Here is a 57,671-nt window from a genome sequence, read left to right as displayed (position 1 = left end):
CGCCTGTACGACGGCTTGTTCAAGCGACCGGCCTGGCTCCTCGTCGCCATCGTGCCGCTGCTGGTGTTGGGCGGCGTGGCCTACACGCACGTGTCTACCGGCTTTATGCCGTCGGCCGATGAAAGCGGCTTCGTGATGGATTACTACACCAGACCGGGCACGTCGTTGCCCGAGACGGCACGGCAAGTGGCGCAGGTCGAAGCCATCCTGCGCGAGATGCCCGAGGTCGACACCTTCTCGCGCCGGTTGGGCACGGGCCTCGGCGGTGACCTGGGGCAGTCGTATCACGGTGATTTCTTCGTGCGCCTGAAGCCGGACCACGCGCGTCCCACCGAGGACGTCATGAACGCCGTGCGCGAACGCGTCGAGCACGAGATTCCCGGCGTGGAGGTGGAGCTGGCCCAGCTGATGGAGGACTTGATCGGCGACCTTACCGCGGTGCCCCAGCCCATCGAGATCAAGCTCTACGCGGCCGATCCCAGCCGGCTGGTGCCGCAGGCGCAGAAGGTGGCCAAGGCCATCGCCGATATTCCCGGCGTGGTGGAGATCAAGGACGGCGTGCAACTGGCCGGCGATGCGCTCAACGTGAAGGTCGATGCCGACAAGGCCACCTTCGAAGGCATGACGGTGGAAGCGGTCACCCAGGCGGTGAACAACGCGCTTACCGGTGTCGTGGCCACGCAGCTGCCGCAGGCCACCAAGAGCGTGGGTGTGCGCGTGCGCATGCCCCATGCCGGTGAATGGCGGCTCCCGCAGTTGCTGGCATTGCCGATCCGCGCGCCGGATGGACACGTGTTTCCGCTCAGTCGAGTGGCCACCATCGCCACGGAAAACGGCCAGCCGCAGATCTCGCGCGAGAACCTGCAGCAGATGGTGGCGGTGACCGCGCGTATCGAGGGGCGCGGCATGGGCGCGGCCGTCAGCGACGTCAAGAAACGGCTGGCCGAGCCGGGCATGCTCGACGCCGGCATGCGTTATGAGCTCGGCGGTCTGTACCAGCAACAGCAGATCGCCTTTATCGGCCTGGGCAAGGTCTTCCTGCTGGCGCTGGTCGCCGAACTCGTGCTGCTGCTGTTCCTGTATGGACGCCCGGGGCTGGCGCTGATCGTCATGGGCTGCTCGCTCTTTTCGGCCACTGCCGTTTTCATCGCGCTATGGCTATGCGGGGTGGACCTCAACATCACGGCGATGATGGGCATGACCATGATCATCGGCATGGGCACCGAGATGGCGATTTTCTATGTGTCCGAATACGTCGCGCTGGCGCGCGTGATGGCGCCGGACGAGGCATTGCGCGCGGCCAGCCGCGACCGCCTGCGCCCGATCAGCATGACCACGCTGGCCGCGATTCTTACCCTGCTGCCGCTCGCCCTGGCGCTGGGGCAGGGCGCGGGTATCCAGCAACCGCTGGCCATCGCCATCATCGCCGGCCTTGCGCTGCAGTATCCGCTGGTGCTGCTGGTGATGCCGAGCTTGATCGGGCTTGGGCTGCGCGGGCAGCCAGGCATCGCGCGCCGCTGAGCGGGCAAGGGCGTGCCGATGCGCGGTTCGGCCGGCGATCAGACCGCGGGCTGGTGCCGGCGCGGCAGGTCGGCCGGCTGCACGGCGACGGCCTGCTCTTGTACGTTGGTCGGCGTGGGCGCGACGGGATCGTTGCCGTCCTCGTAGACCACGCGATTGCGGCCCTCGCGCTTGGCCTGATACAGCGCGTTGTCGGCATCGATCATCAGCTGGCGCAGTTCGTAGCCGCTGCGATCGGTCGAGGCCACGCCGAAGCTGGCGGTAATCACCACGCTTCGCGTCTCGCCCCACAGTGGCGTGGCGGCAATGGCCTGGCGCAGGCGTTCGGCGCGCTCGCGTGCCTGCGTCGCACCGCAGTTGGGCATCAGGATGGCGAACTCTTCGCCGCCAAACCGGCCAAAAATGTCATGGCGGCCCAGGTGGTGCTGGCAGGCGGCGACCGCGCGCTTGAGCACAAGGTCGCCGATCACGTGACCATGCGTGTCGTTGACCTGCTTGAAATGATCCAGGTCCATCAGGATCAGGCACGCACTGCGCGTGGATTTCGCCGCCTGGCGCAGCGAGGACTCCGTCTCATCGACGAAATGCTGCCTGCTGGAAATATTGGTAAGGCTGTCACGCGTGGCCAGCCGCTTGAAACGCAGCTGCGAGCGCTTGGTGCGCAACAGCCAGAATGCGATGTAGGCCATCACGCTGAGCAGTAGGGCGATGTACAGCCTGCTGGTTTCCATGGCCTTGTGATCCAGTTTGCGCTGCAGCTGCAGGATCTGGTTCTGGCGGTTGAGTACGTCAACCTGGTTCTTCTGGCTTTGCACCTGCTGTTTGATGGTTTCATAGGCCAGCGCACCAGCGGTGACGTCGCTGAGGTAGCCCTTGTCCGCCTCCATGTACTTTTCATGGTAGGCAAGCGCTTCTCTGGTGTGACCGAGCCGGTTATCGATCTGATACAGCAGCTCATAGGCCTGGCTCAGCGCTTCGCTGTAAGCGTTCTCCACATTGCCATCGACTACGGCGAGCGCGTACTGGCGCGCCTTGGAAAGATCACCCAGGCTGAAATAGCCTTTTGCCAGCAGCATGTCGGAATACTGCATCTGGGCGGCGTACTTGTAAGCCGCCACTTCGGCATAATGCTCCTCCAACTCATGGATGGCCTCAGTGGCACGACCTTTCTGCAGGAGGAGCGCCGCCATGTCGGCACGAATGGCGTTCACGTAGACGGAATCGTTGTCTTTCGTGCACAGGTCGATGCCCTGCTGGAACTCGGCAGGCGTCAGCTGCGCGCTGCCGCCATGGAGGAGCGCCTGAAGCCTGTAGCGAACCGCGTGGCAAGCACTCTTGCCCGGCGGAATGTTTTGCAGCATCTGGTCGGCGTATTCGATGGCCTGCTTGAAATGGTGCGAGCCGATAAGGAATTGCGCGGCTTCACCCATAGCGGCATAGCGTGCCCCCTGGTCTGAAACCTGGGGTAGCAGTTCGGTCAGGCGATTGAGCTGGATGAATGCTTCTTCGTAGCGATGGGCAAAGCCGAAGATATTGACCATCGTGGCCATGGCACGCAGGCGCAGCGCAGGACTGGGGGCCTGCTCGGAAATCGCCCGCAATGAAGTGATGGCCCGGGATACGTTCCCTTCAAAAACCGCCTGCCAGGCTTCGAGATAGCGCAGTGACCACTGCTCGTCGAGTGGCAGGCTATCGGCTACCAGGCGGAGTTTCGCGAGTATCCGGAGAAATTCATCGTGATTCGACGTCTTGATGTTGAAGGCGCGCTGCAGAAGCTGCTCCGGTGGATCGGAAGCGGGCATGGCCTGTGCGGCCATGCCCACGCAGATGCCCGTGAGAGCGATGATGCCCCCTAGCAACCTCCGACCCGTTTTGCCAAGCCGGAGCATGAGCTAATCAAGCTAGTGCGTTAAGTGTGGAGCGGCCAACGACGGAAAAAGTAAGCGCGCTCTTTTTCTTGTCGCCTTTGTCCTTGCCACCGCCGTCCTCGCCCTCCTTCTCCTTTTCCTTTTCCTTCTCTTTCTCCTTATCGCGGCCCGGGTTCTCGAGGGTGCAGAACATGGGCTTCAGATCCAGCAAGGAGTAAAGATCGGTAGTGCTTCGGGCGATGATGGCAGCGCCCAGGGCGGAGTCGACCTGCGTCTCCTCCAGTGCCGCCGCAATCTCTTCCCGCGAGGCGTGACGCAATTGCGCGTCCGCGCCCATCCGCTCCAGAAACTCAATGATGCTCGACATGGCTTGTAATCCCCTGATGGTCTGAAAAAGACGACACCCCCCCGCCTTGCCTTTCCCCTCTCCCCAGGGGAGTACCGGGAGAAGGCGATCATAACCTTGAATGAAGCGAAGAATGTCTACGCCGGAATCGGCCCTGGCGCACCGCTGGCTACCCCTGTTGCGTCGTCCAGCGCCGCCAGCCGGGCCTGGATCTCGGGGTCGTCCTGCAGCGGGCGGGATGGGGGCACCGCCAGCGTATCGGCGCCGTCGAGATCGGCCCCGACCAGCCGCGCCAGCGGCATGTGCTCCATGCGTGGCGCCTGTGTGGGCAGCGTGGCCGCCCGGTAGACGATGACCTCATGGTCCCCTGGATAGTTGCGGGCCAGCACATCCACCAGTACCTGACGGTGGGCGGGGCCGGTGGCAAAGCGATGGCCAGTCTGTTCGCCGGCCAGGCCAACCTGCCACAGGATCAGCCACGCGCTGGGATCGACCTGCCGTCGGTAAAGCATGAACTGGGTAGTATCGAAATGCTGGCAGCCGATGCTGCCCGGGTCGATGCCAAGGTCGGCGTAGAGACAGTCCTCGGAGGAGATGCCGGGCTCCATATGCGCCTGGTAGCCCTCCGCGCGCGCCATCTTGATGGCCTGGTGCGGCGCCCAGGCGAATACGCCAGGATGGCCGTAGAACACCGCACACACCCGCTTGCCGGCACGCACTTCGGTCAGGATGGCGTCGACCATCTCGCGATAGGTCTGGGTGCGTCGCTTGCCCTCGGCATAGAACGGCTGGAGGCTGCGCACGTCCGCGTGCATCTCCTTGAGCCACAGCTCCACGATGCCATCGGAGACGGCAACGAACACCACGTCAGCGGTCTGGATATGGCTACGCGCCAGCGGCGTGATATGCGAACCCAGCATGATGCCAATACCGACGCAGGCAAGGCTGCCGGTCGAAGATGTTGCGCTCAATATCTTGCCCCCTGATCCCCGGAGCGGCCGCAGGATGCGTCCGCCCGCTGGCTGTTTCGAAGCCATTCTTCACGGGAGCATAAAGGGAGCGCGTTGGCGACCGCTAGCGCGATGCCAGCGGGCCAGGTGTCGCCGGGCCGGCGCCTGGCGACACCTGGTACGGCAATTACTGCGCCAGCACCCAGCCGTCGTCGGTCTTCACGAACCGCTGGCGCTGTACGCCGCCGCTGCCCTGCACGTCGCATTCGTAGCCATGGTCAGCCGACTTGCAGTCGAGCACCTTGATGGGATCAAGATCATTTCCGCCAGATTAGCGGGTGGCAGCGACCAGAGAGGCATAACGACCCCGGCCCCAGATCGGTAACGAGCGGACCACCGCGCATTGCGATCACGCAGGCTAAGCAACCACGCGCCGTGTCAGGGCCGGTCGCGACAGGAAAGGCACCACCGCCTCGACAAACGCCGTCGTGTGCTGCGTATGCAGATGATGACCGCTGCCGAGTCGGCCTGGGCTTGCGTGGCGGATATGCGTTGCAAGTAAGTCCAGCCGTTCACTGAAGGCGCCATCGTCGTGGCTGGCCAGCAGCAGGCATGGACAGGCGATCATGTCGAGGCGCTGCCACCAGTCCGGCATTGGCGCCTTCAACTCCCGCAATACGCTGCGCGATGCGCGCACGTCGAATTGTCTCAGCAGCATCAGCCGGAACAGTCGCCTGATGCCGAGCAGGCGCAGCGATCGTCGCCACGATGGCGTCGGCTGGCTGGCCGCGAGCGTCGCGGCTTCATCCTCGTCACGCGGTGGTACCGGCGCGGCCTCGATCACCAGGTGGCTGACCCGCTCGGGCATGCGCATGGCCAGGCGCAAGGCCAGATGCCCGCCCAGCGAATGGCCGACCAGTCGCACCCGGGCGAGTCCGAGCGCATCGAGCAAGGCGGTTAGGTCCCGCTCGAAATCGTCCAGCGCGTAGGTGGCTGTCCGCTGGCTGCGACCATGACCACGAAGATCGGGCGCCACTACCCGGTAGCCGTTGGCCACCAATGCCGCCGCGGTCGTTTCCCAGCTGCCGGACTGGCTGGCGAAGGCGTGAATCAGCAGCACGGGTTCACCGTCCGCGCGACCGGCGGTGCGGTAGGCGATGCGCACCCCGTCGAGGGTGATGAAGCGACAGGCAGACCATTCCGGGATTGGTGTAGCCATGGCGTCAGCAGGCCTCGTTGCGCAGGCAGGGCACCGGCGTGGCGCGCCTGCATGGATGAGACATCAAAACCGATCGGTGCTGGTCAGGTAACGCCACTGGCCTGGCGGCAGGCGTGACATGGGAATGCGGCCCAGGCGGATGCGCTTGATCGCCAGGACCTTCAGCCCCACCGCGTTGCACATGCTCTCGATCATGCTCGGTGCAATGCGCTTCAGGGCAAAGCGCAGATGGGTTTCGTTCTGCCAGCTCACCTTGATCGGCGGGAGCGCGTAGTGGTCGAACTTCAGCCCATGATTGAGCAACGCCAGTCCGTTGGGCGCCAGCTTGCCGGCCACCTCGACCACGATCTCCTGTTCGATGCGATCGAAGTCTTCTTCCAGCCGTCGCTTCACGCGCCAGTCCTGCGTGAATACCAGCAGGCCGCTGGCGCTGTCGGGCAAGGGCGCGGGTGATTCAAGCCGGGCGAAGTGACGCTTCAGCACGCGCACGCCGGACGCATCGTCGGCCACATGGCTCTCGACGGTGATGAGGGCGCGGGCCTGTTCGGCGGTGACGCCTGCGGGCTTGTGCAGCACCAGCGTGGCTGGCTCGGGCGGCTCGAGCTGCGCGTGAGGGTCGATCTCGATGTGCTGCTCGAGCACCTTGAATTGCGGCTCTTCCACCGTCTCGCCGTCGACGCGCACCCAGCCGCCTTCGATATACATCTCGGCCTCGCGCCGCGAGCACTGCGCCAGGGCGGCGATACGTTTGGCGAGGCGTACGGGTTCGGTCATCGGGGCGGCCAGGCAAGCAGGGTGGCCATTGTATGCGTTGCGCGGCGGCAAACCCGTTCTGGCCCGGCGCGTGGCGCCCGAAGGGATCCTCGGGCGTCAACGGCGCATCAATGGCTATCGGGCGTGGTCGATCCGTTGCCGTTGGCCGGCATGGCCGCCAGCGCGGTGAGCAACGCCTGGCCCTTCGGCGTACCCAGGCCGGTGCAGGCATCCCAGCCCTTGCCCGCCTTGTAGTAGCCGTTGTTGCCCTGGGTGATGTCGTGGAAGGCCGTCGTGCCGATGCCATACAGCGCGGCGTGCGGATCACCCAGGCTGTGACCGAGCTGCTGGTTGAAGCGCGCCACCAATGCGGCCCATAGCGGCGCCACCGCGCTGGTGCCGCCGATGATTTCATCCTGGCCGTCCACGCGCACCTGGTAGCCGGTGGTGGGGTCGGCATCGCCGGCCACGTCGGGGAGGCCGCGCCCCACGAAGCCACTGCTGCCTTGCGGCACGTTGGACGACTGTTGCCAGGTGGGCAGGGCAAAGCTGGCGCTGACGCCGCCGCCGGTGGCGCCCTCGTTGCTGGCCAGTTCGTTCCATACCGTTTCGCTCTTGATGGTGGTGCCGCTGGCGGTGAGCTTGGTGCCCCCGCAGGCAAGCGCATACGGGCTCGACGCGGGGAAATCCACATGCGGCTTGCCGTCGCTTTCGCCATCGGTGAAGCCGCTGTCGCCGCAGGCCACGGTGACGGTGATGCCCAGTGCCACGGCATCCTGCAAGGCGCTTTCCATCGCGGCGAGCGACGCTGCATCCCAGCTGTCTTCCGGGCCGCCCCAGCTGATCGAGATGACCGAGGGATGGTGGGTGGTGTCGTGGGCCGCCTGCGAGATCGCCTCGTAGAAGCCCTGGTTGGTATTGGGCGCGAAGTACACGGCGATCGCCGCGCCCGGCGCGAGCGCGCCGATCACTTCCACGTCCAGCATCACTTCACCGTCGGCATCGCCACCGGGTTGGCTGGTGCCGCCGGCCACGGATACCTCGGTCACCGTGGGCACCTTGCTGATGCCCAGCGACTGGATGTACTGGGTGAAATCCGCCTGGGTGAAGCCGCCGCCCAGCTCGATCACGGCCACCGTCTGGCCGGTGCCGTCGGTATGGGCGGGGAAGTCGTACAGCTGCCCGAGTTGCAGCGGCGTGTAGGTGATGGAAGGTGTTGCCGATGGGCGCCGGAAATGCGGCCGGGCCACCGGGCGCCGGTCCAGTCCCAGCACCGCGACTACCGTGGACGAGAGGTTCGACGGCCATACCGGCTTCTCGTGGCAGCCCAGCATCTCCGGGCCACCGGCGTCGAACTGGTAGCGACCCAGCTGCACGCCAAAGGCCTTTTGCAGGGCCTGCGGGGTGCCGCGCAGGTGGATCACGCGCCGCTGCAATTCGCAGCCGGTTTCCTGCAGGCCGTGCTGCTGGGCGAAGCCGCGCACGGTTTCTACATCCGCGGGGTCGGCGCCCCAGTGCGCAGCAAATTCCTCGCGCTTCCACCGCGGCCGGTTTGGCCAGGCGGCCGGCACCAGATGATTGCCACGGCGGCGCAGCACCACGGTGACGTCGATGGGCTCGGTGCCTTCGTGCGGCCCAAGGTAGCGGGCTTCGGCGGCCAGTGGCCAGTGATGGGCGGCGGGTTGACTCATGGGCGGGGCTCCTTGGTGGACAGCGGGCAGAGACTGCACCCGCCAACGTGTCAGCAGGGTGTTCGCTGGATGGGCTGTTCATGGATGGTGCGGTTTGCCCGTCTCACCGGCCGCGTCAACCTGCCCAAGGCGGCGGCCAGGGTCCGAGGCGCTAAAATGCGCCGATGTCTTGCCCGAGAACCCGCCCATGAGCTTCCCTGCCGTCCGTATGCGCCGCATGCGCCGCGATGCCTTCTCCCGTGCGCTGATGCGTGAGCACACCTTGCTGCCCAGCGACCTGATCATGGTGGCGTTCGTGATCGAGGGCGAAAGTCAGCGTGAACCGGTGCCGTCCATGCCGGGGGTGGAGCGCTTGTCGATCGACCAGCTGCTGAAGCTCGCTGGCGAATGCGTGCGGCTGGGCATTCCCGCGCTGGCCCTGTTCCCCTCGCCGGGCGCCGCGGTGAAGACGGAAGACGCGCGCGAAGCGTGGAACCCGCAGGGCCTGATGCAGCGCGCCACCCGTGCGCTCAAGGCCAGGTATCCCGAGCTGGGCCTGATCGGCGACGTGGCGCTCGACCCGTACACCACGCACGGCCAGGATGGCCTGATCGATGACGACGGCTACGTGATGAACGAGCCCACCATCGAGGCGCTGATCAAGATGTCGCTGGCGCAGGCCGAGGCCGGCATGGATTTCGTGGCGCCGTCGGACATGATGGATGGCCGCATCGGCGCGATCCGCGACGCACTGGAGCAGGCCGGCCATATCCACACGCGCATCCTCGCCTACTCGGCCAAGTACGCCTCGGCGTTCTATGGCCCGTTCCGCGATGCGGTGGGCTCGGCCGCCAACCTGGGCAAGGGCAACAAGCATACCTACCAGATGGACGTGGGTAACAGCGACGAAGCGTTGCGCGAGATCGAGCTGGACATCAACGAAGGCGCCGATGCGGTGATGGTGAAACCCGGCATGCCTTACCTGGATGTGCTGCGCCGCGTGAAGGATGCCTTCGGCATGCCCACCTTCGTTTATCAGGTAAGTGGCGAGTACGCCATGCTCAAGGCGGCCGCGCAGAACGGCTGGCTGGACGAGAAGGCCGTGGTGCTCGAATCGCTTATCGCGTTCAAGCGTGCGGGGGCTGATGCCATCCTCACGTATTTTGCCGTGGATGCGGCGCGGTGGTTGCGGGGGGAGTAGGGTTCGCTTCGTCCTCGCCTTGGCCAGGATGGCGATGAACCGCCTTCGGGTTGTGTCGATTCCGCCAGGGTGCCGCCTGCGCGGCTGGCGTTTCGCCCTCCTGCCGGAGGCCGAGTCACTTCTCTTTGCTGGCCCACGCATGCGCAGGAGCGCATGCGAACGGCGAAGCCGGCCCGAAGGGCGAAGGGCAGGATGCCCGGAGTCAAAGAAAAGTGACCCAAAGAAAATGGCCTAAAGAGCTGGCCGCATTGCGCGGGGAAAAGCCCGAACGCTTGAGGTGATCTGCTAGGTGACAACCTCCGCCGCTACACGGCGGTGACAGCGTAGCGCTGCGCAACGCGCCGCTGAGGACTTAAAGCGGAGCACTTCGTGCCTTGGCCCCCGCTCCCCCAAATCCCGAGAGGATTGCATTTCATCCCCATACAATAGGAGCTCAGCTTCTCTTGTAAGGCAACTACGAGAGAGATTAGGAATCTGCTGACGATCCGATCCTATCTCTGTACCCCGTTGTGAATTAAACGACCGCAAGAATGCAAGTCTATTCCTTGCCAATCAAGGTATCGATGTCGATACGTGAAAGTGGCAGAACTGGTGCGGCCAATTGTCGGAGCATCGACAGATGCTGATCGAGCTTCACCTTGTGCAGATTTTCTAGCCGCATTTTTCCACCCAGAACAATCGCCGGCTCAAATCCGTACATTTCGTCAGACGCTAGTGGCCCCAACTTTTTCAAGGTACGCCCGAAAAGCGGCTTGCCGTCCTCGTCATCCAGATCACAAGAATCCTTGGATAGACAGAAAAAGGAGCGGATCGAAATGTCCAGCCTGCGATCATCCTTTTTTTTCAGGTTCTTCGGCAATGCGAAAATCGAATTCGTCGCACAGTTGATCATCACGCTCTGTCCGGTAGTTTCGCCACACAAGAAAAGCTTTCCAAACGCCGTCCTCGCGATCGCATGAAAGGCATCGATTTCTTCGAGCGAAGTACCATCCAGCCATTCATCGACCAGATCCTCGTACTCGTTGGGATTGACGGTCCAGAATAGACCGTCAGCATGGCTGCTCCAACCCTCGGCAGCCCATTGACCCAGGAGGCGTGCAGGCAATTTTCCAGTCCAGCGGCTGATCGTTGACTGCGGTATGACAATCCGACTGGTCGATTCGCCAAACTCGTCAATGAAAACCTGGAAATCGTCGTCTCTCATTTCAATCCCTTTCCACGGCATGGCTCGAGCTCAACGTCCATTTTCTCGTCTCCTCTACCGTTCTTGATTGCATCATCCGCGGCAGCATCCATTCGAGCAATTCGCCCTTCTTGGTTCCAACTGCTGCTCATTGAAGAGTTCACATCGGATCTGCCCTTTCGGGGAGAGGGTTGGAGGGAGGGGTCAATCTTGCCCCAGTGGTGATCAGAACCAAGGGTACCGCCACCTTCAGGAGCTATAGCAATCCATTATCGTTGCCACATCTGCTTTAAGCCCTCTTGGCTGCGGCGTGTTGCGCAGCGCTACGGTGTCACCGCTGTGTAGCGGCGAAGGCGTTCTGTAACGAGGCCCCAGAGACCGTTCCGGCTGGTATTCCTCGCATCGCTACGAGCCTTGGCTTTGAAGGCCATTTCTCTGGGTTACTTCTCTTTACTCCGGGCATCCTGCCCTTCGCCCTTCGGGCCGGCTTCGCCGTTCGCATGCGCTCCTGCGCATGCGTGGGCTAGCAAAGAGAAGTGACTCGGCCTCCGGCAGGAGGTCGAAACGCTCGCCGCGTAGGCGGCACCTTGGCGAAAACGCTCAACACCTACGCATACTGCGCCATCCCATTCCCAAACGACCAGTTCTCCTTCGACGTCTCCAGCAGGTTGATAAACACATCCTGCGGCCGCAACCCCGGTTCAACACTGAGCAACTCGGCGACCCGCTTGTAGAACGCCTTCTTCTGCTCCACCGTGCGGGTGTTGTTGCACGCGATCTGGATGATCACCAGATCGTCCGTGCGTGCGATGTCCAGATAGTTGGGGTCGTAGTCGAACTCCTCCGCCTCGTGCTGTTGCACGAGGATGAAGCGATCGTTCGGCGGCACGTTGAACGCCTCGGTCATGGCGCGGTAGATGCTGTTGCGGATGGCCGCGATGTGTTGCGGCGACTTGCCTCGGCGAAGGGCGACTCGTACGAGTGGCATGGCGATGCTCCGTGGCTAGAGGGACGGCATGGCGCTATGCGCCTTGGGCTGCGACACGTGGCCGACGTCGTAGAGCTGCCGATGCCCGGCGGCCAGTGCCGGGTGTGGCTCGCCCCACAGGCGAAAGCGCACGCGTGTCCAGGTGGTGGGTTCAAAGGCATTCAGCGCGGCCAGCGCGCCGCGTTCGATATCGCGCTGCAGCGCGTCGCGATCGTCCTGGCGCAGCACGTCCAGCGCACTGTAGGGCGCGATGGTGTCGAACTCGCGTGAGGCCAGCGTGGCATGGCGTGCCTCGGGCGAAAGGTAGGCATCCCACACCGGCCAGCAACGGATCACTGGCCAGCCGAACGCCTGGGCGAGCTGGGCAAACCCGGCGCTGCCGAGAAAGCGTTGCATCGCTGCGCTGTCACGCCACAGATAGAACGGCGCATACAGGTTTTCGCGCGTGGCCAGCGCGTCACGGTCGCGGCTGGCGTGCAGGTAGGCCTTGAAGTGCAGTCCGTCGAAATCGTCCAGCAAATGTCCCTTGCTGGCGATGCGCTGGCGCACGATGGCCATGTCGTAGTCGGCAGGCAACGCGAAGCTGTATTGCATGGCGATCACGGTAGGCCTCTTCCCAGGTCGGCGCTTGACGATACCTAGGCTAAGGCGGACAGTATCGTTCTGAAAATCAGAAAATAATGGACTGAAAGTCCACAAAAACGGGACTATCTGCATGCGTCGCATCACTTTCGATCTGGATGTCCTGCGCAGCTTCGTCACCGGCGTGGAACTGGGCAGCTTCGCGCGGGCGGCGGATCGACTCGGCCGCTCCACTTCGGCGGTGAGTGCGCAGCTCAAGAAGCTGGAGGAACAGGCCGGCACGCCGGTGCTGCGCAAATCCGGGCGGGGCATGGCGCTGACCGAAGCCGGCGAAACCATGCTGGCCTATGCGCGCCGCCTGCTCGACCTCAACGACGAGGCGGCCGCAGCCCTGCATGGCAGCGAACTGGAAGGCTGGGTGCGCTTGGGGGTGCCGGAAGATTTCGGCGAAGCGCTGTTGCCTGATGTGCTGGGTCGCTTTGCGCGTGCCCATCCCCGTGTGCGTATCGAGGCGCGCATCGCACGCAATGTCGAGTTGCTCGACCGCGTCTGCTCGGGTCGTCTCGATCTCGCCCTGGCATGGGACGCCGGCGTGACCACGCCCCATGCCGAGCGCCTGAGTCAGGTGCCGCTGCGCTGGATCGCAGCCGCCGACAACGCACTGACGAAACCCTTGGATGATGACGAGCCGCTGCCGCTGGTGATGCTGGAGGCGCCGTGCCTTATGCGCACGGCGGCCACCACGGCGCTCGACCGCGCGCATATTCCCTGGCGCATCGCTTTCACCAGCGCGAGCCTGGCGGGTATCTGGGCGGCGGTGGCGGCGGGCCTTGGCGTGTCGCTGCGCACATCGTTCGGCCTGCCGCCGAGTGTGCGTGCCATGGCGCCTCACGAGAGCAGCCTGCCGCCGCTGGGCTCACTGGGACTTTGCCTGCATCGCGCCGATGCCGAATCCTCGGCGGCGGTCGAGCGTCTGGCCGTCATTCTCGCGCAGCAGTGGCAGAGCCTGCCGTTGGCGGCGTGATGCGCGTTCCATCGCGCAACGCCCATCCTCGAAAGGATCAAGCCGATACAGGCCGCAGCGTGAAATAATGCGAATCCCCTGAATGGAGCGCGCGAGTGGATAGCCACCATTTTCTGGAGACGGCGCTGGTATTCCTGGTGGCGACGGTCATCGCGGTGCCGTTGACCAAGCGTTTCAAGCTGGGCTCGGTGCTGGGCTATCTGATGGCCGGCATCGTGATCGGGCCGCAGGAGCTCCGCCTTATCAATGACACCGCGGGTGTGGCGACCATCTCCGAATTCGGCGTGGTGCTGATGCTGTTCGTGATCGGCCTGGAGCTGTCGCCACAGCGACTGTGGGTGATGCGGCGGCAGGTGTTCGGCACGGGCCTGCTGCAAGTGCTGGCGACCAGCCTGGTGATCGGCGCGGCGGCTTACTACCTGTTCGGGCTCACCGTGAACGCGGCAGCCATCGTCGGCGGCAGCCTGGCCCTGTCGTCCACGGCGTTTGGCTTGCAGATTCTCGCCGAACGCAAGGAAGCAGGCACCCCTTACGGGCGCCAGGCCTTTGCCATCCTGCTGTTCCAGGATCTGGCCGCCATTCCGCTGATCGCCGCCGTGCCCTTGCTGGCCAGTGCCTCGACCAAGCATGGCTTCGACCTGATGGCGGTGGGCCGCACGGTGGGCATCATCGTGGCGGTGATGGTGGGCGGTCGTTATCTGCTGCGCCCGGTGTTTCGTTTCGTGGCCAAGGCCGACACGGTGGAAGTATCCACCGCCACCGCGCTGCTGGTGGTGATGGGCACGGCATGGTTGATGGAAGTCGTCGGCGTATCCGCAACGCTGGGTGCGTTCCTGGCCGGCGTGCTGTTGGCCGACTCGGAGTACCGCCACGAACTGGAATCGCATCTCGAACCCTTCAAGGGCTTGCTGCTCGGCCTGTTCTTCATCAGCGTCGGCATGTCGATGGATGTCACGCTGCTGCTGCATCAACCGCTGCGCGTGGCGATGCTGGTGGCGTGCCTGCTGCTGATCAAAGGGGCGTTGCTGTGGCCGCTGGGGCGTGTGGTGGGCGGACTCGATCGACGGGACGCGATGCGCCTGGCGGTGCTGTTGGCCTGCGGCGGCGAGTTTGCCTTCGTGGTGCTCAAGCTGGCACGCGAGCAGAGCCTCATTACCGCCGAGCAGCACGGCTTGCAGGTACTGGCCATCACGCTGTCGATGGCGATCACGCCGTTGCTGGTGGCGCTGTTCGGCAAAGTGTTCCAGGCCAAGCCGAAGGCGGCGCGCGCGTTCGACACCATCGTGGCCGACTCGCCGCGCGTGATCATCGCCGGCTATGGACGCATGGGCCAGATCGTGGCGCGCGTGTTGCGCGCGCAGGGTATTTCGTTCGTGGCGCTGGATCATTCGGTAGAGCAGATCGATCTGGTCCAGCGCTTTGGCAGCAACAACAATATTTTCTACGGCGACCCTTCGCGCCCAGAGCTGTTGCGCGCGGCGCAGGCGGATCAGGCCGATGTGTTCGTGCTGGCCAGCGATGACCCGGAAGCGAGCCTGCGCACGGCGCGGGTGGTGCGCCGGATGTATCCCACCATGAAGATCGTCGCGCGGGCGCGCAATCGCCAGCACGCATGGCGGTTGATGGATCTTGGCGTGGAGCTGCCCGTTCGCGAGACGCTCTACTCCAGCCTCAAGATGACGCGCATGACGCTGGAGGCCCTGGGCATGCCGGCCGAGCAGGCGGCCGATCGGGTGGAACGTTTCCGCCGTCACGACGCGGAACTGCTCAAGCGCCAGTATCTGGTTTACGACGACGACGCGCGCATCGTGCAGACCACTCGCGAGGCCCTGGCCGATCTCGATCAGCTGTTCCAGGCCGATGCCGAGCCGGAGCCCAAGCGCGTGCGGACCAAGCCCACGGGCGTCACGCCTGGCGATGAGGACGTGACCCGCTGAGTCGGTTTGCGCCTAGCAGGCGATTGTTTCAGGCATGCGTGCCTATCCTTGCGTGCGTGACATCGCAAGAAAGCCGTGCTGCAACTTACGTTGCAGGCGTAACTCATTTCGCCGCGAATAAGGAAAGATGGCCACGCTCGCAGGTCGTGCCGTCGAGGGGCGGATCATCTGCGGGATCGGGTTTTCCCGACGCCAGTCCTTGCGTGCATGAATCAGCGTGCCGTCATCCACCCGGTCGTCATCCGTTTTGGACGGCTGGGCGACACCATCCTGCTGCAGCCGTTGTTGCACAAGCTGCACCGTCGCTACGGCGGTGCCTGCCGGCTGGTATCGCTGGGGGATTGCTCGCGCGTGCTGTATGAGGGCTGCGAGGATGTCGCCGAGGTCAGGCACTTCACCAGCCAGTACGGTTCGTTGTGGCTGAATCCGCGTCGCTTGCGCACCGCGCTGGCCTTGCGTGGCATGCGCGAATCGCCGTTCTATATCTGCGAGCCGGATGTGCGCACGCGCACCAAGGTGCGCCCCATGCTCGCGCTGGCCGGCATCGAGCCGGAGCGCTGCGTCTTTATCGAAGACATGCCGCTGTTGGCGGATGAACACTGGGCCGACTGGTTGATGCGTTTCGCCGACCAGACGCCGGCCGCGTTCGCTGGCATCGCGGCGACGGGTGAAGGCTTGTCCGCCGCTCCACGGCTGGTGCCGACCATGGCCGAGCAGTGCGAGGCGCAGGCGTGGCTCGCCGCGCGCGGTCTGCAGGAACGCCCGCTGGTGCTGCTGCAGCCTGCCAACAAGCGCACGATGCGCTGGAACGGCGTGCGCCAGGCGCATGACGACGACAAGTCGTGGCCGGTGGAGCGCTGGGCGGCGCTGTCGCGTTTCATTCTCGAGGCGATGCCTGATGCGCACGTGCTGCTATGCGGCTCATCGGAGGAGGCTGCTTATCTCGCCTCGATCAGCAGCGCTGCCGCGCATCCCCAGGTGATCGCGCCCAGGGGCGGCTTGCCGCTGGGTCATCTGCGCGCGTTGCTGCATGTGGCGCACAGCATGGTGTCGGTCGATACCGGGCCGGCGCATCTTGCGGCGGCCGTGGGCTGTCCGCTGGTGGTGTTGTTTGGCAATCGCTGGCCGTCGATGTGGACACCGCGCAGCGCCACCGGCAGCGCCGTGAGCGTGCTGGGTGGCTTGCCACATGTGCCGCGGGTGGACCAGATTGCCTTGCCATCGGTGGTGCAGGCATGGCGGCAACTGCCGTCACGCCCGGAACCCGCCGCCAGGCAACTGATGGAAAGCGCCGCCATTGCGGCGGCAAGCATGCCGCGCGAGCCGCGCCGGGGCCTGTTTGCACACAGGCTCGGCCGGCGCAAGCAGGCTCGGCGACACTGAGCCGGCGCTTAGTCCGCCGGTTGCGCCGGCTGCCGCAGCATCTGCCGCACACTGGGAACCGCGCCGCTGCTGCGCGCGGCCAGCTCGTGGGCGATATCGATGTAGCCAATGGCGCGTGCCACGTCGGCGGCGTTGCGGCCGAAGGCGTCGACGGCCTGGCGATCGGCGCCGCGCGCCAGCAGCACGCGCGCGGGGGCCAGCAGTGCATGCATGGCACAGGCATGCAGCGCGGTGACGCCGCGCTGGTCGGCATGTTCCAGCGTGGCGCCGGCATCCAGCAGCACCGGCACCAGCGCGCCGATATGCGTAGGGTCGCAGTCGCTGCCCGGACGCAGGTGCGCGCCCAGCAGCAATAGCAGTGGCGTCTTGCCTTCCTTGTCGGCGAGGCTGACGTCGGCACCGCGCTTGAGCAAGGCATCGAACAGACGGCGCGCACGCAGGCTGTCGTTGTGCTCGAAGCCGTACTGGGCGGCGGCGTGCAGCGCGGCGTGTCCGCGTGCATCCACCGCGTTCACGTCGGCGCCGCCTTCGAGCAACTGCTCGGCAATCTCGGGATAACCCATCGCCGCGGCGATCATCAAGGGCGTGGCGTCACCCGGCAGGCGCTGGTCCACGGCCACGCCGTGTTGCAACAGCAGGGCCACCAGCGCTTCGCGCCGCGCGCTGACCGCAGCGGCCAGCGGCGTCATGCCATTGGTGGCGGCCAGGGTGGCGTCGGCGCCCTGGTCCAGCAGCAACGCCGCGACCTCGCGCTGGCCGGCGCCGCAGGCGTGTAGCAGCGCGGTGGCGCCCTGGTGGTCGCGCGTGTCGACTGCAAAGCCGAGCTCCAGCAATCGATCCACTGCGGCCAGCGCGCCGGCGGCGGCGGCCAGCGGCAGGTCGTCGGCGCGCAGCGGGCGGGCCGGGCGGGTCCAGTCGCCCCAGTTCATCCAGCGCTCGACTGCACCGTGTTCGAGCGCCAGGCCCAGCGGTGTTTCGCCGTTGGCGTCGATCGCCTCGGGGTCGGCGCCATGGGCGACCAGCGCGCGCACCAGCGGCAGCGCGCGCTCGCCATGTTCCAGTGCGGCGAACAGCGGCGTGCGGCCGCTGCTGTCGCGCGTGTTGGGATCGCAACCACGCGCCAGCAGGGCCTGCAGCAGCACGCTGTGGCCATAGGTGGCCGCCAGGTGCACGGGGGTGCGATCGCGCGCATCCGGGCCGAACGGATCGGCGCCGCGCTCCAGCATGGCCAGCGGCAATGCGGCGCCCTGCGCGCTGTCTTCCAGCCGTTGCAGGGTCTGCGCCAGCAGGCCCGCGCCGGCCGGCGTGGCGCCGGCTTGCAATAGATCGTCGATGGCTTCGGTGGCCGCCGGCAGCTGCTGCAGCAGTGCATCGAACAGGCGCCGGCCCAGCGGCGGCAGCTGCGCCTCGTGGCCTTCGGCGGTATCGGCGTCATCCACCAGCTGCGGTTGCAGGCGGGCCTCGGGATCCAGCGCGTGATCGAGCAGCCAGCGGCGTGCGGCGCCCTGGCCGGGGGCGGCCAGGTCCAGATAGAGCTGGGCCAGCTGCGACTGGGGCCACTCGCGTACGCGGGCGGCAAAGGTGGACACGATGGCCCAGTGACCGAAGCGCAGGGCGTCGAGCAGGTGCGCTGGCGTGTCGGCACCCTCGGGCAGCGCGTCCAGGCTCAGCGTGGCGGGCAGCGGGGTATCCGGATCGAGCAGGGTGACCAGATCCCAGCGCCCGGCGGCGGCGGCGTGATCGAGCGCGCTACGGCCATCGCCGCCCACGGCCTTGGGCTCGGCGCCCAGTGCCAGCAAGGCGCGCACCATCTCGGCATGGGCGTGCGGCGACTGGCAGGCCAGGGTCAGCGCATCGCGGCCATGGCTGTCGCGCACGCGGGCATCGGGCTGCGCCTCGGCCAGCAGCTTCACGATACCGACGGCGCCGGCGCGGGCCGCTTCCATCAGCGCGGTGCTGCCGTGGCGGTCGACCAGTGCCACGTCGGCACCGGCCGCGCGCAGGGCACGGGCGATCTGCTCATGGCCTTCGGCGGCGGCGGCCATCAGCGCACTGCGATGGCGCGCATCCACGGCATTGACCGCGGCGCGGTGCTTGAGCAGCAGCTTGACGCCCTCGACGTCGTCGTCCGCGACACCCGCCGCGGCGACCAGTGCGGGCTCGCCATCGGGCGGCGCCGGCTTGGCGCTGCGTTCGAGCAGGAACTTCGCCACCGTCCAGTTGGCGGCGCGGCAGGCGACGGCCAGCGGGCTCAGGCCCGCCTTGTTGAGGGCGTTGATGGGCGCGCCGGCGTCCAGCAGCATGGCCGCCACGATCGGCTCGCCGCTGAGTACCGCACCGTGCAGCGGCGTGTTGCCCTCCGCGTCGGTGACGAGCGGGCTGGCGCCGTTGGCGAGCAAGGTCATCACCGCCTCGGCGCGACCGTGCCAGCTGTCGCGCGTGGCGGCGAGCAGCGGCGTCAGGCCGCCGCTGGCGCGGTTCACGTTGGCGCCCTTGGCGATCAGCGCCCGCAGCAGGCGGGTGTCGGGCAGCAACGCGGCCAGCATCAGCACCGGTCGCTGGTCACGCTCGCCGGTGGCCGGTGCCGTATTCGGATCGGCCCCGGCTTCCACCAACGCGAGCGCGCGCTCGATATCGCCATCGCGCGTGGCCGCCAGCAGGGCCTGGGCCTGCTCGGGCGTGCCGGCGGTGCGTTCTTCCTCGCTGAGCTGCGGCGCCGGTTTGGGAGCGGGCGTCACCACGGGCGCGGCGTTGATGACGCCGGTGGCGGGTTGGCGGGTCTGGCTGCGCCCTTCGCACAGCAGCGCACGCAGCGTGCGGTTGGCGATCACCAGACAACCCACCGGCATCAGCACGACGCCGTAGAGGGCCAGCGCCGCCGTGCGCAGCTCCGATGGCAGCACGCCGTAGAGGCCGGTGAGCGCAATCGCGATAAAGGCCAGCGCCAGCAGCGAGAACGCGGCCGGCAGGAAATGCGTGAAGAAGCGTTCCTCGCGCGACAGGTGGCGGCCAAATGCCAGGCTGCGCGCGGTGGCGGTGAATATCCACGAACCATCGCTCTGCGCCGGATAGGCGTCGTCCCACACGTACACCAGGCCAAACGCCGGCCAGCCGCGCCATAGCGCCGCCAAGGCGATCACCAGGGCTCCGGCAAGCATCAGCGCGGCGCCCAGGCTCGGCGACTGGTTGAGCTTGAGCATGGGCCAGGCCACCAGCAGGAACACCAGCACCACATAGCCGGTGAACATCACCAGGTAGGCCGCGCCGCGGCGCAGCACGGTGCGCCCAAAGCGCGGCTCGGGATCAAAACCGATCGCGTGGCACACCGCCGCCATGGTCAGCGCGTTGGCGACCAGCAAGGGAATCAGGGCAAGCGGATGCGCGCCGAGCGCGGCGATCGCGGTGGCGATCAGACCGGGCACGAACCAGGCGAGGGCTTGCAGCAGCGGGGGCGGGCGACGCGTTTTTGAATAGGCCATGGGCGCGAGTATAGGAATCGTGACAAATCGAGACGGTAATCGGGTGTTAACGGCGACGCCCGGCGCTTGCTTTACCGGTCGCGGTCACGATCGGGGTCGCGCGGCGCGCTCTTGTAGGCGGGATGATTGGCGGCCGCCAGCGTCTGTTGCGGTGGCATCTGCAGGTGCCAGCCCTGCTCGCGCAGATGCGCCAGCACCAGCGCGGCATCTTCTTGGGGAAGCTTGCGCTCGCCACTGAGCTCCACCTCGAGCGCAAAGCGCAGCTCGCCCAGCATCAGCGCCAGCGAGGCGGGGATGCAGGCGAAGTCGTCGCGGCGGCTCAGCCACAGATAGGTATCGGGCTTGCGCAGGCTGGCGTAGACAAAACAGTGCATGGCGACACCCGTCGGCGTGAAATCAGGAGGATGGGCGCACTGGTGGGCGCAAGTGGCAAGGGTAACAGCCCATGGCGCCATCGTCCCGCGCATCGTTGTATGCAGGCATCTTCGCCCAACGCCGACGAACGCCAAGGAATGCGCCTACATCCCCGAGAAACTTTGCTGCAACTGCACTTGCAAGGCCTGCACCGAGCCGGCACAGTGCCGGGTCGGGGTGTCAAACGCACGTATGAAAATAGGGCGGACGTCAGGCTCCTCGCTATTGACCCGAGCCAGAACTTATAAGCAGGAGCAGCAAATCTGATGCAGATGTCTTTCCGTCAATTTTCACGCGCGGGTCGTCCGCTCACGCTCGCTGCGTTGAGCCTGGCCGTCCTGGGCGCCTTGGCCGCTCCCCAGCGTGCCCACGCCAGTGCTTTCCAGCTGCATGAAGACAGCGCAGCGGCCATGGGCCGCGCCTATGCCGGTTCCACCACCGCGGGCGGCGACGTTTCGGTGGTGGCCAACAACCCGGCCGCGATGAGCGACCTGCAGGGCACCTACTTCCAGGCGGACGTCACCGCCATCAATTTCGGCACCACCTTCAGCGGCTCGGCCACGGACGCCCAGGGTCGCGCCATCACCGGCGGCAACGGCGGCAACGCCGGCACCACCATGCCGGTCCCGGCGTTCTTCTTCGAGACGCAGCTCAACGAGAAATGGCACGTGGGTGCGGCCTTCACCGTGCCGTTCGGCTTCCAGACCGAGTACGACCAGAACTGGGCCGGTCGCTATAGCGCCATCAAGTCCAAGTTCGAGTCGCTCGACGGCACCCTGTCGGTGTCCTACAACGTCACCGACAACTTCGCGCTGGGCCTGAGCGGCATCGCGCAGAAGACCTCGGCGACGCTGACCAGCGCCATCAACTACAACGGCGTGGTGTCGCAGCTGGTCGGCCCGGCGCTGGCCAACACGCTGGTGCCGGCGGGTTCGGACGGCATCGCCACCATCAAGGGCAACGACTGGGACTACGGCTGGCAGCTTGGCGCGTTCTGGAAGATCACCCCGAACGACAAGCTGGCCCTGAACTACCGTTCGAAGATCTCGCATACGCTGGAAGGCACCGCCAACTTCACCGTACCTGCCAACGTACAGGCGCTGCTGCCGGTGGCCAGCGCCCTGCTGGGCGGCACGCCGTTCCAGCACACCGAGGGCAGCGCGCCGTTCACCACCCCGGCCGAGGCGACCGCCAGCTACTGGCACCAGGAAGAGAAGTTCGGCCTCGGCATGGACGTGTCCTGGACCAAGTGGGACGTGTTCAAGAACCTCACGGTGAACTACGCCAACCCGGCGCAGCCGCAGAGCAACGAAGTGTTCAACTGGCGTAACAGCTGGTACGTGGCCATCGGTGGCGACTACTACCTCAACGACAAGGTGACGCTGCGTGCCGGTATCGCGCTCGACACCACGCCGACCACCACCGCCACCCGCGACCCGCGCGTGCCCGATGGCACCCGTCAGTTCGTGTCGGTGGGCATGGGCTACAAGGCCAGCGAGCACCTGGTGCTCAATGCGTCGTTTGCTCACATCTTCGTGAACAGCGCCCGCATCAACACCCTCAGCCCGACCGGCGATGCGCTCACCGGCAGCTCGGACGACTACGGCAACCTGCTGAGCTTCTCGGCACAGTACAAGTTCTGATTCGCGCCACATCGCGAACCGGAACGGTTGCGAAAAAAACCTCCCCGCGCGAGCGGGGAGGTTTTTTTATGCCGGCCGGTTTCCCTTGCGCAGGGAAGAAAAGCCCATCAACCCAGCCGCATCAGCAGCCCAAGCATGCGACGGAAGCGCGAGCCATACGGCGGGTTGAGCATGCCCGCGCCGCTGAGGCGCGACTGGCGGAACACCGGCTTGAAGTGCGAGAACGTGCGAAAGCCCGCTTCGCCGTGATAGCCGCCGATGCCCGAGGGGCCCACGCCGCCGAACGGCAGGCCGTGCTGGGCGATGTGGTAGATGGTGTCGTTGACGGTGACGCCACCGGCATGGGTGCGTGACAACACCTTGTCGATGGTCGCGCCGTCCTGCTCGAACAGGTACAGCGCCAGCGGTTGCGGATGCGACGCGACATAGGCAATCGCCGCGTCCAGCGTGTCATAGGGCAGCACAGGCAGCAGGGGGCCGAAAATCTCGTCCTGCATCACCTGCATGTCGTCATTCACCCCGGTCAGCAAGGCCGGTGGCAGCAGTCGCCGCGAGGGCGCGTCCTGCGCATTGCTGAGCGGTTCGAGCCTGGCGCCGGCCGCCACCGCATCGTCGCGCAGCTTGGTCAGGCGCTGGTACTGGCGGTCCGAGACGATCGAGGCGTACTGCCCCTGCGTGGCCAGGTCGGGATACAGCCGCGCGGCGGTCGCGCGTGCGGCCGTCACGAACTCGTCCATCCGTTCGCGCGGCACCAGCACGTAGTCGGGCGCGATGCAGGTCTGTCCGGCGTTGATCAGCTTGCCGAATACGATGCGTTCGGCGGCATTGTCCAGGCGCGCGCGCGGGCCAATGATCGCGGGCGATTTGCCGCCCAGCTCCAGCGTCACGGGGGTGAGGTTGGCCGCCGCCGCGCGCATCACATGGTGCCCGACGGCGGTCGAGCCGGTGAACAGCAGATGGTCGAACGGCAGCGCGGAGAACGCCTGCGCCACCTCGGCGTCGCCGGTGACCACCACGACTTCGTCCGGCTTGAAATAACGCGCCACCTGCTCGGCGAACAGGGCCGAGAAGCGTGGCGTGTACTCGCTCATCTTCAGCATGACGCGATTGCCGGCGGTGAGCGCATCGATCAGCGGTCCCACCGCCAGGTACAGCGGATAATTCCACGGCACGATGATGCCCACCGCGCCGCGCGGTTGCGGCATCAGCGTGGTGCGCGCCGGCAGGAACACCAGGTTGGCCAGCCCGCGCCTTGGACGCATCCAGCGCCGGCCGCGACTCAACGAATAGCGCAGGTTGGACAGGCTCGGGTAGAGCTCCAGCAGCTCGGTCTCCTCCACCGGCCGGTGGCCGAAATCGGCGCTGATGGCCTGGGCAAACGCCCCGCGTTGCTCGGTGAGCATGCTTTGCAGCGCGCGCAGGCGCGTGGCGCGGGTATCCCAGTCGGGCATGGGATCGCGCGCCTGGGCGTCGCGCAGGCGCAGCAGGATGGAGTGAAGCGAGGCGTTGGGCTTTTCCATGATCAGAATTTCGCGCGTAGTTCGACGCCCCACATGCGGGGCGGCGTGATGGTGGCGAACGGCGTGCCAAGCACGCTGGTGCTGATGTTGTTCACGCCAGTGACGTACCGCTTGTTGAAGACATTGGTGCCATACAGTGCCACACCCCAGCGGTCACCGGGCGCGTGCCAGTCCAGGCGTGCGTCGGTACGCTGCTGGCTGGTGCCGATCTGGAAGTTGGGGCTCACGTAGCACTCACCCTGCGCCTGCGAATCGGAGTTGCAGCGCGTCTTGCCACGATAGGCCTGCGACAGGTCGAACTCCAGGTCGCCGTTGGCGACATGATGCCATGTATAGGTCAGCGAGGCGGCGGCGGAAAGATAAGGCGTGCCGGTCGGCTGTCCGGTCAGGTCGGTGCCATCGGGCGCGATGGCCTTGCGGTAGGTGGAATCGATATAGGCGCCCATGAAGTTCAGGCGCAAGCTGTCGATCGGCTGCCACTGCGCTTCCAGCTCCAGGCCCTTGGCTTCCTGGTCGCTGCTGTTGACGACGTAGATGGGCAGCGCGGATGCCGGGCTGTTCGGATCGAGCGCCAGCGTCTGGATATTGTTGTAGCGGTAGTAGTAGGCCGAGGCGTTGAGCAACAGGTTCTGGTCGGGGAACAGGGTCTTGATGCCACCCTCGTAGTTGGTCACCGTCTCCGGCGCGAAACGCGAGCCCACCTGCACACTGTTGTAGCCGCCGGCCTTGTAGCCCCGCGTGATGGAGACATAGCCCATCACGTCCGGCGTGAATTTGTAGCTGGCCACCGTGCGCGGACTGAAGTTGTTCCAGGTGTTGCTTTCCGATACCGGGACGCCCACGGCGTTGGGAAAGATCACGTTGCCGCTGACCGCGCCCAGCACCAGCTGATCGATGAGCGGCAGCGTCTGATAGATGCCCGCCTGCTTGAGCGCCGCGATGGTCGCGTCGAACTGCGGCGCGCTGCGCGGCATGTTGTACCAGCTGAATTCCTTCTCGTCGCGCGTGTAGCGCAGGCCGGTGGTGAGATCGAAGTTTTCGCTGAGATGCCAGATCACGTCACCGAATGCGGCATAGGCCTTGAAGTTGCCGTCGTTGCTGATCGCCTCATGCCAGGGATCGCCCAGCAGGTTGTACTGCGCGGGCAGCATCTGGCTCAGGTCGGTCAATGGCGTGCCTAGGCCATACGCGTTCTGGATCAGCGTATCGAGGCTGTTGGTGTTGATATTGGTCTGGCTGGTCTGGCGCGCCTGCTCCTGGTAGTAGCTGACGCCGGACACCCAGTCCATCAGGTCGTTGTTGCCCGACAGCTTGAACTCCTGGTACCAGCTGTTGTTGTGCTCGATGTTGGTGGTGTCCAGATAGGTCACCACATGGTCGGTGCCGTCGTAGTCACCGCGGTTGAAGGTGTCGAAGCCGCGCCAGGCGGTGGTCGATACCAGCTCGCCCCAGCCGAAGGAGTGGTCGAGCGATAGCGTGACGCCGTCGAAGCGGCGTTTTTCCTGCGCACCGATGGCGTCGTTGTAAAGCGGCGCATGCAGCGGGTTGAGATAGGTCGACGGATCGGGCGGGAACGGTGCGCGCTGGTTGGTATCGGTCGTCAGCGGTACCAGGCCGATCGCCGGTGCCGGCGGTTGCTTGAGCTCTTCGTGATCCCACGACAGCAGCACGCGGGTGTTGTCGGTGATGTTCCAGCGGTACACCATGCGGGTGCCCCAGTCATCGTCCTTGCCGTAGTGCTGGCCGTTGGCCTGGTCCTTGATCCAGCCGTTGCTCTGGTTGTCGAGCACGCTGATGCGCAGGGCCATGTCCTTGTTGATGGGGATGTTCAGCAGCGCATCGGCGTAGCGGCGGCCGTCATTGCCGATGCGCACGCGGGCCTTACCCTCGAACGTGTCGGTGGGTTCGTTGGTGACGATGGAGATGGCGCCCGCGGCGGCATTGCGGCCGAACAAGGTACCCTGCGGGCCCTTCAGCACCTCGATGCGCGCGATGTCGTTGAACGCCAGCAGCGAACCGCCCGAGCGCGCCGCGTAGACGCCATCCACATACACGCCTACCGCCGACTCGGTGCCGATGCCGAAGTTGCTGGTGCTGATGCCGCGCAGTTCGTAAGTGGGCTGGGTCGGCTGGCTGGCGTCGATCACCAGTCCCGGCACGAAGATGTCCATCTTGCTCAGGTCGGTGGCCGCCAGCGTGTCGATCTGCTTGGCGGTGACGATCTGCACCGGAATCGGCACCGACTGCACCTCCTGGCTGCGGCTTTGCGCGGTGACCGTGACATTGCCGAGCAACTTGGCCTTCTCCGGGTCGGCCGGCTTGGCGCTGCTGTTGGTGGTGGTGGCGTCTTGCGGTGAAGCGGGTGTCTGGTCGGCGGCAAAGGCGACGGGCACGCTGCCCAGCAGCAATGCGGTGCCGCCCAGCAGCAGGTGGCGCAGGCACACGGACAACGGACGTTGACGGATCATCATCACCAGCTTCTCCCCTCGGTATGAAAAGCCGCGACCTATGGGCCGCGGCGTGCCGCGTGCATCAATGAATCGCGACGCAGCCCCCCGACTGCGCCGCGATCCAGGCCTTGATCAGTGCAACGCCCTCCCGGTGCACCGTACTGCGCCCCAGCTCGGGCATCATCACGCCAGGGTCGGCCGACTCCATGCGATACGGCAGGATAGAGTCAGCCGGCGCGCCCGGCACGATGTCGAACAGATGGTCGCCGGTACCACGACCGGCCGCGACCGGCGGCTTGCAGATGCCCAGGTGGCGGTCCTCGGCGGCGCTGACATCCAGCGTGAGCGCGGTGGTATTGGCCGCACCCTTGGGGTTGTGGCAGTGACCGCAGTTGATGTCCAGGTAGGCGCGCGCGCGCGCATCCAGCGAGGCGTGATCGTCCATCCAGTTCGCATTGCGCGGCGCCTGCGCCGGTGATGGTGCGCCGGTGAGATAGCCCACCTTCATCAGATGTTCGAGCTGGTTTTCCTCGCCGGTCGCGTAGCGATAGTCGCGATTGAGATGCCGTGCCTTGGGGCCGATCGGATGGATCTTGCGGGTGACCCAGTCCTGCGCGTGGCAGCTGGCGCACTGGCTTTCGTCGGGCACCACGTAGTTGAAGTCCTCGCGGGCATCGCCATCGGACACCAGCGTCAACGGGATCACCGCACCGGTGCGCGCCAGTTCGGCATCGCTCTGGTCATCCTTCCACACATAGGGAATCGCCGCCCAGCCCGACTCGCGACGCACCAGGATGCGCGTTTCCACCAGGTGCACGTTGGCCAGGTCCAGGCCTTCGCCGGCGAAGTCGCGCGAGCTGTCGTACGTGCGCGCCACGTCGGTGAACTTTCCGCTGGCGGCACGCGGGTAGTAGAAGGTCTTGCTGATGATGGTGCCGACCGGGAAGTCGAAGGTATCGTTCGGGTCGTACTTGGCCGAGGTGCCCTTGGGCATCCAGATCGTACGCAGCTTGTGCGCGTAGTCGGTGAACAGCGGCGTGTTGAGGTCGTAGGGCACCACGCCCTGGTTGAGCACCAGCTTGCCGCCACGCACTTCCACCACGTGCCAGTCACTGAGCTTCGGTGGCCTGCCATCGGCCTGGAAGGCCACCGGATCGAGATTGCGCTGGCAGGCACTGACCAGCAGCAGGTAAGCCAGCAGCAAAAAACGCAGGCAGAACTTCATCGACGATGCCACCTCAGGCCTTGGGTTGCGGATCGAGTACCACCGGCGGCAATTTCGGCAGCGTGCACTGGTAAGGCTTGGTATCGGTGCTGGGGTTCTTGTAGTCGTGCGGGCCATCGGCGTTGATCACGCCCACCTCGCCGTTCTGGATGCAGAAGCGGTCGCCGGCCGGCGGCAGGCCGTTCACCAGGGTCTTCTCGTCCACATAGCCGTCCCACAGGATGTCCGGGAACTTGCCGTTCAATCCGTAGACCGCCGTCTTGAGCGTCTTCAGCTTGAGGCCGTCGGGCGAATCGCCGCCGCCCTTGAAGCGGTTGTCGTAGATGAAGATGCCCTTGGGATAGGGGTTGTAGTCCGCCGCCACGCCCTTGGTGTTGTAGTAGTTGGTGGAGAAGTAGCTGGAGATGATGACGTTGGCCGTCTTGTTGTCGGCAATGTCGTTGTCGAAGATCTCCACCTTGTCGTTGGAGTTCACCACCACGCCCGAGCCGCGCGGCACGCTGGCCACCGCCGCGCCCTTGGCGGCGAAGTTGTCGGTGTTGTTGTCGAACACCTTGTTCTTGAACACGCGCGAGCTGTGGCCTGCCTGCGACAGGTTGGGCATGTTGAACACCAGGATGCCGCCGGTGTTGTGGGTGGCGGTGTTTTCGTAGACGTCGGCGTTCACCGAGTTCTCGATCTCGATGCCGGCCACGTTGTATTCGGCGCGGTTATGCCGCACCACGATGTTGTTGGACTGGCCCACGTAGATGCCGGCGTCCGAGGCGCCGATCACCACCGAGTCCTCCACCAGCACGTTCTGCGTCTTCACCGGATACAGGCCGTAGGCGCCGTTGGTGGTCTTGGGGCCGCCGGTCCATTCCACCCGCACGCCGCGGATGGTGATGTTCCTGCCCTGGTTGATCTTCAGCGCGTCGCCCTTGGTGTCCTCCAGGGCGAGGTTCTCGATGGTGAAATCGTTGGCGTTCACCAGCAGGCCCTCGGGGCCGACCACCTGTCCCTTGAACGACAGCACGGTCTGGTCCATGCCGGCACCCTTGATGGTGACGCCATCGGTGCGCAGGCTCAGGCCGCGTTGCAGGTGGTAGTGGCCGGCCGGAATCTCGATAACGCTGCCGGGCTTGGCATCCAGCAGCTGCTGCTGGAGCTTGGCCTCGAACGAGGCATCGGTGCTGCTCTGCGCCGGTGGCGCCTCGTGGCCGCAGGCGGCCAGCAGCAACGGAACGATGATGGTCAGAACGGTCTTGCGCATGGTCGCCTTACTCCCCAGTCCGGCTGTCTGCATGACGATTCACTGTCACGGAATACCACGGCGGCGGGGAGGGGCGCAGCAGCGACGAAGGGGGGCAAATCGGCCAGTTTGCCGAACGCCGGGGGCTCAGGCCGCGTGCTGGCGTGCGTTGCGCGGCGGCATGCCGGTCCAGCGCTTAAAGGCGCGGCGGAATTCGCGCGGGTCGCTGAAGCCGATCTCCAGGCCGATCTCGGCCACGCTCAGGGCGCCGCCGTGGAGCAATTCCAGCGCCCGCTCGGCCCGCACGCGGTCGTGGATCTCGCGAAAGATCCGCCCGCTTTCGGACAGGCGCCGTCGCAGCGAGCGTTCGCTCATGTTGAGCATGCGCGCGACATCCGGCAGCCTGGGCTGCTGGCGCAGGTGGCTGCGCAGCAGGCGCTCGACGGAGGCCACGATCTCCTGCCGCATGCCGTTGGCGTCGTATTGCTGCGTGCACAGCGCCAGCGCCTGCTGCGCGGTGAATGGGTTATGCGTGGTCAGCGGCTGCGCCAGCCATTGCACGTCCAGCACGACCCGGTTGAAGCGCGCGCCGAACACCAGCTCGCACTGGAAATGATCGGCATAGGCCTGGGCATTGGCCGGTCGCGCGTAGGTCACTTCCAGCCGCGAGGGACGAAACGCCGCGCCCAGCAGCTGCCGCGCGATGGCCAGCGAACTGGCGAACAGTTCCTCGCACAGGAAGGGCAGCAGCAGTGCGTCGTTGAAGCGCGGCCACGCGGCCAAGGCCACTTCGCGCGCGCCGAGCACCTCGAAACTCACGTCGAGCAGGCTGCCGCTGACGCGGTGATGGGCAATGCCGACGCTCATGGCATCGCCGAAGGTCGGCGAAGTCATCATCGCCAGGCCTAGCAGGCCAAAGCTGCCCAAGGTCTGGATCTGGCCCACCGCCAGCCCCAGGCCGGCTTCACCAGTGGCCTGCAAGGCGCGGCGGATCACCATGTGGGCCTGCCGGTAGGAAATGCGCAGGGTCGGGTCGTTCAGCTGGTCGCGCTGCAGGCCGGTACCGGCAAACCAGCCGTCGCAGGGGATGCCGCGGGCCAGCGCCAGCTGGGTCAGGTGCACCAGTATGTTGGGCGGGATATCGGCCACGGTATAGCGCGGGTCGGCGCCAGGCGGCGAACCCGTGGCATCATCCATTGGATGGCCGGCCAAGGCGGCGACGGACGTCATCGTGCTTGCTCCCACCCCTGGGACGCCGGACAAGCCCGGCGCTGGCTTGATCTATATCATGTGTGGCAGCCCCTCCGCCTCATGCAATGCACCAACCGGCATGGGCGGCCCCGTGACCTCGGACACCAAGGGAGAGCGCCGGTGAAACCTGTTTCTGCTCGATCGTTACAGCGGATGCCGTTGCTGGTGCTGGCATTGGCGGTGGGTTGCACGCCGGTGCAGACCTCGCCCAAGGCGCCTGTTTCGGCAGCTGCGGCACCGATTGCCGACCTGCAGACCGCGGTGCTGCTGCCAGCCGCACCCAAGCCCGGTTCCGCGCGTTACGAGGCCGATCGGCAAGTGTTCCGCGCCACCCGCCCGTTGGAGGGCACGCCGCGCTGGGCGCTGGCCCAGCAGGACGTGGACTACGCCACGCCCAAGCTGATGGCGGATTTCAGTTGCGCCATGGGCGTGCCGCTCGATGCCACCCGGCTGCCGCAGCTGGCGGCCCTGATCGACCAGACCAGCCGTACCGCCGATGCGTCCACCGGGCCGGCCAAGCAGGCCAACCAGCGCCAGCGGCCGTTCCTGATCGATCCCGGCGCCACCTGCCAGTCGGCCTCGCCGCTGGCGCGCAGCTTCGACTACCCCTCCGGCCATGCCACGCGTGGCTGGGCGGTGGGCCTGGTGCTGACCGAGCTGGCGCCGGATCGCGCCACCGACCTGCTGCTGCGCGCGCGAGCTTTTGCCGACAGCCGCGTGGTGTGTGGCGTGCACAATCTCAGCGCCATCGAGGCTGGCGCCATGAACGGCGCGGCGGTGGTGGCGGTGCTGCATGCGTCTGGCGCGTTCCAGTCACAACTGGCCGCCGCGCGCGCGGAGCTGGCCGATTACCGCAGGGTTGCGCCATCAAACGCCGGGCCGCAGTGCACGGCCGAGCATGCGCTGATCGAACCTGCCCCTTATTGAGCCAGCGCCGGGTTGCTACAGCGAACCCGAGCCCGTGCCCGATTGCCGCCACAGCTCGATCCAGCCGGTGAGCTCGGCCAGTCGCTTGGCCGGGTCGTCGTGCATCGCGGTGCCTACCGCGGCGCCGGCGACGCGGCCGGAAGGATCGATCAGCATCAGGGTGGGATAGATGCTGATGCCCAGCACATCGATCAGCGCCTGGCCGTCGTGCAGCACCGGCCAGCTGAGGCCGCGGCTCGTCGCAAACTGGCGGGCGGTGGCGGCGTCTTCATAGGTGATCGCGATGAAGTTCATGTCGCCGTGCTGGCGCGCGTAGGCGTTGAGCGTCGGCACCTCGGCGATGCAGGGGGCGCATTCGGCGAAGAAAAAGCTGACCAGTGTGTAGCGGCCGCGCAAGGCGCTGAGGCGTTGCGTGTTGCCCTGGATGGTGGGTAATTCGAAGGGCGGAAACACGTCGCCGCATCCGAAGGCCATGCGGATGTTGCGATGACCCGGCGCAGGGCCGGCAATGCGCAGCACCGCGGTGCCGGCCTGGCTGTCGCGCGTGCTGCTGTAGTTCTTGCCCTCGCCCAGTTGCTGGGCGAACGCGGTGTAGCTCAATGGGCGGCCGGCGGCATCCAGGTAGCGCACGCTGGGCGACGGGCCCAATTGAAGAGCAGCTTCGAAGCGCTGCTGGTCATCACTGGCCTGGGCGGCATGCAGTGGCGCGGCGAGCAGTGCCGCCACGAGCATCATTGCGTGAAGCAGGGCACGCCGCATGGCATCTCCCGATCGGGCCGGCGCGTTGGCGCCGGCCCATGGTCGCGCTTATTCGCCGATGGTCAGCAGCGAGGCGTTGCCGCCCGCGGCGGTGGTGTTGATGGTGAGCGTGCGCTCGCCGGCAAAACGCAGCAGGTAGTGCGGGCCGCCGGCCTTGGGGCCGGTGCCCGACAGGCCTTCGCCGCCGAACGGCTGCACGCCGACCACCGCGCCGATCTGGTTGCGGTTGACGTAGCAGTTGCCCACGCGGGCGCGGCTCTGGATGAACTCCACGGTGTCGTCGATGCGGCTATGGATGCCCAGCGTGAGGCCGTAGCCGGTGGCGTTGATCTCGTCGACCACTTTCTGCAGCTCGTCGCCCTTCCAGCGGATCACGTGCAGCACCGGGCCGAACACTTCGCGGGTGAGCGTGGACAGCGAGGGGATCTCATAGGCGCGCGGCGCGAAGAAGGTGCCGTTGCCGGTGGCGGCGGGGTCCAGCCTCACCTCGCCGATCTTCTTCGCTTCCTGGTCCATGCGCGCGGCGTGGTCCACCAGGATCTTCTTGGCGTCCTCGTCGATCACCGGGCCCACGTCGGTGGACAGCTGGCCCGGGTCGCCCACCTTCAGCTCGGCCATGGCGCCGGCGAGCATGTCGCACACCTTGTCGGCGATGTCTTCCTGCACGAACAGCACGCGCGCGGCCGAGCAGCGCTGGCCGGCGGACTGGAAGGCGGAGGCGATCACGTCCTTGACGATCTGCTCGGGCAGCGCGGAGGAGTCGGCGATCATCGCGTTCTGGCCGCCGGTCTCGGCGATCAGCGCGGCGATCGGCGCATTGCGCGCGGCCAGCGCGCGGTTGATCGCCCAGGCGGTTTCGGTGGAGCCGGTGAAGGCCACGCCGGCCACGCGCGGGTCGCGGGTGAGCGCGGCGCCGACGGTGGCGCCATCGCCCGGCAGGTACTGCAGCACCTCGGCCGGCACGCCGGCGTCGTGCAGCAGCTTCACCGCGGCATGGCCGATCAGGCTGGTCTGCTCGGCCGGCTTGGCGATCACGGCGTTGCCGGCGGCGAGCGCGGCGCTGACCTGGCCCAGGAAGATCGCCAGCGGGAAGTTCCACGGGCTGATGCACACGAACACGCCGCGACCGTTCAGGAACAGCTGGTTGCTCTCGCCGGTGGGGCCGGGCAACTGCTCGGGATGACCGAACAGGCGGCGCGACATGGCGGCGTAGTAACGCAGGAAGTCGGCGGCCTCGCGGATTTCGGCGACGGCGTCGGGCAGGCTCTTGCCCGCCTCGCGCACGCACAGGGCGATGAACTCGCCGCGACGCGCTTCAAGTTGTTCCGCCGCATGTTCAAGAATCGCGGCGCGGCTGGCGGCCGGCAGGCGATCCCAGCCGGGCTGGGCGGCGACGGCGTTGGCCAGCGCCTTGTCCACGGTGGCGCTGTCGGCGGTGACGTAGCTGCCCACCACCTGGCGGCGGTCGGCCGGGTTGGTCACCTGCACGGTGGCGCCGGTGCTGCGGGCGCCCGGCACCAGCGGTTCGGCGGTCCACGGGCCGGACTTGGCCTGGATGGCCTCGGCGAGGGCCTTCAGTTCGTTGTCGTTGGAGAAGTTGACGCCCATGGAATTCTTCCTGGATACGAAATTTGAACTCTGCGCTTGCGCAGAATTGTCACCATAGAGATTCACCGGCAGCGGAATGCGCGGGTGGGGGATGGAGGCAAAGGAGCGCACCGTTTCGCACGGATCGGCGACCAGTTCGCGCACCGGCAGCGTTTCGTCGACCACGCGGTTGACGAAGCTGGTGTTGGCGCCGTTTTCCAGCAGGCGGCGCACCAGGTAGGGCAGCAGGTCTTCATGCGTGCCCACCGGCGCGTACACGCGGCAGGGCACGTTGAGGTTCTGCTTGCCGATCACTTCGGCGTAGAGGTCCGTGCCCATGCCGTGCAGGCGCTGGTACTCGTACGGACGGCCCTGCGCGGTGTGATGCACGGCGGCGATGGTGTGCGCGTTGTGCGTGGCGAACTGCGGGTAGATCAGTTCCACCCCGGCATCGAACAGCTTGCGGGCGCAGGCGAGGTAGGACACGTCGGTGTTCGGCTTGCGCGTATACACCGGATAGCCGGCCAGGCCGTTTTCCTGCGCGCGCTTGACCTCGGCGTCCCAGTAGGCGCCCTTCACCAGGCGCACGTACCAGCGGCGGCGGCTGGCGCGCGCGGTTTCGATCAGCCAGTCGATCACGAACGGCGTGCGCTTGGAGTAGGCCTGCACCACGATGCCGAGGCCATTCCAGCCTTCGAGCGAGGGATGCGCGAACACGTCGCCGATGATGTCCAGCGACAGTTCCAGGCGATCGGCTTCTTCCGCATCGACCGACAGCGCGATGCCGTACTTCATCGCCAGCTGCGACAGCTCCAGCAGCTTGGCGGTGAGGTCGCGGCGGGCGATCTCGCGCTTGGCCACTTCGTAGCGCGGATGCAGCGCGGACAGCTTCACCGAGATCGACGGCGCATCGGTGTGGTTGGCGAACGGACCGCGCGAACCGATCGCGGCGATGGCGTTGCGGTAATCCTGCTGGTAGCGCTCGGCGGTTTCGCTGGTGAGCGCCGATTCGCCGAGCATGTCGTAGGAATAGCGGTACACCGCGTATTCCTTCTGCGCGCAACGGTCCAGCGCTTCGCCGATGGTGCGACCCATCACGAACTGGTGGCCCATGATGCGCATGGCCTGGCGCACGGCCAGGCGAATGGCCGGCTCGCCCGCGCGGCCGACCAGGCGACGCAGCGCGCCGGTGAAGTCGTGGCGGGTTTCTTCCGACAGCGTCACCAACTTGCCGGTAAGCATCAGGCCCCAGGTGGAGACGTTGACGAACAGCGACTCGCTCTGGCCAAGGTGCTTCTTCCAGTCGGCATCGCCCAGCTTGTCGCGGATCAGCTTGTCGGCGGTGCCCTTGTCGGGGATGCGCAGCAAGGCTTCGGCCACGCACATCAGCAGCACGCCTTCTTCCGAGGACAGGTCGTACTGGCGCATGAAGGATTCGACCGCGCTCTGGTCCTTGGCGCGCAGGCGCACGCGCGACACCAGGTCGGCGGCCAGGTCGATCACCTTTTCGCGCTCGACCGGCGGCAAGGTGGCCTGGGCCAGCAGGTCGTTGACCGCTTCGGTTTCGTCGCGCAGCCAGGCGGCGGTGATGCGCGCACGGGCCGGCTCGACACCGGTGGGGAGTTCGGGGCTGAGTATGGGTTGGGTCACTGAATTAGCCGAAGCAATAGCGGGGCGGGGAATCGGCGGATTGTACGCGTGGGGGGGAGTGCACGCATCCGTATGGGGTGTTGCGATGCCGCACGCCGTGGCGAGGTGGCGTGCATCTATATGTGGGATGAGTGGCGGGACGCATTCCCGGGTTCGGTTCCTCGCCCATGACCCCTGTGACAAATGGCCACACCTGTGGGCCACCATCACCGCGCCGCGCATTCATCCTCGCTTCAAATCAAGCACCTGCGTCATTCTTGCCCATCGACGTCGTCGCGGCCTATCATGCCTGCGTTCCAGGCACGCCGGATCCCCATGATCGTGCTTCGACCAGCAGCGGCCGGCTTGCCGTGCGCAACGATGTGGCTCAAGCCCAATCGTGCGCTGAGCCACCGCGATCTGCGTCGGTTGATTGGGGTGCTGGCGGCGTTGGCGCTGACGACGGCCGGGTTGGGGGCATGGCAGGGCAACGTCTTTGCCCCGTTGTTCGCCCTGGTCGAGTCTTCCGCGGTGGCTTTCGCCTTGGGCGTGGCCTGGCGGGCCGGCGATCGCGGCGAACGCATCACCCTCGACGAATCGTCGCTGGAGGTGCAATTCCTGCCAGGTCGTCGCAGCGTGCGCTTTCAGCCGTATTGGGTGAAGGTGAGGCTGCAGGCCGGCAGGGACAGGGGGCGCTTGTTGCTGACGTCGCATGGACGGGAGCTGGAAATCGGAGCATTCCTGGGGGAAGAGGAACGTGCCGAGCTGTCAAGGAAACTCATGGTGCTGCTGGCGGAGTTCAATCAACAGCAGCGCAGGTAGGTTCAACAAAGGTGCAGACATGACATCTGGCGGTGGCGGTATCAAGCGGGCAGTCGCGGCATGCGCACTCTTCGCTCTCGCAATGTTCGGCGGCGTGGCGTTCGCCAATCCGCAGCCAGGACAGTTGAACATGACGCGCGGCGTATCCGAGTGGTCCCCGGAGCCGTACTTCCTCAACAACGTCGCGCTGGGTGTCTGCGTCGTCATCGGCATCCTGGTGTTCGGTGCGATGTTCATCGCCATGTTCCGCTTCCGCAAATCGCGCGGCGCGGTGGCCGAGAAGTGGTCGCACAACACCACGCTTGAAATCGTCTGGACCACCATTCCGGTAGTCATCCTGATCGTGCTGGCCTACCTGGCCACCGGCGGCCTGCGTACCTTCGCCGACACCACCGGCTCGGAGATGACCGTAAAGATCACCGGCTACCAGTGGAAGTGGCGCTACGACTACGTCGACTACAAGGGCAAGGCGATCGAGAAGGTCGGCTTCATGTCCAAGCTCGACCGCGAGAGCGACGAGACGCGCCAGCTCGATTCGGGCCTGGACCCGAGCGCGGTGAAGGTGGATGGCTACAACACCTACCTGATCAACGTGGACAAGCCGCTGGTGGTGCCGGTGGGCACCAAGATCCGCTTCGTGATCACCGCCGGCGACGTGATCCATTCGTGGTGGGTGCCGCAGCTGGGCTGGAAGATGGATGCCATCCCGGGCATCGTCAACGCGGCCTGGACCAACATCAAGGAACCGGGTGAGTACCGCGGCCAGTGCGCCGAGTTGTGCGGCCAGGATCACGGCTTCATGCCGATCGTGGTCAAGGCCGTGCCCAAGGCCGAGTTCGAACAGTGGTTGGCGCAGCAGCAGGCGCAGGCCACGCAGCCGGCACCGGCTGCGCCGGCGGCCGCTTCGACCGCTGCCGCGCCCGCCACCGCGCAGGCTACCGACGCACCCGTTTCTCAGGGCCATCAGGGCTGATTGATCAGCTCGTCCACAGTTTCCGCATTCAGGTAGAGGTGCAAGGCATGGCCCACGCAGCCACCCACGATCACCACGACGACCATCACGGCGCGCCCAAGAACTTCTTCGTGCGCTGGTGCATGTCCACCAACCATAAGGACATCGGCACGCTGTACCTGGTGTTCTCGCTGCTGATGTTCTTCATCGGCGGCAGCTTCGCCATGGTGATTCGCGCCGAGCTGTTCAAGCCCGGCATGCAGCTGGTGCAGCCGTACTTCTTCAACGAAATGACCACCATGCATGCGCTGGTCATGATCTTCGGCGCGGTGATGCCGTCCTTCGTGGGACTGGGCAACTGGATGATCCCGCTGATGATCGGTGCGCCGGACATGGCGCTGCCGCGCATGAACAACCTGTCGTTCTGGATCCTGCCGTTCGCGTTCGCGCTGCTGCTGTCCACCCTGTTCCTGCCGGGCGGCGGCCCGGCCGGTGGCTGGACCATGTACCCGCCGCTGTCGCTGCAGGGCAGCTCGATCGCCTACGTGGTGTTCGCGGTCCACCTGATGGGCATCAGCTCCATCATGGGTGCGATCAACATCATCGCCACCATCCTCAACATGCGCGCGCCGGGCATGGATCTGCTCAAGATGCCGGTGTTCGTGTGGAGCTGGCTGATCACGGCGTTCCTGCTGATCGCGGTGATGCCGGTGCTGGCCGGTGCGGTGACCATGCTGCTTACCGACAAGTACTTCGGCACCAGCTTCTTCAATGCGGCTGGCGGTGGCGACCCGGTGCTGTTCCAGCACATCTTCTGGTTCTTCGGTCACCCCGAGGTCTACATCATGATCCTGCCGGCCTTTGGCCTGGTGTCCGAGATCATCCCGACCTTCGCGCGCAAGCCGATCTTTGGCTACAAGGCGATGGTGTTCGCGATCGCCTCGATCGCCTTCCTGTCGTTCATCGTGTGGGCGCACCACATGTTCGCGGTGGGCTTGCCGTTGGGCGGCGAGATCTTCTTCATGTACGCCACCATGCTGATCGCGGTGCCGACCGGCGTGAAGGTGTTCAACTGGGTCAGCACCATGTGGGGCGGCTCGATGACCTTCGAGACCCCGATGCTGTTCGCGGTCGCCTTCGTGATCCTGTTCACCATCGGCGGCTTCTCCGGCCTGATGCTGGCGCTGGCGCCGGCCGACTTCCAGTATCACGACACCTACTTCGTGGTGGCGCACTTCCACTACGTGCTGGTGACCGGCGCGATCTTCGCGGTCATCGCGGCCACCTACTACTGGCTGCCGAAGTGGACCGGCCACATGTATTCCGAGACGTGGGGCAAGATCCATTTCTGGAACAGCGTGATCTGGGTGAATGTGCTGTTCTTCCCGCAGCACTTCCTGGGCTTGGCCGGCATGCCGCGCCGCATCCCCGACTACAACGTCGCGTTCGCCAACTTCAACATGATCAGCTCCATCGGCGGCTTCCTGTTCGGCGCCTCGCAGCTGATCTTCCTCGGCGTGATCATCCACACCGTGTGGTTCTCCAAGAAGAAGGCCACCGACCGTGTATGGGAAGGCGCCAAGGGCCTGGAGTGGACGGTGCCGTCGCCGGCGCCGTTCCATACCTTCGAGGTGCCGCCGGTGATCCATCCCGAAGACCTGGCCCATGGCCACGACGAAGACTGATACACGCATCACCGCCTGGGCGTTGGCCGGGGCGGGCGGGAAACGAGTCGGATGAACCAGTTGTCGAAGGGAACGATCGAGGAAACGCGCCGAAGGGGAGTGCGACGCACCGTCATGGTGTTTGGCGCCATCGCCCTGGCGATCTTCCTCCTCTCGCTCCTGCAGGGACTGAAGTACTCCTGACACGTCCGCGGTTGTATTCCTCCGTGGCGCCGGTGAGGCGGTGCGGGTTGAAGTTCCCCGCGCGATACGGCGGGGGCGGAAGTAAACAAGAGAAATCCACGGGGATCTCGCCATGGGTCAGCAGCAAGACGCATATTTCGTTCCGAGCAAGAGCTATTGGCCGATCGTGGCCGCGGTCGTCATGTTCATCACCGTGTTCGGTGCCGCGCACTGGCTCAACGCCCCTCCGGGTGAGGCGAGCTTCGGCAAGACGGTGCTGGCGATCGGCTTCATCGGCATCCTGCTGATGTTCTTCGGCTGGTTCCGCTCGGTGATCCGCGAGTCGCTGGCCGGCAGCTACAACAGCCAGGTGGATCGCTCGTTCCGCATGGGCATGATGTGGTTCATCTTCTCCGAGGTGATGTTCTTCGGTGCCTTCTTCGGCGCGCTGTTCTACGCCCGCATGTTCGCGGTGCCGTGGCTGGGCGGCGAGGGCCATGGCGTGCTGACGCATCAGTTCCTGTGGAGCGACTATGCCGCGTCATGGGGTGCTGGCGGCGGTGGCGGCCCGGGCCGCATCGGCGGCAACTTCGAGACGGTGGCGCCGTGGGGCCTGCCGCTGCTCAATACGCTGATCCTGCTCAGCTCCAGCGTGACCATCACCATCGCGCATCACGCGCTGAAGGCCGGTCATCGCGGCAAGATCCTGCTGTTCCTGGGCTTCACCGTGCTGCTGGGCGCCACCTTCCTGTACTTCCAGGCGCACGAGTACATCGAGGCATACAAGGAGCTCAACCTGACCCTGCAGAGCGGCGTCTACGGTTCGACCTTCTTCATGCTCACCGGCTTCCACGGCATGCACGTGACGCTGGGCACCATCATGCTGGCGATCATCTGGCTGCGCGTGGCCAAGGGCCACTTCACCAAGGACCATCACTTCGGTTTCGAGGCCGTGGCCTGGTACTGGCATTTCGTCGACGTGGTGTGGCTGGGCCTGTTCATGTTCGTCTACATTCTTTGAAGCGCTCTTGCGCCGCAGCAAAAAGCCCGCCTTATCGGCGGGCTTTTTGTTTGGCTTGAACCGGATGTCGCAAGCGAGGCGCCCGCGGCAGCGTAACGCTACAATTACTGGCCCACGCCGTGCGGGTGCAGCCAGCCCATCCAGATGCCGAATACCACCATCAGGATGAGCAGCACCGACAACCCGATGCGGCGGGTCAACGCCCACACCGTGCGCTTGCTGCCGTCCTTGTCGGTCATCATGAAATACAGGGCCTGACCGAGATTGAACAGCACCACCAGCAGCAGGATCACCAGCGCATATTTGTAGATGGTTTCCACGTGATTGGTCCGAACGCCTTTGACATCCGCAGTATAGCGGCCGTACGCGGTGCCTCCGCGTGAAGTGGATGCGCCGCCCGTCATGGTTCGCGCTGCTGCTTACCGTGGCCGGCGCCTTGTTGTTCATACGCTTAGGCGTGTGGCAGCTGCATCGCGCGGACGAGAAGGAGCAACTTCTGCGACGGTATGCCGCGGCGGATTCGGCGCCCCTGCAGGCGTTCGCCGCGGTGGCCATGGCGCCGCCCGCGAACGCCATCGCGCGGGTAAGCGTGCAGGGCCACTACCTCGCCGATCGGCAGTACCTGCTGGACAACCCGAAGCACGACCAGCGCGGCGGCGTGGAAGTCTATGCGCCTTTCCTTCCGCACGGTGGCGACCGCCTGTTGCTGGTCGACCTGGGTTTCCTGCCGGGCAACGGCACCGACCAGGCGCCGCAGCTGCCACCGTTGCCCGCGGGCGAGCAGGTGTTGCAGGGCCTGTACCTGCCCGCGCCCGGCGTGGGTTTCGAGATGGGTGGCAATGCGCTGGTGCGCCAGTTGCACTGGCCCAAGACCACGGTCTATCTCGAGCTGTCGCAGGTGGCCGCCGATCTGGGCCAGCCGTTGTATCCGCAGGTGCTGGCGCTGGACGCGGACCCCGCCGCCATCTATGTGCGCGAGCACCTGCTCGACTTCTCCTCGATGCCTCCCGCGCGGCATCGTGCCTATGCCTTCCAGTGGTTCACCTTTGCCGTGGCGGCAGTGGTGATCCTGTTGGTGCTGCATCGCCGCCGCCCATCGAAACCGTCGGACAAGACATGAACAAGCCTGATCCCGCCGCGCTGCGCGCCAGTCGCCTGAAACTGTTGCTGGTGGTGCTGGTGTTCGCCGCGCCCATCATCGCCGCCGGCCTGCTCACGCTCAGCGGTTGGCAGCCCAGTGGCAAGGCCTACGGCGAGCCGATCGAGCCACAGCGCAACTTCGTCACCGAGCAGCTACCGGTGACGATGGCCAATGGCCAGCCCTGGGCCTGGCGCGCCGCCGAACCGCAGCTCACCCTGGTGGCGCTGGCCGGTCCCGACTGCGCCGCGCGATGCCTGGACGTGCTCACCAAGATGGCCGCCGCGCGCATCACGCTCAACCGCAATGCGCCGCGCCTGCGGCTGCTCTATGTCGGCACGCCGCCGGCCAACGTCGCCAGCACGGGCATGGACAATTACTGGCAGCTGGGCGAAGACCGCCAGGGCCGGCTGGCATCGTTCCGTCCCGCGACGCCCGACAGCGTGGCGGCGTTGCTGGTGGAGTCCGACGGCACCGCGTTGTCGCTCTATCCTGCGGGGTTTGATCCCTCGGGCCTGCGCAAGGATCTGCAGAAGGTGATTCGCTGATGACTGTCCGTTCCCTCCGGGTCCTGCGTGGACTGGCGCTGCTCGCCGCGGTGTTCGCCTTTGGCGTGGTGATGTTCGGCGCCTTCGTGCGCCTTTCCAATGCCGGCCTTTCGTGCCCGGACTGGCCGACCTGCTATGGCCGGGTGAGCTGGCCCGAGCAGCAGCACGAGATCACGCAGGCCAACCAGGCCTTCCCGGATCGCCCCTACGAAACGCACAAGGCGTGGCGCGAGCAGGTGCATCGCTTCCTTGCCGGCACGCTGGGTACGCTGGTGTTCGCGCTCGCGCTGATCGCCAGCTGGCGGCGGCCATGGACGCGCTATGCGGTGATCGCGGGAGCGATCTTTGCGGCCGTGGGCGTGAGTCTCTATATCAAGGGCGAGCATTACCGGTCGCTGTGGTTGTCGATGCTCGCGATCGGCCTGCCGTTGATCACCGCGATCGGCCTCAAGCGTCCCGGCGCCTGGCGCATCAGTGTGCTGGCGCTGGCGGTGGTGGTGTTCCAGGCCATGCTGGGCATGTGGACGGTGACCTTGTTGCTCAAGCCCATCGTGGTGATGGGACACCTGATGGGCGGCATCACCACGTTCGCGCTGCTGGCTTATGCCGCGCTGCGTTTCGCCGGCGTGGGCGCGAACGACGACTATTACGCCGGCCTGCGCAAGGCGGTGGTGCTGGGTATCGTGTTGCTGCTGGCGCAGATCGCGCTGGGTGGCTGGACCTCTTCCAACTATGCAGCGCTGGCTTGCGGCACCGATTTCCCCAAGTGCCTGGGCCAGTGGGCGCCCCCCACCGACTTCCGTGAAGGCTTTGTATTGTGGCGCGGCATCGGCGTGAACTACGAAGGCGGCGTGCTGGACATGGCCGCGCGCAGCGCCATCCAGATCGCCCACCGCATCGGCGCGCTGGTGGTGTTCTGCTACCTCGCCTGGCTGTCGCATCGCGTGTCGCGTCGCGGACTGCGCGGGCAGGGGCTGGCGATGGCCGTGGTGCTGGTCACCCAGGTGTTGCTGGGCATCAGCAACGTGCACTTCGGCCTGCCGCTGCCGGTGGCAACGGCGCACAATGGCGTCGCGGCGCTGCTGCTGTTCACCTTGCTGGCGACGTTGGCGCGCACGCAGCGCCGGCACGACAGCGCCATGTTTCACACTTTCGGAACCCGTTGATGAAGAGCAGCCGCTTCCACGAATACCTGGAGCTGACCAAGCCGCGCGTGGTCGCGCTGCTGGTGTTCTGCGCCGTCATCGGCATGTTCCTGGCGGTGCCCGGCGTGCCGCCATGGCGCGCGCTGGTGTTTGGCACGCTGGGCATCTGGATGGCCTCCGGCTCGGCCGCCGCGTTCAATCACCTGATCGACCAGCGCATCGACAAGGTGATGGCGCGCACGGCGCATCGTCCGTTGGCCACCGGCCATCTCACGCCGCGACAGGTGCTCATCTTCGCGCTGGCGCTGGGCGCGGTATCGATGCTGGTGCTGGTGCTGCTGGTCAATTCACTCACGGCGTTGCTGACCTTTGGTGGCCTGATCGGTTATGCGCTGATCTACACCGCCTACCTCAAGCGCGCCACACCGCAGAACATCGTGATCGGCGGCCTGGCCGGCGCGATTCCGCCGGTGCTGGGCTGGACCGCCGTCACCGGCGAACTGCACCCGTTCGCGCTGCAGTTGTGCCTGATCATCTTCGTGTGGACGCCGCCGCATTTCTGGGCGCTGGCGATCTTCCGTCGCGACGATTACTCGCGCGCCCAGGTGCCGATGCTGCCGGTGACACATGGCGTGGTGTTCACGCGCTGGCACGTGCTGTTCTACACGATCCTGCTGGTGCTGGTGACGCTGTTGCCGGCGCTTACCGGGTATAGCGGGCTGGTGTATCTGGGTGGTGCGGTGGTGTTGGGTCTCGGGTTTCTTTATTACGCCGTGCGCTTGTTGAACCCGCCGGATGAATTTTTCGCGATGAAGGTGTTCAACTATTCCATCGTGTATCTGATGGCGCTGTTCGCGTTTCTGCTGGTGGATCATTGGGTGATGGAGCCGCTGGTGCAGCATCAGGATGTGGTGTTTGAGCGCTCCGCGTAGTTTTTGTGGCGCGTGTGGTGGCGGCTTGGCATTTCTGCGAAGGCTGGACAACGAGCGAGTTGGTATCGGGAGGTACTCCACCGCCACTATCGCCACGCGCCACCATGCGCAGCAACTTTCGAGCCTCCATTCACTGTCACCGGGTTGACACTCCCGCACCGCAGCAAGACAATACGCGCGCCACCGGGCGCAGCCGCGCCAGCTGGCTTCCTGTCCTACCAAACCAAGGCATATGGACGTTTACCCTAGTCGCAACGTCGACATCCGCGAGCATCGGGTGCCGGCATTGCATAACAAGCTGATTGCCTGCGGCGACCGCCTGCGGTCGGCCGGTGCTTTCCTAGGCTAGGGAAGTCCGGCCCATCCCTGACGGCGCTGTGGGCGCCGTAACGAGGAGATGGGCCATGAAGCTCCTTCGCGATTTTTTCCGTCTGCGCACCGCAGGTGGCCAGCTGCTGTCTGGTCGTCGTGCGGACTCCCGCCGTTCCTGGACGATCACCGTGCCTGCGCCGCTCCATGAGACGCAGGCCCCGGCCGTGCTCGACATGCACTGGAAGGCCGATTCCAGCCGTGGCCGTCCGGCCGCTCGCTGGCACGAACATGCTGCGCCGCAAGCAGTTCGTCATCTGCAGCTGGTATCCAGTCACTGATGAAGCCCTCGTCGTCCAGGGTCGACCTGCCGCGCAAGGGCTGGCCTCCGCCAGTCCCGTGGTTGCGATTGCGACGAAGGCCGTAGCGCAGGCATTGGCGTCACGCGCGGGATCATCCCGCCGGCTCGCTGGTCCGCCCCAGGTGTCACCGAATCACGGAAGCGAGTCATGTTCAAGCATTCCACCCAGACCGTCACCGGCAAGGCGGCCAGCAAGGTCGCATCCGCGCCCGTGCGCACGGCGGTCGCGCAGGAAGCGTTCCGCCACAACGAGGCCCTGTATGCCGCGCTGGACACCAGTGCCGCCGGTCTCAACGAGGAGCAGATCGCCGAGCGCCTGGATCGCGATGGCGCCAACGAGGTATCGCACGAGAAGCCGCCGCACTGGTCGCTGCAGCTGCTGCGCGCGTTCAAGAATCCGTTCATCATCGTGCTGCTGGTGCTGGCGGCCGTGCAGCTGTTCACCGATGCGAGCGACCTGACCGGTCCGATCATCATCGCGGTGATGGTGGGCATCAGCGTGCTGTTGAGCTTCACCCAGGAATACCGCTCGTCCAAGGCGGCCGAGAAGCTCAAGGCGATGGTGCGCAACACCGCCACGGTGACGCGCCGCGCGTCGGACGGCCACAGCGAGCGCATCGAAGTGCCGGTGGGCGAGCTGGTCGCGGGTGACATCGTGCATCTGGCGGCGGGCGACATGGTGCCTGCCGACCTGCGCCTGGTCTCGGCCAAGGACCTGTTCATCAGCCAGGCCATCCTCACCGGCGAATCGCTGCCGGTGGAGAAATCGGCGCCGGCGCACGTGCATGGCAACGAGGAGTTCGAAAGCGGCCAGCACGGCGACAACCCGCTGGACCTGCCCACCGTCTGCTACATGGGCACCAACGTGGTCAGCGGCACCGCCACCGCCGTGGTGGTGGCGACCGGGTCGCGTACCTACCTGGGCTCGCTGGCGCGCACCATCGTCGGCCAGCGCGTGCAGACCAGCTTCGACCGCGGCGTGAACAGCGTCAGCTGGCTGCTGATCCGCTTCATGGCGGTGATGGTGCCGATCGTTTTCCTGATCAACGGCCTGGACAAGCACGATTGGCTGCAGGCGTTCCTGTTCGCGCTGTCGGTGGCGGTGGGCCTGACGCCGGAAATGCTGCCGCTGATCGTCACCGCCAACCTGGCCAAGGGCGCGCTGGCGATGTCCAAGCGCAAGGTGGTGGTCAAGCGCCTCAACGCGATCCAGAACTTCGGCGCGATGGACGTGCTGTGCACCGACAAGACCGGCACGCTGACGCTGGACAAGATCGTGCTGGAACGTCACCTGGATCTGTACGGCGAGGAGTCCGACGAAGCGCTGGAATACGGCTACCTCAACAGCCGCTTCCAGACCGGCCTGAAGAACCTGATGGACAAGGCGGTGCTGACCCATCGCGACCTGGAAGAGGTGGCGCAGCACTACCGCATCGTCGACGAGATCCCGTTCGACTTCCAGCGCCGGCGCATGTCGGTGGTGCTGGGCAATGGCGACGGCAACGAGCTGCTGGTGTGCAAGGGCGCGGTCGAGGAGATGCTGTCGATCTGCGCGTATGCGCAGGCGGGCGAAGAAATCTTGCCGATGACGGACGAGATGCGCGCCGAGATCAAGGCCATGACGCGCGGCCTCAACGAGGACGGCCTGCGCGTGCTGGTGGTCGCCATCAAGCGCCAGCCGCCGGCAGGGCGCGCCTACGGCGTGGCCGACGAGAGCGGCCTGATCGCGGTGGGCTGCCTGGCTTTCCTCGATCCGCCGAAGGACAGTGCGGCCACCGCCATCGCGGCGCTGCACCACCACGGCGTCGAGGTGAAGGTGATCACCGGCGACAACGAGGCGGTGACGCGCAAGATCTGCCGCGAGGTGGGCCTGGACGTGGAGCACTCCGCGCAGGGCAAGCACATCGAGCCGCTGGACGATGCCGAGCTGGACGAGCTGGTCAAGCGCACCACCGTGTTCGCCAAGATGTCGCCGCTGCAGAAGGCGCGCGTGGTGAAGTCGCTGCAGCGCCAGGGCCACACCGTGGGCTTCCTCGGTGACGGCATCAACGACGCGCCGGCGCTGCGCGAGGCGGACGTGGGCATCTCGGTGGATACCGCTACCGATATCGCCAAGGAGTCGGCCGACATCATCCTGCTGGAAAAGAACCTGATGGTGCTGGAGGAGGGAGTGATCGAGGGTCGCATCACCTTCGGCAACATCATCAAGTACATCAAGATGACTGCCAGCTCGAACTTCGGCAACATGTTCTCGGTGCTGATCGCCAGTGCGTTCCTGCCGTTCCTGCCGATGTTGCCGTTGCAGATTCTGGTGCTGAACCTGCTGTACGACATCTCGCAGCTGTCGATCCCCTTCGATCGCATGGACGACGAGTACCTGCGCAAGCCGCGCAAGTGGGACGCCAGCGACATCGGTCGTTTCATGGTGTGGATCGGACCGGTCAGCTCGATCTTCGACGTCACCACCTTCCTGCTGCTGTGGTACGTGTTCGGGGCCAATTCGAGCGAGCACCAGGCGTTCTTCCAGTCAGGCTGGTTCATCGAGAGCCTGCTGACGCAGACGCTGATCGTGCACATGATCCGCACGCGCAAGATCCCGTTCGTGCAGAGCATCGCCTCGGCGCCGGTGCTGGCGCTGACCACCGCGATCATCATCATCGGCATGCTGGTGCCCTACATGGGCATCGGCGCGAAGATCGGCATGGTGGCGTTGCCGGGCGTCTACTTCGGCTGGCTGGCCCTGACGGTGCTGACGTATTGCGTGCTGACCCAGCTGATGAAGCTGGTCTATATCCGTCGCTACGGACGCTGGTTGTAAGCACGAGCACGGCCAGGGGCGGGTGGCGCACAAGCCACCCGCCCGGCTAGCCAGGCGTTGACCGTCGACGTGGCCAGGCTGCGTCGCATGAAACCCATGCATCGGAGGCGCGAGATCGCGCCAGTTATCCATGACCCGGCCCCGGGCGGGTATGGTGTGGCGTCGATGTGCGCCACCAGGAGCAAGACCATGAAAGGCACTTTCGCCCTACTCGATATCGCCGGCTACGTCGCCCTGCTGCTGTGGGGCACGCATATGGTCACCAGCGGCGTGCTGCGTGGCTACGGCAGTGCTTTGCGTCGCTGGATGGGTCGCTATCTGGGCCATCGCCCGGCGGCGTTCGGTTTTGGCGTATGCGTCACCGCCGTGCTGCAGAGCAGTACCGCCACCGGCCTGATGGCCACCTCGTTCGCCGCCAGCGGTTTCCTGGGCCTGGCGCCGGGGCTGGCCGTGATGCTGGGGGCCAACGTGGGCACCACGTTGATCGTGCAGGTGATGTCGTTCGATATCTCCATCGTGGCGCCGGTGCTGATCCTTGTCGGCTTCGTCATCCATCGCCGCACCGATGACGTGAGCCACGAGAACCTCGGTCGCGTGTCGATCGGCCTGGGCCTGATGCTGCTGGCGCTGCACCTGCTGGTGGGCGCGATGGCGCCGGTGGAGAACGCGCAGGTGCTGCGTGCGATCCTACAGAGCCTGGCCAGCGAGCCGGTGCTGGCGGTGCTGGTGGCGGCGCTGCTTACCTGGGCCTGCCACTCCAGCGTGGCGGTGGTACTGCTGGTGGTGTCTCTGGCCAATGCCGGCGTGGTGGATGCGCCGGGCGCGCTTGCGCTGGTGCTGGGCGCCAACCTTGGCGGCACCATCCCGGCGTTGATGGAGGCGCACACGCCGGTGGCGCGCCGCTTGCCGATGGGCAACCTGCTGGTGCGCGCGTTCGGCTGCGTGATCTGCCTGCCGTTGCTGCCGCTGCTGGCGCACTGGCTGGCGCCGTTGGGTGCCACGCCGGCGCGCATCGCGGTGAATTTCCACACGGCGTTCAACCTTGCGCTGGCGCTGATCTTTATCGTGCCGGTGCAGAGCCTGGCGCGCCTGCTGGTGCGCCTGCTGCCGGAGCCGCCCAAGCCCAACGACCCGGGCGTGGCGCAGTACCTGGACGAGGGGGCGCTCGACTCGGCCAATGTGGCGCTGGCCAATGCGGCGCGCGAATCCATGCGCATGGCCGACATGGTCGAGGGCATGCTCAAGGGCCTGGTCGAGATCTTCGGCAAGGACGACCGCACGCGCGCCGCCGCGATCAGCCGCACCGACGAGTCGCTGGATCGCCTGGGCGTGGCCATCCGCGAGTACCTGGCCGATCTAGGCGGCGAGGCGCTGAATGAAGAGGATGGCGAGCGCAGCCAGGAGATCCTGGCCTTCGTGATCAACCTTGAGCATATCGGCGACATCACCGCCAATAACCTGATGGAGTTTGCCGCCAAGCACGCGCAGAGCGGGCAGGACTTCTCCGCCGACGACATCCAAGATCTTGCGGCCATGCATGCGCAGGTGATGGAAAGCCTGCGCCTGGGCCTCACCGTGTTCCTGCGCGGCGACCTGCGCGCGGCGCAGCAGCTGGTGGCGCGCAAGGAAGCGCTGTGGCGGCTGGAGAACGAGGCTTCGGAGCGCCACATCAAGGCCTTGCGCGAGCGCCGCGATGGCGGCGGGGGTGGCGACGTCTACCTGCGCATCCTGCGCGATCTGAAGCGCATTCACTCGCACCTGGCGGCGCTGGCCTACCTGCCGCTGGAGCGGGCCGGGTTGCTGCAGGGGCGCCTGGTGCGCGAGCCCGTGACGACCTGACGTAAGCCTCACCCGATATCGTATTCATTCTGTAAAGGAGCGGCGGCACCTTGGATCCGGACCCATCTACTGAATCCGTTATTCACCGCTGATCGCATCGACCTTCTCGCGCGCACTCTTTGACGAGTGACCACGCCCGCGGTGGCCGATAACGGTCAGCCCGCGGGCGGGTAATGCGTTGCAGCTCCTGGCGAGCTGTGCGCCAACCCCCTCGACTTATCCGCCCCATGGCCATGCGGCCATGACGGGCGACTGCAAGCTACCCGCCAGGGGAAATCCCATGTCGTACCGTTTGTCCCAACTGTTGCTCGCCATGGCCGTGACGATGTCGCTGGCTGCCTGTTCGCACCCTGCCGATGACCAGTCCGCCGCGGCCGCCTTCGTGGACGACCACGGGGTGCTGCGCGTGCCCGACCGATCCCCGCTGCGCAAGGAACTGCTGGTCGCGCCGGTGGAGCTGCGCACGGCCCCGCACGCCATGGTGTTTCCGGCCACGGTGGAGGCCGATCCGGCCCGTACGGCGAATGTGCTGACCCCGCTGACCGGCCGGGTTGCCGAACTGAAGGTCGGCCTGGGCGACCATGTCACCCGCAATCAGCTGCTGGCGGTGATCGAGTCCGGCGACATGGCGCAGGCCTATGCGGACGTGGCCAAGGCCAACGATGCGCTGGCCCTGGCCAAGAAGGCCCTCGATCGTGCGCACGGCGTGCAGCAGGCGGGCGGCAGTGCCGTGAAGGACCTGGAAGCCGCGCAGAGCGCGTACAACCAGGCGCTGGCCGAGTCCGGGCGTGCCCAGGCGCGGCTGCGTGCGCTCAGCGCCGAGGGCGCCACCACGCCGTCGCGCACCATCAACATCACCGCGCCGGTGAGCGGCTATGTCACCGCGCTGTCGGTGGCACCGGGTACCTACGCCAACGATCCCACCGCGGCGCTGATGACCATTGCCGACCTGGGCACGGTGTGGATCACCGCCCATGTGCCCGAGGACGAGGTCGGACATATCGCCAAGGGGCAGGCCGTGGACGCGACGCTGTCGGCCTATCCGGACGAGGTGTTCCATGGCCGGGTAAGTTTCGTCAGCCCGGTGCTGCAGTCCGATACGCGCCGCGACATGGTACGGGTGGCCTTCGCCAATGCCGATGGGCGGCTGAAGCCGAACATGTTCGCCAAGGCCAGCATCGCGGTGCCGCAGCCGGCTCAGGTGTTCGTGCCGGAGTCGGCGCTGCTGATGAACAACGACAACACCACGGTGTTCGTCGAAGTGTCGCCATGGGCGTTCGAGCGCCGCACCGTCGAACTGAGCTACGACGAGACCGCCGGCGTGCGCGTGGTGAAGGGCCTGAAGGGCGGCGACCGCGTGATCGTGAAGGGCGGAGTCCTGCTCAATGATTAACGCGATCTTCCACTTCTGCTTTCAGAAGCGCATGTTGTTCGTGGTGGTGACGCTGCTGGTGCTGTGCTTCGGCTACTACTCGTGGACGCAGCTGGCGATCGAAGCGTATCCGGAGCTGAGCGATGTCACCGCCCAGGTCACCACCCAGGTGCCGGGCCTGGCCGCCGAGGAAATCGAACAGCAGATCACCACGCCGCTGGAGCGTGGCCTGGCCGGCACGCCAGGGCTGGTGAGCATGCGTTCGAGCAGCACGTTCGGCCTCTCGCTGATCACCATGGTGTTCAGGGACGGTGCCGAGGATTACTGGTCGCGCCAGCGCATCATGGAGCGCATCAGCCAGGTCACCTTGCCTCCGGGCGTCACGCCGGGCCTCGATCCGGTATCCGGGCCCGCCGGCGAAATCTATCGCTACACGCTGGAGTCCAACAGCCAGAACCTGATGCAGCTGTCCGAGCTGCAGAACTGGGTGATCGTCCCCGCGCTGGAGAAGCTTCCCGGCGTGGCGAATGTCGACATCTTCGGTGGCTTCACCAAGGAGTTCCAGCTGCAGCTGGACCCGGCGCAACTGCTGCGCTACGGCGTCAGCGTCAATCAGGTGGTCAGCGCGATCACCGCCAATACCGCCAATGCCGGTGGCGGCCGCATCACGCGCGGCGAGCAGTCGTACATTGTGCGTGGCATCGGCATGGTGCATACGCTGAAGGACCTCGGCGACATCGTGGTAACGCAGAGCAACGGCGTGCCGGTGCTGGTGAAGGATCTCGGCAAGCTGCAGTACGGCCACCAGGTACGCCAGGGCATTCTGGGCAAGGACAGCAACCCCGACACCATCGAGGGTATTGTCGACCTGCTCAAGTACGAAAACCCCTCGCGGGTGCTGGAAGGCATCCACGCCACCGTCGACAAGCTCAACCAGCAACTGGCCGCGCAGGACGTGCGCATCGTCCCTTATATCGACCGTGATGACCTGGTCAGCGCCACCAAGGAAAAGGTCGTCCACACGGTGATGGAAGGCGTGGGCCTGGTCTGCATCGTGCTGATCCTGTTCCTCGGCAGCCCGCGCTCGGCGATGGTTGCCGCGGTGGCGATCCCGATGTCGCTGGTGACCGTATTCATCCTGATGCAGTTCACCCACATGCCGGCGAACCTGTTTTCGCTGGGCGCGATCGACTTCGGCGTGATCGTCGACGGCACCATCGTGGTGACCGAGGCGATCCTGCGCCGGCGCGAGCAGAAGCCCAACGCCGTGCTGACCGAAGACGACGTGATGACGGTGACCAAACACGTCGGTCGCTCGATCTTCTTCGCCACGTTGATCATCATCACCGCCTACCTGCCGCTGTTCGCCTTCGAGCATGCGGAAGGCAAACTGTTCCGCCCGATGGCGTTCACCGTGGGCTATGCGTTGCTGGCGGCGCTGCTGTGCACCGTCACGCTCACGCCCGGCCTGGCGTACCTGGCGCTGCGCAAGCCGCGCAAGATTTTCCACAACAAGCCGCTGGAGAAATTGCAGGCGGCCTATACGGCGGCGCTGCGCAAGCTGCTGGGCCGGTTGCCGGTGGTCTATACGGTGGCGGGTGCGGCGTTCGCCGGCGTGCTGGTGCTTGGCATGTCGATTGGCCGCGAGTTCCTGCCCGATCTCGACGAAGGCTCGCTGTGGCTGCAGGTACAGATGCCCTCCGGTCTTTCGCTGGACAAGGCCAGTGCGATGACGGCCGATCTGCGCCGCGCCGTGGGCGAGTTTCCGGAGGTGTCGTACGTGGTGACCCAGTTGGGCCGCAACGATAGCGGCACCGATCCATGGACACCTTCGCATGTCGAATCCGGTGTTGGCCTAAAGCCTTACAACACCTGGCCTGATGGCGAAAGCAAGGCGGAGTTCCTGCGTCGCTTCAATGCGCGCATGCAGCAGATCCCCGGCATTTCGGTCGGCATCAGCCAGCCGATTGTCGACGGCGAGAACGACATGATCGGCGGCGCGCACAGTCCCCTGGTGTTGCGCATCTATGGCGATGACTTCAAGGAGTTGCGTCGTATCGGCGGCCAGATCGTCGAAGTGCTGCGTGGCGTGCGCGGCACGGCCGAGGCGTCGATCTTCCAGGAGCCGCCGATTCCGCAGCTGGCCATCGTGGCCGATCGCGATGCCGCGGCCCGCTACGGCATCAATATCGGCGACATCAGCAGCCTCATCCAGACGGCCGTTGGCGGTTCGCCGATCACCCAGGTGTATGTGGGTGACCGCATCTACAACGTGACGGCGCGCGTGTCCAACGATGTCGCCAACAGCATCGAGGCAATCGGCCAGTTGCCGTTGACTTCCGCCAGCGGCGCCCAGGTGCCGCTGAAGCAGGTGGCGGACATCAGCATGAAGACCGGCGAAAGTACGATTTCGCATGAGCAGGGCAAGCGGCAGCTGACCATTCGCATCGACAACCGCGACCGCGCGCTCTCGGAATATCTGGCCGACGCGCAGCAGCAGATCGATGCGAAGGTGCATTTCGACCCGCAGAATTATCACCTGGAGTGGGCGGGTACTTTCGAGAACCAGCAGCGTGCGGAAGCGCGCCTGATGGTGGTGATGGCGCTGGTCATGGCCATCATGGCGGTGTTGCTGTTCGCTGAATTCGGCAAGCTGCACCAGGCGCTGCTGGTGCTGGCGGTGGTGCCGCTGGCCACGGTCGGTGGGCTGATCTCGCTGCACCTGCGCGGCGAGACGCTGAACATCGCCACGGCAGTGGGTTTTATTGCGCTGTTCGGCGTGGCGGTGCAGAACGGCATCATCATGGTGTCCAACATCAATCGCGTGCGCAAAGAGGGGCATTCGCTGATGGATGGCGTGCTCGAGGGCGCCACCGAGCGCTTCCGGCCGGTGTTGATGACCGCTACCGTGGCCAGCGTGGGCATGCTTCCCGCGGCGCTCGCCACCGGCATCGGTACCGATGTGCAGCGAGGGCTGGCCACCGTGGTGGTGGGTGGCTTGCCGATCGCGACGCTGCTGACGCTTTTCATCTTGCCTGGCTTCTATTTCGCGACCGAGCGTTTCATCGATCGTCGCCGCCGCAAGCATCGTCCGCATCCGACGCGGGAGCTGTAATCATGCCTATCGCAAACATCTCCAACGCCTTGCGCGGTTGTTCGCGCTCGTTGCTCGCCCTGGGGCTGGGCCTCGCCCTGGCCGGCTGTGCCGTCGGTCCCGACTATCAGCGCCCGGCAGCGCCGCCAGCGCAGGATTACGCGCCGGCCGCCACGCCTGCCCGTACCGCCGAGGCCTCCGTGCCGGGTGGCGATGCACAGCAGTTCGTGCGCGAGATGGATATTCCGGGGCAGTGGTGGACCTTGTTCCACTCCGAGCCGTTGAATGCGCTGATCGAGGATTCGCTCAAGCACAACCCTGATGTGGCGGCGGCGCAGCAGGCGCTGCAGGCCGCCAGGGAAAACGTGCGGGCGCAGCAGGGGGCGTTCTTTCCCCAGCTCAGCGCCAGCGTGGACCCGACGCGGCAGAAGACCGGCCAGGTGGTGGCCAGCAACGTGGTTTCCAACGCCACGCTGTACAACCTCACCACGGCGCAGTTGAGCATCTCCTATACGCCCGATCTGTGGGGCGGCAACCGCCGCCAGGTGGAATCGTTGGTGGCGCAGGCCGATGCGCAGCGGTTCCAGCTGGAGGCGACCTACCTCACCCTCACCACCAACCTCGTCAATGCGGCGGTGGACGAGGCCTCGTTGCGCGCGCAGATCGCGGCGACGCAGGACATGATCGACAGCCAGTCGAAGATACTCGAAGCCAATCGGCGGCAACGGGCGCTGGGCGATCTGGCGGACAGCGATATCGCTGCGCAGGAGACCGCCCTCGAGCAGGTGCGCGCCAGCTTGCCGCCGCTGCAGAAACAGCTCGCACAGCAGCGCGACCTGCTTGCCGCGCTCGACGGTCGATCACCGGACCAGGACGTGTCGGCCCGCTTCGAACTCGATGCCTTGCAGCTGCCGCAGGCGTTGCCGATGAGCCTGCCGGCCCGGCTGGTCGAGCAGCGGCCCGATGTGCGCATGGCCGAGGCCCAGCTGCATGCCGCCTGCGCGCAGGTTGGCGTGGCTTTCGCCAATCGCCTGCCGAACATCCAGATCAGCGCCAATGGCGGCAGCGCCGCCGACCAGATGCATGATCTGTTTGGCAAAGGCACCAGCTTCTGGAATCTCGGTGCCGCGATCACCGCGCCGATCTTCGACGGTGGCACGCTCAAGCATCGCCAGCGCGCGGCGGAGGCCACCTATCGGCAGGCTGCCGAGCAGTACCGCAGCACGGTGATGTCCGCCTTGCAGAACGTGGCCGATTCGCTGCACGCCGTGCAATCCGATGCCGAGGCCATGGCGGCCAGCGCACGCGCCGAGCAGGCTGCCGCACGCAGCCTGGCCATTGCCCAGCGGCAGCACGCGCTGGGCGACATCAGCACGGTCGCCTTGCTCAATGCGCAGGTGACCTACCGGCAGGCCGAGCTCGCCCTGGTACAGGCGCGTGCCGCGCGGCTTGCCGATACGGTGGCCCTGTTCCAGGCGCTGGGCGGCGGCTGGTGGCATCGGCAGGATGTGGCGGATGTGCCAGCGCTACACCAGCCGCCAGGCCGGCCCCGAAGCGACAGCTAGCGCGAACTGGCCGACGCGCAGGCAACACGCCGCTTATGCCGCCACCACAGCGCCAGCACCGACAGCAGCACCACGCCACCGAACAGCCACAGGCCGTTCTGGCCGCGGCGGACCCACATCGCCAGCCACTCGTGGTTGTCGGCGCCGAAATAGCCCAGGTAAACCCAGATGGGCACGCTGATCAGCGCCGCCATGCCGTCTAGCAAAAAGAAACGCAGGAACGACACGCGATGGGTGGAGCCGGCGGTGATGAATACCGCCGTGCGCATGCCGGGCAGGAAGCGCGCGATGAACATCAGCCGGTTGCCGTAGCGCTCGAATTTCTCCTGCACCTTGGCGTAGCGCTCGGGCGTGAGCACGCGTGCCACGAACCGCCACTGCAGGATGCGCGCGCCGAAGTGGTGTCCAAGCAAGAACATGCCGGCGTCGCCGACCAGCACGCCAGCCATGCCCACGCCAAACATCACGTGCACGCTGCCGTAGCCCAGGCCGGCGATCACGCCCCCGGCGACCAGGGTGATGTCCTCGGGCAGGGGCACGCCGGCGCCACATGCCAGCAACGCGATGAACACCGCGATGTAGCCGTTCTCGGCGAACAGGGTCACCAGTCGTTCAAGCAGTTCCATCACCATCCATGCCCGGGTGCGTTGCCCCTACCCTCAAGGAGGGTCGATGATCCCATACGAAAGCGTCAAGGCGCTTGCGGTAGTGCAGGGAGCGCGTCATCTGTTCCCTCTCCCCTCCGGGCGACCCGTAGCCAGTCCCCGCAAAAGGCGGAGGCGGCAATCTTGCGGGGAGGTTGGTTAGAAGCCTGTTTTTTTGTGCTCTCCCGCGGGCACCTATCCCCACCGTATTCCTCTCCCCCGCGGGGAGGGAAGGCTCAACGCTCAGCTCGTCTTTGCCGGCGCCGCGCGCGCGGCGAGCAGCTCGCGCAGCTCGGCTTTCTCCGCCGGCTCCAGCGTGCCCTCGCGGCTCTTGGCGGTCAGCCAGTCGCGGCGTTGGATCACCGCCTGCTGCTCCATGCGTGCCAGCGCATCGAAGAACTCCGCACGCTGGGCTTCGGGCTCGCCCACGGTCATCGCGGCCATCAGTTTCTGTAGCGCGGGATATTCGGGCCGTTCGGCGTAGTGCTCCACCAGCATGGCCGGGTTGATGCCGGGGCGGGAGCGCGCCAGGTCGATCAGCTCGGCCAGCAGCTCGACGCCCGGCTTGTCCAGGCGCAGGAAGCCGTACGGGCGCTCCACCTGGTCGGCCACGCCCGGCTGCGCCAGCAGCAGCGCGATGGCGCTGCGCACCAGCGAGCGCTGCACCACGGTCGGCCGCTGCACGGCGCGGCGGGCCGTCGGATCGGCCTCGACCAGCGCGCGTGCGCCGGTGCGCTTCTCCAGCTCCTGCGCCATCAGGTCGCGGAAGGCGCCATCGGGCAGCCTGGCGATCAGCGGCCGTGCCCGTTCGGCCAGGCGTGCGCGGCCGTCGAGGCTGGCGATGTCCACGTCATGCGCCAGTTCGCCGAAGAAATAGTCCGACAGTGGCGTGGCGGCCTTCAGGCGCTTCTCGAAGCCCTCCTTGCCTTCCTTGCGGATCAGCGTGTCGGGATCTTCGCCGTCGGGCAGGAACAGGAAGTACGCCTGCCGCCCATCGCGCAGGCGCGGCAGCGCCGATTCCAGCGCCTTCCAGGCGGCGGCACGGCCGGCGCGGTCACCGTCGAAGCAGAACACCACATCGGGCGCGGCGCGGAACAGTACTTCGGTGTGCTCGGGCGTGGTCGCCGTGCCCAGCGTGGCCACCGCAATGGGCAGGCCGGCCTGGTGCATGGCGATCACGTCCATATAGCCCTCGACCACCACGATGCGGGCGAGGCTGGGATTGGCCTGCTTCACCTGCCACAGCGCGAACAGCTCGCGGCCCTTGTGGAACAGTGGCGTCTCGGGCGAATTGAGGTATTTGGGGCTTTGCTCCGAACTCAGCACCCTGCCGCCAAAGGCGATCACGCGGCCGCGACGATCCAGGATGGGAAACATCAGCCGTTCGCGGAAACGGTCGTAGCGGTGTCCGCGTTCGTTGCTGGCCACCATGCCCGCTTCATTGAGCAACTGTATGCGCTTGTCGCTTCCGCCCAGCGCCTTGATCACCCCATCGAAGCCGGCCGGCGCCCAGCCGATGCGAAAGCGCTGGATGGTCTCCGCATCCAGCCCGCGCTTGCGGCAATAGGCCTGTGCGTCGGCGTTCTTGGGCAGCTCGTTCTCGTACCAGCGCGCGGCGGCGTCGAGCAGGGCATAGAGGTCGGTCTTGTCCTCGCGCGGGGCGCGGTCGTTGCCGCCTTCGCGCGGCACGGTGAGCCCCACCGACTGGGCGAGTTCCTCCACCGCATCGGGAAACTCCAGGCGCTCATAGTCCATCAGGAACTTCAGCGCGCTGCCGTGCGCGCCGCAGCCGAAGCAATGGAAGAACTGCTTGGCCGGGCTCACATAGAACGACGGCGAGCGCTCGTTGTGGAACGGGCAGCAGGCAGTCCACTCGCGGCCGGCCTTCTTCAGCGGCACGCGCCGCTCGATCACGTCGACGATGTCGACGCGGGCAAGCAGTTCGTCGATGAAGCTGTCTGGGATACGTCCGCGCATAAGTGGCCTAGTGTAGAGGGTGCGCCGCGCGCAGGTGCGACTGCGCGCGACGGCGGGCTTGCCCTATGCTGGGCGCAGGGGAATCGGGGAGTGTCATGGGGAATATCCGAGGGGTGGCCAGGTCGGCGCTGCGCGTGCAGTTTCGCCGGGCCGGGCCGGACGACGCATCGGCGGCGGTACCGCTGATCTACAGTTCCGGGCCGGCGGCGTTCGACTATGTGTTTTCAACCCGCGATGGGGGTGACGCGCAGGCCTTCCTGCAGCGCTGCTTTGTCGATGGCGCGGGCGAATTCGGCTGGCGCAATCACTGGGTCGGGGTCGTCGATGGCCGGGTGGTGGCGGTAGGGGCAGGCTATGGCGCCGACAGCAAATGGCCGTTCACGCTGGCGGCGGCGCGGCAGATCCTGGGGCACTACGGTGTACGCCAAGGGCTTTCGGTGATTTCGCGCGGGCTGCGGGTGGAGTCGCTGATCCGTCCGCCGGACGGTGACATGCATTACCTGGCCCACCTCGGGGTGGTGCCGGAGGTGCGCGGGCGCGGCGTGGG

Annotated in this window: 44 protein-coding genes (2 of these 44 only partly in view); 23 read left to right on the top strand and 21 right to left on the bottom strand. The window is 66.0% G+C overall.

The window, feature by feature from the left end; all coding sequences use genetic code 11:
• A protein-coding gene (locus MJ606_RS04130; protein WP_243048129.1) for an efflux RND transporter permease subunit crosses the window boundary here: on the top strand, positions 1-1,521 show its 3' portion. The gene continues 1,524 nt to the left of window position 1, outside the view; the window shows 1,521 of its 3,045 coding nt (coding positions 1,525-3,045); the start codon falls outside the window, past its left edge; its stop codon occupies positions 1,519-1,521.
• 38 nt (positions 1,522-1,559) lie between these two features.
• Here MJ606_RS04130 and MJ606_RS04125 read toward each other — a convergent pair whose 3' ends face one another.
• From MJ606_RS04125 to MJ606_RS04100, 6 genes are all read right to left on the bottom strand, one after another.
• The gene (locus tag MJ606_RS04125) at positions 1,560-3,338 is read right to left on the bottom strand and encodes a GGDEF domain-containing protein (protein WP_243048128.1); all 1,779 of its coding nucleotides are present in this window, start codon (positions 3,336-3,338) and stop codon (positions 1,560-1,562) included.
• Positions 3,339-3,417: 79 nt separating this feature from the next.
• Positions 3,418-3,756, bottom strand: coding sequence for a hypothetical protein (locus tag MJ606_RS04120; RefSeq protein ID WP_243048127.1), 339 nt, complete (start codon positions 3,754-3,756; stop codon positions 3,418-3,420).
• Positions 3,757-3,872: 116 nt separating this feature from the next.
• The gene (locus tag MJ606_RS04115; RefSeq protein WP_279236614.1) at positions 3,873-4,706 is read right to left on the bottom strand and encodes an SAM-dependent methyltransferase; all 834 of its coding nucleotides are present in this window, start codon (positions 4,704-4,706) and stop codon (positions 3,873-3,875) included.
• 397 nt (positions 4,707-5,103) lie between these two features.
• Positions 5,104-5,904, bottom strand: a complete 801-nt coding sequence (locus MJ606_RS04110) for an alpha/beta hydrolase (protein WP_243048126.1) — start codon at positions 5,902-5,904, stop codon at positions 5,104-5,106.
• A gap of 63 nt (positions 5,905-5,967) precedes the next feature.
• Positions 5,968-6,678: an rRNA pseudouridine synthase gene (locus MJ606_RS04105; protein WP_243048125.1), complete on the bottom strand. Its 711-nt coding sequence runs from the start codon at positions 6,676-6,678 to the stop codon at positions 5,968-5,970.
• A gap of 107 nt (positions 6,679-6,785) precedes the next feature.
• Entirely contained in the window at positions 6,786-8,348 is a 1,563-nt protein-coding gene (locus MJ606_RS04100; RefSeq protein WP_243048124.1) for a S53 family serine peptidase, read from the bottom strand.
• A gap of 187 nt (positions 8,349-8,535) precedes the next feature.
• Here MJ606_RS04100 and hemB point away from each other — a divergent pair, with 187 nt between their 5' ends.
• Positions 8,536-9,528 carry a porphobilinogen synthase gene (gene hemB, locus MJ606_RS04095; RefSeq protein ID WP_243048123.1) on the top strand — a complete coding sequence of 331 codons (993 nt, stop codon included), beginning with the start codon at positions 8,536-8,538 and terminating at the stop codon, positions 9,526-9,528.
• A 538-nt stretch (positions 9,529-10,066) separates the two neighbouring features.
• On the opposite strand, the gene MJ606_RS04090 is transcribed toward hemB, so the two are convergent.
• From MJ606_RS04090 to MJ606_RS04080, 3 genes are all read right to left on the bottom strand, one after another.
• Entirely contained in the window at positions 10,067-10,732 is a 666-nt protein-coding gene (locus MJ606_RS04090) for a GAD-like domain-containing protein (RefSeq protein ID WP_243048122.1), read from the bottom strand.
• 586 nt (positions 10,733-11,318) lie between these two features.
• Entirely contained in the window at positions 11,319-11,699 is a 381-nt protein-coding gene (locus tag MJ606_RS04085) for a tautomerase family protein (RefSeq protein WP_243048121.1), read from the bottom strand.
• 15 nt (positions 11,700-11,714) lie between these two features.
• Positions 11,715-12,293: a DUF4865 family protein gene (locus MJ606_RS04080; protein ID WP_243048583.1), complete on the bottom strand. Its 579-nt coding sequence runs from the start codon at positions 12,291-12,293 to the stop codon at positions 11,715-11,717.
• 121 nt (positions 12,294-12,414) lie between these two features.
• Here MJ606_RS04080 and MJ606_RS04075 point away from each other — a divergent pair, with 121 nt between their 5' ends.
• The 3 genes from MJ606_RS04075 to MJ606_RS04065 all read left to right on the top strand — a co-directional run bounded on the left by MJ606_RS04075 (position 12,415) and on the right by MJ606_RS04065 (position 16,625).
• Positions 12,415-13,305: a LysR substrate-binding domain-containing protein gene (locus tag MJ606_RS04075; RefSeq protein ID WP_243048120.1), complete on the top strand. Its 891-nt coding sequence runs from the start codon at positions 12,415-12,417 to the stop codon at positions 13,303-13,305.
• Positions 13,306-13,400: 95 nt separating this feature from the next.
• Positions 13,401-15,242 carry a monovalent cation:proton antiporter-2 (CPA2) family protein gene (locus MJ606_RS04070; protein WP_243048119.1) on the top strand — a complete coding sequence of 614 codons (1,842 nt, stop codon included), beginning with the start codon at positions 13,401-13,403 and terminating at the stop codon, positions 15,240-15,242.
• Positions 15,243-15,449: 207 nt separating this feature from the next.
• Positions 15,450-16,625 (top strand): glycosyltransferase family 9 protein, encoded by a 1,176-nt coding sequence (locus MJ606_RS04065; RefSeq protein ID WP_243048118.1) that lies wholly within the window; start codon positions 15,450-15,452, stop codon positions 16,623-16,625.
• An 8-nt stretch (positions 16,626-16,633) separates the two neighbouring features.
• On the opposite strand, the gene MJ606_RS04060 is transcribed toward MJ606_RS04065, so the two are convergent.
• Complete coding sequence (locus MJ606_RS04060) at positions 16,634-20,104, bottom strand: ankyrin repeat domain-containing protein (protein WP_243048117.1); 3,471 nt, start codon at positions 20,102-20,104, stop codon at positions 16,634-16,636.
• Positions 20,105-20,175: 71 nt separating this feature from the next.
• On the bottom strand, positions 20,176-20,478 hold the full coding sequence (locus MJ606_RS04055; RefSeq protein WP_243048116.1) for a YcgL domain-containing protein: 303 nt from the start codon (positions 20,476-20,478) through the stop codon (positions 20,176-20,178).
• Positions 20,479-20,784: 306 nt separating this feature from the next.
• Between MJ606_RS04055 and MJ606_RS04050 the strand changes: the two genes are divergently transcribed.
• On the top strand, positions 20,785-22,161 hold the full coding sequence (locus MJ606_RS04050) for an outer membrane protein transport protein (RefSeq protein WP_243048115.1): 1,377 nt from the start codon (positions 20,785-20,787) through the stop codon (positions 22,159-22,161).
• A gap of 107 nt (positions 22,162-22,268) precedes the next feature.
• Here MJ606_RS04050 and MJ606_RS04045 read toward each other — a convergent pair whose 3' ends face one another.
• The 5 genes from MJ606_RS04045 to MJ606_RS04025 all read right to left on the bottom strand — a co-directional run bounded on the left by MJ606_RS04045 (position 22,269) and on the right by MJ606_RS04025 (position 29,817).
• Complete coding sequence (locus MJ606_RS04045; protein WP_243048114.1) at positions 22,269-23,681, bottom strand: coniferyl aldehyde dehydrogenase; 1,413 nt, start codon at positions 23,679-23,681, stop codon at positions 22,269-22,271.
• A gap of 2 nt (positions 23,682-23,683) precedes the next feature.
• On the bottom strand, positions 23,684-26,152 hold the full coding sequence (locus tag MJ606_RS04040; RefSeq protein ID WP_243048113.1) for a TonB-dependent receptor: 2,469 nt from the start codon (positions 26,150-26,152) through the stop codon (positions 23,684-23,686).
• 61 nt (positions 26,153-26,213) lie between these two features.
• The gene (locus MJ606_RS04035; RefSeq protein ID WP_243048112.1) at positions 26,214-27,356 is read right to left on the bottom strand and encodes an SO2930 family diheme c-type cytochrome; all 1,143 of its coding nucleotides are present in this window, start codon (positions 27,354-27,356) and stop codon (positions 26,214-26,216) included.
• A 13-nt stretch (positions 27,357-27,369) separates the two neighbouring features.
• Positions 27,370-28,608: a parallel beta-helix domain-containing protein gene (locus tag MJ606_RS04030; protein ID WP_243048111.1), complete on the bottom strand. Its 1,239-nt coding sequence runs from the start codon at positions 28,606-28,608 to the stop codon at positions 27,370-27,372.
• Between the two features lie 126 nt (positions 28,609-28,734).
• A complete protein-coding gene (locus MJ606_RS04025) occupies positions 28,735-29,817 on the bottom strand; it encodes an AraC family transcriptional regulator (protein ID WP_243048110.1) in 1,083 nt (360 codons plus the stop codon).
• A 141-nt stretch (positions 29,818-29,958) separates the two neighbouring features.
• Between MJ606_RS04025 and MJ606_RS18375 the strand changes: the two genes are divergently transcribed.
• Positions 29,959-30,765 (top strand): phosphatase PAP2 family protein, encoded by an 807-nt coding sequence (locus MJ606_RS18375; RefSeq protein ID WP_243048109.1) that lies wholly within the window; start codon positions 29,959-29,961, stop codon positions 30,763-30,765.
• A gap of 15 nt (positions 30,766-30,780) precedes the next feature.
• Here MJ606_RS18375 and MJ606_RS04015 read toward each other — a convergent pair whose 3' ends face one another.
• Complete coding sequence (locus MJ606_RS04015) at positions 30,781-31,524, bottom strand: TlpA disulfide reductase family protein (protein WP_243048108.1); 744 nt, start codon at positions 31,522-31,524, stop codon at positions 30,781-30,783.
• Between the two features lie 48 nt (positions 31,525-31,572).
• Positions 31,573-34,761: a bifunctional proline dehydrogenase/L-glutamate gamma-semialdehyde dehydrogenase PutA gene (putA, locus tag MJ606_RS04010; protein ID WP_243048107.1), complete on the bottom strand. Its 3,189-nt coding sequence runs from the start codon at positions 34,759-34,761 to the stop codon at positions 31,573-31,575.
• A gap of 315 nt (positions 34,762-35,076) precedes the next feature.
• On the opposite strand from putA, the gene MJ606_RS04005 reads away from it, so the two are divergent.
• From MJ606_RS04005 to MJ606_RS03990, 5 genes are all read left to right on the top strand, one after another.
• A complete protein-coding gene (locus tag MJ606_RS04005; protein ID WP_343214790.1) occupies positions 35,077-35,562 on the top strand; it encodes a DUF2244 domain-containing protein in 486 nt (161 codons plus the stop codon).
• Positions 35,563-35,581: 19 nt separating this feature from the next.
• A complete protein-coding gene (gene coxB / locus MJ606_RS04000) occupies positions 35,582-36,535 on the top strand; it encodes a cytochrome c oxidase subunit II (protein WP_243048106.1) in 954 nt (317 codons plus the stop codon).
• 122 nt (positions 36,536-36,657) lie between these two features.
• A complete protein-coding gene (gene ctaD / locus MJ606_RS03995; RefSeq protein ID WP_243048581.1) occupies positions 36,658-38,199 on the top strand; it encodes a cytochrome c oxidase subunit I in 1,542 nt (513 codons plus the stop codon).
• A 51-nt stretch (positions 38,200-38,250) separates the two neighbouring features.
• Positions 38,251-38,382, top strand: a complete 132-nt coding sequence (locus tag MJ606_RS18250; protein WP_279236613.1) for a hypothetical protein — start codon at positions 38,251-38,253, stop codon at positions 38,380-38,382.
• A gap of 112 nt (positions 38,383-38,494) precedes the next feature.
• Positions 38,495-39,382, top strand: coding sequence for a cytochrome c oxidase subunit 3 (locus MJ606_RS03990; RefSeq protein ID WP_243048105.1), 888 nt, complete (start codon positions 38,495-38,497; stop codon positions 39,380-39,382).
• Positions 39,383-39,486: 104 nt separating this feature from the next.
• Here the strand turns inward: MJ606_RS03990 and MJ606_RS03985 are convergent, their stop codons facing one another.
• Complete coding sequence (locus MJ606_RS03985) at positions 39,487-39,702, bottom strand: twin transmembrane helix small protein (RefSeq protein WP_243048104.1); 216 nt, start codon at positions 39,700-39,702, stop codon at positions 39,487-39,489.
• Between the two features lie 59 nt (positions 39,703-39,761).
• Here MJ606_RS03985 and MJ606_RS03980 point away from each other — a divergent pair, with 59 nt between their 5' ends.
• From MJ606_RS03980 to MJ606_RS03935, 10 genes are all read left to right on the top strand, one after another.
• The gene (locus MJ606_RS03980) at positions 39,762-40,502 is read left to right on the top strand and encodes an SURF1 family protein (protein ID WP_243048103.1); all 741 of its coding nucleotides are present in this window, start codon (positions 39,762-39,764) and stop codon (positions 40,500-40,502) included.
• Positions 40,499-41,068 carry a hypothetical protein gene (locus MJ606_RS03975; protein ID WP_243048102.1) on the top strand — a complete coding sequence of 190 codons (570 nt, stop codon included), beginning with the start codon at positions 40,499-40,501 and terminating at the stop codon, positions 41,066-41,068. The genes MJ606_RS03980 and MJ606_RS03975 overlap by 4 nt, the downstream gene beginning before the upstream one ends.
• Positions 41,068-42,234, top strand: a complete 1,167-nt coding sequence (locus MJ606_RS03970; protein ID WP_243048101.1) for a COX15/CtaA family protein — start codon at positions 41,068-41,070, stop codon at positions 42,232-42,234. Before MJ606_RS03975 ends, MJ606_RS03970 begins: the two co-directional genes overlap by 1 nt.
• Positions 42,234-43,145, top strand: a complete 912-nt coding sequence (locus tag MJ606_RS03965) for a heme o synthase (RefSeq protein ID WP_243048100.1) — start codon at positions 42,234-42,236, stop codon at positions 43,143-43,145. Before MJ606_RS03970 ends, MJ606_RS03965 begins: the two co-directional genes overlap by 1 nt.
• Positions 43,146-43,549: 404 nt before the next feature.
• Positions 43,550-43,795, top strand: a complete 246-nt coding sequence (locus tag MJ606_RS03960; protein ID WP_243048099.1) for a hypothetical protein — start codon at positions 43,550-43,552, stop codon at positions 43,793-43,795.
• Positions 43,796-43,963: 168 nt separating this feature from the next.
• The gene (gene mgtA / locus MJ606_RS03955; RefSeq protein WP_243048098.1) at positions 43,964-46,633 is read left to right on the top strand and encodes a magnesium-translocating P-type ATPase; all 2,670 of its coding nucleotides are present in this window, start codon (positions 43,964-43,966) and stop codon (positions 46,631-46,633) included.
• Between the two features lie 189 nt (positions 46,634-46,822).
• Positions 46,823-48,472, top strand: coding sequence for a Na/Pi cotransporter family protein (locus MJ606_RS03950; RefSeq protein ID WP_243048097.1), 1,650 nt, complete (start codon positions 46,823-46,825; stop codon positions 48,470-48,472).
• A gap of 280 nt (positions 48,473-48,752) precedes the next feature.
• Positions 48,753-49,865, top strand: coding sequence for an efflux RND transporter periplasmic adaptor subunit (locus tag MJ606_RS03945; RefSeq protein ID WP_243048096.1), 1,113 nt, complete (start codon positions 48,753-48,755; stop codon positions 49,863-49,865).
• Positions 49,858-52,959, top strand: coding sequence for a CusA/CzcA family heavy metal efflux RND transporter (locus tag MJ606_RS03940; protein WP_243048095.1), 3,102 nt, complete (start codon positions 49,858-49,860; stop codon positions 52,957-52,959). Before MJ606_RS03945 ends, MJ606_RS03940 begins: the two co-directional genes overlap by 8 nt.
• Positions 52,960-52,961: 2 nt before the next feature.
• Positions 52,962-54,503, top strand: a complete 1,542-nt coding sequence (locus MJ606_RS03935; RefSeq protein WP_243048094.1) for an efflux transporter outer membrane subunit — start codon at positions 52,962-52,964, stop codon at positions 54,501-54,503.
• Here MJ606_RS03935 and MJ606_RS03930 read toward each other — a convergent pair.
• Complete coding sequence (locus tag MJ606_RS03930; protein WP_243048093.1) at positions 54,500-55,129, bottom strand: DedA family protein; 630 nt, start codon at positions 55,127-55,129, stop codon at positions 54,500-54,502. The genes MJ606_RS03935 and MJ606_RS03930 overlap by 4 nt on opposite strands.
• A 261-nt stretch (positions 55,130-55,390) precedes the next feature.
• Positions 55,391-57,124, bottom strand: coding sequence for a DNA primase (gene dnaG / locus MJ606_RS03925; protein ID WP_243048092.1), 1,734 nt, complete (start codon positions 57,122-57,124; stop codon positions 55,391-55,393).
• A gap of 95 nt (positions 57,125-57,219) precedes the next feature.
• Between dnaG and MJ606_RS03920 the strand changes: the two genes are divergently transcribed.
• Positions 57,220-57,671, top strand: partial view of an N-acetyltransferase gene (locus MJ606_RS03920; protein ID WP_243048091.1) — the 5' portion only. 205 nt of this gene lie beyond the right edge of the window; only the first 452 of its 657 coding nucleotides appear in the window; its start codon is at positions 57,220-57,222; the stop codon falls past the right edge of the window.

It is taken from the genome of Dyella sp. RRB7 (genome assembly GCF_022761115.1).
GTDB lineage: Bacteria > Pseudomonadota > Gammaproteobacteria > Xanthomonadales > Rhodanobacteraceae > Dyella.
This window is presented reverse-complemented; position numbering and strand designations above follow the sequence as displayed.

Bases quoted from the DNA above. Each gene is read 5' to 3' on its own strand.
- MJ606_RS04125 (WP_243048128.1), bottom strand. From the start codon at position 3,338: ATGGCCGCACAGGCCATGCCCGCTTCCGATCCACCGGAGCAGCTTCTG.
- MJ606_RS04120 (WP_243048127.1), bottom strand. From the start codon at position 3,756: ATGTCGAGCATCATTGAGTTTCTGGAGCGGATGGGCGCGGACGCGCAA.
- MJ606_RS04110 (WP_243048126.1), bottom strand. From the start codon at position 5,904: ATGGCTACACCAATCCCGGAATGGTCTGCCTGTCGCTTCATCACCCTC.
- MJ606_RS04105 (WP_243048125.1), bottom strand. From the start codon at position 6,678: ATGACCGAACCCGTACGCCTCGCCAAACGTATCGCCGCCCTGGCGCAG.
- MJ606_RS04100 (WP_243048124.1), bottom strand. From the start codon at position 8,348: ATGAGTCAACCCGCCGCCCATCACTGGCCACTGGCCGCCGAAGCCCGC.
- hemB (WP_243048123.1), top strand. From the start codon at position 8,536: ATGAGCTTCCCTGCCGTCCGTATGCGCCGCATGCGCCGCGATGCCTTC.
- MJ606_RS04090 (WP_243048122.1), bottom strand. From the start codon at position 10,732: ATGAGAGACGACGATTTCCAGGTTTTCATTGACGAGTTTGGCGAATCG.
- MJ606_RS04085 (WP_243048121.1), bottom strand. From the start codon at position 11,699: ATGCCACTCGTACGAGTCGCCCTTCGCCGAGGCAAGTCGCCGCAACAC.
- MJ606_RS04080 (WP_243048583.1), bottom strand. From the start codon at position 12,293: ATGCAATACAGCTTCGCGTTGCCTGCCGACTACGACATGGCCATCGTG.
- MJ606_RS04075 (WP_243048120.1), top strand. From the start codon at position 12,415: ATGCGTCGCATCACTTTCGATCTGGATGTCCTGCGCAGCTTCGTCACC.
- MJ606_RS04065 (WP_243048118.1), top strand. From the start codon at position 15,450: ATGAATCAGCGTGCCGTCATCCACCCGGTCGTCATCCGTTTTGGACGG.
- MJ606_RS04060 (WP_243048117.1), bottom strand. From the start codon at position 20,104: ATGGCCTATTCAAAAACGCGTCGCCCGCCCCCGCTGCTGCAAGCCCTC.
- MJ606_RS04055 (WP_243048116.1), bottom strand. From the start codon at position 20,478: ATGCACTGTTTTGTCTACGCCAGCCTGCGCAAGCCCGATACCTATCTG.
- MJ606_RS04050 (WP_243048115.1), top strand. From the start codon at position 20,785: ATGCAGATGTCTTTCCGTCAATTTTCACGCGCGGGTCGTCCGCTCACG.
- MJ606_RS04045 (WP_243048114.1), bottom strand. From the start codon at position 23,681: ATGGAAAAGCCCAACGCCTCGCTTCACTCCATCCTGCTGCGCCTGCGC.
- MJ606_RS04040 (WP_243048113.1), bottom strand. From the start codon at position 26,152: ATGATGATCCGTCAACGTCCGTTGTCCGTGTGCCTGCGCCACCTGCTG.
- MJ606_RS04035 (WP_243048112.1), bottom strand. From the start codon at position 27,356: ATGAAGTTCTGCCTGCGTTTTTTGCTGCTGGCTTACCTGCTGCTGGTC.
- MJ606_RS04030 (WP_243048111.1), bottom strand. From the start codon at position 28,608: ATGCGCAAGACCGTTCTGACCATCATCGTTCCGTTGCTGCTGGCCGCC.
- MJ606_RS04025 (WP_243048110.1), bottom strand. From the start codon at position 29,817: ATGACGTCCGTCGCCGCCTTGGCCGGCCATCCAATGGATGATGCCACG.
- MJ606_RS04015 (WP_243048108.1), bottom strand. From the start codon at position 31,524: ATGCGGCGTGCCCTGCTTCACGCAATGATGCTCGTGGCGGCACTGCTC.
- MJ606_RS04005 (WP_343214790.1), top strand. From the start codon at position 35,077: ATGATCGTGCTTCGACCAGCAGCGGCCGGCTTGCCGTGCGCAACGATG.
- coxB (WP_243048106.1), top strand. From the start codon at position 35,582: ATGACATCTGGCGGTGGCGGTATCAAGCGGGCAGTCGCGGCATGCGCA.
- ctaD (WP_243048581.1), top strand. From the start codon at position 36,658: ATGTCCACCAACCATAAGGACATCGGCACGCTGTACCTGGTGTTCTCG.
- MJ606_RS18250 (WP_279236613.1), top strand. From the start codon at position 38,251: ATGAACCAGTTGTCGAAGGGAACGATCGAGGAAACGCGCCGAAGGGGA.
- MJ606_RS03990 (WP_243048105.1), top strand. From the start codon at position 38,495: ATGGGTCAGCAGCAAGACGCATATTTCGTTCCGAGCAAGAGCTATTGG.
- MJ606_RS03975 (WP_243048102.1), top strand. From the start codon at position 40,499: ATGAACAAGCCTGATCCCGCCGCGCTGCGCGCCAGTCGCCTGAAACTG.
- MJ606_RS03970 (WP_243048101.1), top strand. From the start codon at position 41,068: ATGACTGTCCGTTCCCTCCGGGTCCTGCGTGGACTGGCGCTGCTCGCC.
- MJ606_RS03965 (WP_243048100.1), top strand. From the start codon at position 42,234: ATGAAGAGCAGCCGCTTCCACGAATACCTGGAGCTGACCAAGCCGCGC.
- MJ606_RS03960 (WP_243048099.1), top strand. From the start codon at position 43,550: ATGAAGCTCCTTCGCGATTTTTTCCGTCTGCGCACCGCAGGTGGCCAG.
- mgtA (WP_243048098.1), top strand. From the start codon at position 43,964: ATGTTCAAGCATTCCACCCAGACCGTCACCGGCAAGGCGGCCAGCAAG.
- MJ606_RS03950 (WP_243048097.1), top strand. From the start codon at position 46,823: ATGAAAGGCACTTTCGCCCTACTCGATATCGCCGGCTACGTCGCCCTG.
- MJ606_RS03945 (WP_243048096.1), top strand. From the start codon at position 48,753: ATGTCGTACCGTTTGTCCCAACTGTTGCTCGCCATGGCCGTGACGATG.
- MJ606_RS03940 (WP_243048095.1), top strand. From the start codon at position 49,858: ATGATTAACGCGATCTTCCACTTCTGCTTTCAGAAGCGCATGTTGTTC.
- MJ606_RS03935 (WP_243048094.1), top strand. From the start codon at position 52,962: ATGCCTATCGCAAACATCTCCAACGCCTTGCGCGGTTGTTCGCGCTCG.
- MJ606_RS03930 (WP_243048093.1), bottom strand. From the start codon at position 55,129: ATGGAACTGCTTGAACGACTGGTGACCCTGTTCGCCGAGAACGGCTAC.
- dnaG (WP_243048092.1), bottom strand. From the start codon at position 57,124: ATGCGCGGACGTATCCCAGACAGCTTCATCGACGAACTGCTTGCCCGC.